53 protein-coding genes and 1 tRNA gene (2 of these 54 running past the window's edge) are annotated in these 57,671 nt (G+C 57.9%); 39 read left to right on the top strand and 15 right to left on the bottom strand.

Features of this window, described 5'->3' with window-relative positions:
* Positions 1-967: the 3' portion of a methyl-accepting chemotaxis protein gene (locus ACQCLF_RS10090; protein WP_426986842.1), read on the top strand. The gene continues 629 nt to the left of window position 1, outside the view; only the last 967 of its 1,596 coding nucleotides appear in the window; its start codon lies off the left edge, out of view; the stop codon is at positions 965-967.
* 9 nt (positions 968-976) lie between these two features.
* On the opposite strand, the gene ACQCLF_RS10095 is transcribed toward ACQCLF_RS10090, so the two are convergent.
* Positions 977-1,393, bottom strand: coding sequence for an organic hydroperoxide resistance protein (locus tag ACQCLF_RS10095; protein ID WP_426986844.1), 417 nt, complete (start codon positions 1,391-1,393; stop codon positions 977-979).
* Positions 1,394-1,503: 110 nt separating this feature from the next.
* Entirely contained in the window at positions 1,504-2,370 is an 867-nt protein-coding gene (locus ACQCLF_RS10100) for a YicC/YloC family endoribonuclease (RefSeq protein WP_426986846.1), read from the bottom strand.
* Between the two features lie 143 nt (positions 2,371-2,513).
* On the opposite strand from ACQCLF_RS10100, the gene rph reads away from it, so the two are divergent.
* The 4 genes from rph (at position 2,514) to ACQCLF_RS10120 (ending at position 9,430) form a co-directional block, all read left to right on the top strand.
* Positions 2,514-3,233 carry a ribonuclease PH gene (rph, locus tag ACQCLF_RS10105; RefSeq protein WP_426987079.1) on the top strand — a complete coding sequence of 240 codons (720 nt, stop codon included), beginning with the start codon at positions 2,514-2,516 and terminating at the stop codon, positions 3,231-3,233.
* 317 nt (positions 3,234-3,550) lie between these two features.
* Positions 3,551-4,747, top strand: a complete 1,197-nt coding sequence (locus ACQCLF_RS10110) for a sensor histidine kinase (protein ID WP_426986848.1) — start codon at positions 3,551-3,553, stop codon at positions 4,745-4,747.
* Positions 4,683-5,492, top strand: a complete 810-nt coding sequence (locus ACQCLF_RS10115; RefSeq protein ID WP_426986850.1) for a LytR/AlgR family response regulator transcription factor — start codon at positions 4,683-4,685, stop codon at positions 5,490-5,492. Before ACQCLF_RS10110 ends, ACQCLF_RS10115 begins: the two co-directional genes overlap by 65 nt.
* 137 nt (positions 5,493-5,629) lie before the next feature.
* A complete protein-coding gene (locus ACQCLF_RS10120; RefSeq protein ID WP_426986852.1) occupies positions 5,630-9,430 on the top strand; it encodes a glycosyl hydrolase in 3,801 nt (1,266 codons plus the stop codon).
* Between the two features lie 103 nt (positions 9,431-9,533).
* Here the strand turns inward: ACQCLF_RS10120 and ACQCLF_RS10125 are convergent, their stop codons facing one another.
* Complete coding sequence (locus ACQCLF_RS10125) at positions 9,534-10,307, bottom strand: exodeoxyribonuclease III (RefSeq protein WP_426986854.1); 774 nt, start codon at positions 10,305-10,307, stop codon at positions 9,534-9,536.
* A 269-nt stretch (positions 10,308-10,576) separates the two neighbouring features.
* On the opposite strand from ACQCLF_RS10125, the gene pyrE reads away from it, so the two are divergent.
* Together pyrE and ACQCLF_RS10135 are read left to right on the top strand one after the other, a co-directional pair.
* Positions 10,577-11,218 (top strand): orotate phosphoribosyltransferase, encoded by a 642-nt coding sequence (gene pyrE / locus ACQCLF_RS10130; protein ID WP_426986856.1) that lies wholly within the window; start codon positions 10,577-10,579, stop codon positions 11,216-11,218.
* 34 nt (positions 11,219-11,252) lie between these two features.
* On the top strand, positions 11,253-11,858 hold the full coding sequence (locus ACQCLF_RS10135; RefSeq protein ID WP_426986858.1) for a hypothetical protein: 606 nt from the start codon (positions 11,253-11,255) through the stop codon (positions 11,856-11,858).
* Here the strand turns inward: ACQCLF_RS10135 and slmA are convergent.
* The 4 genes from slmA to coaBC all read right to left on the bottom strand — a co-directional run bounded on the left by slmA (position 11,855) and on the right by coaBC (position 17,229).
* Complete coding sequence (slmA, locus tag ACQCLF_RS10140) at positions 11,855-12,451, bottom strand: nucleoid occlusion factor SlmA (protein ID WP_426986860.1); 597 nt, start codon at positions 12,449-12,451, stop codon at positions 11,855-11,857. The two genes, ACQCLF_RS10135 and slmA, sit on opposite strands and share 4 nt — an antisense overlap.
* Before the next feature lie 144 nt (positions 12,452-12,595).
* The gene (gene argB / locus ACQCLF_RS10145) at positions 12,596-13,495 is read right to left on the bottom strand and encodes an acetylglutamate kinase (RefSeq protein ID WP_426986862.1); all 900 of its coding nucleotides are present in this window, start codon (positions 13,493-13,495) and stop codon (positions 12,596-12,598) included.
* A 16-nt stretch (positions 13,496-13,511) separates the two neighbouring features.
* Positions 13,512-15,980, bottom strand: coding sequence for a phosphomannomutase/phosphoglucomutase (locus tag ACQCLF_RS10150; RefSeq protein WP_426986864.1), 2,469 nt, complete (start codon positions 15,978-15,980; stop codon positions 13,512-13,514).
* A gap of 52 nt (positions 15,981-16,032) precedes the next feature.
* Positions 16,033-17,229: a bifunctional phosphopantothenoylcysteine decarboxylase/phosphopantothenate--cysteine ligase CoaBC gene (coaBC, locus tag ACQCLF_RS10155; protein WP_426986866.1), complete on the bottom strand. Its 1,197-nt coding sequence runs from the start codon at positions 17,227-17,229 to the stop codon at positions 16,033-16,035.
* A 152-nt stretch (positions 17,230-17,381) separates the two neighbouring features.
* Here coaBC and radC point away from each other — a divergent pair, with 152 nt between their 5' ends.
* The 6 genes from radC to ACQCLF_RS10185 all read left to right on the top strand — a co-directional run bounded on the left by radC (position 17,382) and on the right by ACQCLF_RS10185 (position 21,306).
* Positions 17,382-18,056: a RadC family protein gene (gene radC / locus ACQCLF_RS10160; RefSeq protein ID WP_426986868.1), complete on the top strand. Its 675-nt coding sequence runs from the start codon at positions 17,382-17,384 to the stop codon at positions 18,054-18,056.
* A 286-nt stretch (positions 18,057-18,342) separates the two neighbouring features.
* Positions 18,343-18,579, top strand: a complete 237-nt coding sequence (gene rpmB / locus ACQCLF_RS10165; RefSeq protein WP_426986870.1) for a 50S ribosomal protein L28 — start codon at positions 18,343-18,345, stop codon at positions 18,577-18,579.
* 14 nt (positions 18,580-18,593) lie between these two features.
* Positions 18,594-18,749: a 50S ribosomal protein L33 gene (gene rpmG, locus ACQCLF_RS10170; protein WP_024461630.1), complete on the top strand. Its 156-nt coding sequence runs from the start codon at positions 18,594-18,596 to the stop codon at positions 18,747-18,749.
* A 198-nt stretch (positions 18,750-18,947) separates the two neighbouring features.
* Positions 18,948-19,532: a porin family protein gene (locus tag ACQCLF_RS10175; protein WP_426986872.1), complete on the top strand. Its 585-nt coding sequence runs from the start codon at positions 18,948-18,950 to the stop codon at positions 19,530-19,532.
* 84 nt (positions 19,533-19,616) lie between these two features.
* Entirely contained in the window at positions 19,617-20,849 is a 1,233-nt protein-coding gene (locus ACQCLF_RS10180; protein ID WP_426986873.1) for an RNA polymerase sigma factor, read from the top strand.
* 112 nt (positions 20,850-20,961) lie between these two features.
* A complete protein-coding gene (locus ACQCLF_RS10185) occupies positions 20,962-21,306 on the top strand; it encodes a YciI family protein (RefSeq protein ID WP_426986875.1) in 345 nt (114 codons plus the stop codon).
* Positions 21,307-21,341: 35 nt separating this feature from the next.
* Here ACQCLF_RS10185 and ACQCLF_RS10190 read toward each other — a convergent pair whose 3' ends face one another.
* Together ACQCLF_RS10190 and soxR are read right to left on the bottom strand one after the other, a co-directional pair.
* Positions 21,342-22,319, bottom strand: coding sequence for a helix-turn-helix transcriptional regulator (locus ACQCLF_RS10190; RefSeq protein ID WP_426986877.1), 978 nt, complete (start codon positions 22,317-22,319; stop codon positions 21,342-21,344).
* An 88-nt stretch (positions 22,320-22,407) separates the two neighbouring features.
* Positions 22,408-22,860 carry a redox-sensitive transcriptional activator SoxR gene (gene soxR / locus ACQCLF_RS10195; RefSeq protein WP_426986879.1) on the bottom strand — a complete coding sequence of 151 codons (453 nt, stop codon included), beginning with the start codon at positions 22,858-22,860 and terminating at the stop codon, positions 22,408-22,410.
* Positions 22,861-22,981: 121 nt separating this feature from the next.
* On the opposite strand from soxR, the gene ACQCLF_RS10200 reads away from it, so the two are divergent.
* The 4 genes from ACQCLF_RS10200 (at position 22,982) to recQ (ending at position 27,171) form a co-directional block, all read left to right on the top strand.
* On the top strand, positions 22,982-23,503 hold the full coding sequence (locus ACQCLF_RS10200; RefSeq protein WP_426986881.1) for a GyrI-like domain-containing protein: 522 nt from the start codon (positions 22,982-22,984) through the stop codon (positions 23,501-23,503).
* Positions 23,504-23,570: 67 nt separating this feature from the next.
* Positions 23,571-24,497: an ABC transporter ATP-binding protein gene (locus tag ACQCLF_RS10205; protein WP_426986883.1), complete on the top strand. Its 927-nt coding sequence runs from the start codon at positions 23,571-23,573 to the stop codon at positions 24,495-24,497.
* On the top strand, positions 24,494-25,255 hold the full coding sequence (locus tag ACQCLF_RS10210; protein ID WP_426986885.1) for an ABC transporter permease: 762 nt from the start codon (positions 24,494-24,496) through the stop codon (positions 25,253-25,255). The genes ACQCLF_RS10205 and ACQCLF_RS10210 overlap by 4 nt, the downstream gene beginning before the upstream one ends.
* A 104-nt stretch (positions 25,256-25,359) precedes the next feature.
* Positions 25,360-27,171, top strand: a complete 1,812-nt coding sequence (gene recQ / locus ACQCLF_RS10215; RefSeq protein ID WP_426987081.1) for a DNA helicase RecQ — start codon at positions 25,360-25,362, stop codon at positions 27,169-27,171.
* Here the strand turns inward: recQ and ACQCLF_RS10220 are convergent.
* Entirely contained in the window at positions 27,144-28,040 is an 897-nt protein-coding gene (locus ACQCLF_RS10220; RefSeq protein ID WP_426986887.1) for an NAD(P)H-binding protein, read from the bottom strand. The genes recQ and ACQCLF_RS10220 overlap by 28 nt on opposite strands.
* Before the next feature lie 78 nt (positions 28,041-28,118).
* Between ACQCLF_RS10220 and ACQCLF_RS10225 the strand changes: the two genes are divergently transcribed.
* The 5 genes from ACQCLF_RS10225 (at position 28,119) to ACQCLF_RS10245 (ending at position 34,020) form a co-directional block, all read left to right on the top strand.
* The gene (locus tag ACQCLF_RS10225) at positions 28,119-29,042 is read left to right on the top strand and encodes a hydrogen peroxide-inducible genes activator (protein ID WP_426986889.1); all 924 of its coding nucleotides are present in this window, start codon (positions 28,119-28,121) and stop codon (positions 29,040-29,042) included.
* A 13-nt stretch (positions 29,043-29,055) separates the two neighbouring features.
* Positions 29,056-31,164 (top strand): ATP-dependent DNA helicase RecG, encoded by a 2,109-nt coding sequence (gene recG / locus ACQCLF_RS10230; protein WP_426986890.1) that lies wholly within the window; start codon positions 29,056-29,058, stop codon positions 31,162-31,164.
* A gap of 138 nt (positions 31,165-31,302) precedes the next feature.
* A complete protein-coding gene (locus ACQCLF_RS10235) occupies positions 31,303-32,703 on the top strand; it encodes an HDOD domain-containing protein (protein ID WP_426986892.1) in 1,401 nt (466 codons plus the stop codon).
* A 66-nt stretch (positions 32,704-32,769) separates the two neighbouring features.
* Complete coding sequence (locus ACQCLF_RS10240; protein ID WP_426986894.1) at positions 32,770-33,546, top strand: fumarylacetoacetate hydrolase family protein; 777 nt, start codon at positions 32,770-32,772, stop codon at positions 33,544-33,546.
* 66 nt (positions 33,547-33,612) lie between these two features.
* Positions 33,613-34,020 carry an acyl-CoA thioesterase gene (locus tag ACQCLF_RS10245; RefSeq protein ID WP_426986896.1) on the top strand — a complete coding sequence of 136 codons (408 nt, stop codon included), beginning with the start codon at positions 33,613-33,615 and terminating at the stop codon, positions 34,018-34,020.
* Positions 34,021-34,027: 7 nt separating this feature from the next.
* On the opposite strand, the gene ACQCLF_RS10250 is transcribed toward ACQCLF_RS10245, so the two are convergent.
* Positions 34,028-35,335, bottom strand: coding sequence for a dicarboxylate/amino acid:cation symporter (locus ACQCLF_RS10250; protein WP_426986898.1), 1,308 nt, complete (start codon positions 35,333-35,335; stop codon positions 34,028-34,030).
* 185 nt (positions 35,336-35,520) lie between these two features.
* Between ACQCLF_RS10250 and ACQCLF_RS10255 the strand changes: the two genes are divergently transcribed.
* The 7 genes from ACQCLF_RS10255 (at position 35,521) to ACQCLF_RS10285 (ending at position 43,068) form a co-directional block, all read left to right on the top strand.
* A complete protein-coding gene (locus tag ACQCLF_RS10255; RefSeq protein WP_426986900.1) occupies positions 35,521-36,087 on the top strand; it encodes a chorismate--pyruvate lyase family protein in 567 nt (188 codons plus the stop codon).
* Between the two features lie 30 nt (positions 36,088-36,117).
* A complete protein-coding gene (gene ubiA / locus ACQCLF_RS10260; protein WP_426986902.1) occupies positions 36,118-37,029 on the top strand; it encodes a 4-hydroxybenzoate octaprenyltransferase in 912 nt (303 codons plus the stop codon).
* A gap of 164 nt (positions 37,030-37,193) precedes the next feature.
* Entirely contained in the window at positions 37,194-37,889 is a 696-nt protein-coding gene (phoB, locus tag ACQCLF_RS10265) for a phosphate regulon transcriptional regulator PhoB (protein ID WP_426986904.1), read from the top strand.
* Between the two features lie 52 nt (positions 37,890-37,941).
* Positions 37,942-39,249 carry a phosphate regulon sensor histidine kinase PhoR gene (gene phoR, locus ACQCLF_RS10270; protein ID WP_426986906.1) on the top strand — a complete coding sequence of 436 codons (1,308 nt, stop codon included), beginning with the start codon at positions 37,942-37,944 and terminating at the stop codon, positions 39,247-39,249.
* 164 nt (positions 39,250-39,413) lie between these two features.
* A complete protein-coding gene (locus ACQCLF_RS10275) occupies positions 39,414-40,010 on the top strand; it encodes a hypothetical protein (protein WP_426986908.1) in 597 nt (198 codons plus the stop codon).
* Position 40,011: 1 nt separating this feature from the next.
* On the top strand, positions 40,012-40,314 hold the full coding sequence (locus ACQCLF_RS10280) for a winged helix-turn-helix domain-containing protein (RefSeq protein ID WP_426986910.1): 303 nt from the start codon (positions 40,012-40,014) through the stop codon (positions 40,312-40,314).
* Positions 40,315-40,533: 219 nt separating this feature from the next.
* Positions 40,534-43,068 carry a TonB-dependent receptor gene (locus tag ACQCLF_RS10285; protein ID WP_426986912.1) on the top strand — a complete coding sequence of 845 codons (2,535 nt, stop codon included), beginning with the start codon at positions 40,534-40,536 and terminating at the stop codon, positions 43,066-43,068.
* 67 nt (positions 43,069-43,135) lie between these two features.
* Here ACQCLF_RS10285 and gcvH read toward each other — a convergent pair whose 3' ends face one another.
* From gcvH to ACQCLF_RS10305, 4 genes are all read right to left on the bottom strand, one after another.
* Complete coding sequence (gene gcvH, locus ACQCLF_RS10290) at positions 43,136-43,525, bottom strand: glycine cleavage system protein GcvH (protein WP_426986914.1); 390 nt, start codon at positions 43,523-43,525, stop codon at positions 43,136-43,138.
* A gap of 27 nt (positions 43,526-43,552) precedes the next feature.
* Entirely contained in the window at positions 43,553-44,656 is a 1,104-nt protein-coding gene (gene gcvT, locus ACQCLF_RS10295; RefSeq protein ID WP_426986916.1) for a glycine cleavage system aminomethyltransferase GcvT, read from the bottom strand.
* Between the two features lie 69 nt (positions 44,657-44,725).
* A complete protein-coding gene (locus ACQCLF_RS10300; protein ID WP_426986918.1) occupies positions 44,726-46,474 on the bottom strand; it encodes an ABC transporter permease in 1,749 nt (582 codons plus the stop codon).
* A gap of 113 nt (positions 46,475-46,587) precedes the next feature.
* Positions 46,588-47,661: a Fe(3+) ABC transporter substrate-binding protein gene (locus ACQCLF_RS10305; RefSeq protein ID WP_426986920.1), complete on the bottom strand. Its 1,074-nt coding sequence runs from the start codon at positions 47,659-47,661 to the stop codon at positions 46,588-46,590.
* A 334-nt stretch (positions 47,662-47,995) separates the two neighbouring features.
* Between ACQCLF_RS10305 and ACQCLF_RS10310 the strand changes: the two genes are divergently transcribed.
* The 10 genes from ACQCLF_RS10310 to ACQCLF_RS10355 all read left to right on the top strand — a co-directional run.
* Complete coding sequence (locus ACQCLF_RS10310) at positions 47,996-50,290, top strand: AsmA family protein (RefSeq protein WP_426986922.1); 2,295 nt, start codon at positions 47,996-47,998, stop codon at positions 50,288-50,290.
* A 116-nt stretch (positions 50,291-50,406) separates the two neighbouring features.
* Positions 50,407-51,486 (top strand): A/G-specific adenine glycosylase, encoded by a 1,080-nt coding sequence (gene mutY, locus ACQCLF_RS10315; protein WP_426986924.1) that lies wholly within the window; start codon positions 50,407-50,409, stop codon positions 51,484-51,486.
* Between the two features lie 62 nt (positions 51,487-51,548).
* On the top strand, positions 51,549-53,435 hold the full coding sequence (locus ACQCLF_RS10320) for a glycoside hydrolase family 2 protein (protein ID WP_426986926.1): 1,887 nt from the start codon (positions 51,549-51,551) through the stop codon (positions 53,433-53,435).
* A gap of 44 nt (positions 53,436-53,479) precedes the next feature.
* Positions 53,480-53,758 carry an oxidative damage protection protein gene (locus tag ACQCLF_RS10325; protein WP_426986928.1) on the top strand — a complete coding sequence of 93 codons (279 nt, stop codon included), beginning with the start codon at positions 53,480-53,482 and terminating at the stop codon, positions 53,756-53,758.
* 84 nt (positions 53,759-53,842) lie between these two features.
* Positions 53,843-54,745, top strand: coding sequence for a lipid kinase (locus ACQCLF_RS10330; RefSeq protein ID WP_426986930.1), 903 nt, complete (start codon positions 53,843-53,845; stop codon positions 54,743-54,745).
* Positions 54,746-54,800: 55 nt separating this feature from the next.
* A complete protein-coding gene (locus ACQCLF_RS10335; protein ID WP_426986932.1) occupies positions 54,801-55,256 on the top strand; it encodes a hypothetical protein in 456 nt (151 codons plus the stop codon).
* Positions 55,257-55,359: 103 nt separating this feature from the next.
* Positions 55,360-55,435: transfer RNA gene (locus ACQCLF_RS10340), tRNA-Phe, on the top strand.
* 150 nt (positions 55,436-55,585) lie between these two features.
* Positions 55,586-56,119, top strand: coding sequence for a hypothetical protein (locus ACQCLF_RS10345; RefSeq protein ID WP_426986934.1), 534 nt, complete (start codon positions 55,586-55,588; stop codon positions 56,117-56,119).
* A 286-nt stretch (positions 56,120-56,405) separates the two neighbouring features.
* A complete protein-coding gene (locus tag ACQCLF_RS10350; RefSeq protein ID WP_426986936.1) occupies positions 56,406-56,612 on the top strand; it encodes a cold-shock protein in 207 nt (68 codons plus the stop codon).
* Positions 56,613-56,849: 237 nt separating this feature from the next.
* Positions 56,850-57,671, top strand: the 5' portion of a protein-coding gene (locus ACQCLF_RS10355; RefSeq protein WP_426986938.1) for a mechanosensitive ion channel domain-containing protein. Its footprint extends 87 nt past the window's final position; the window shows 822 of its 909 coding nt (coding positions 1-822); it begins with the start codon at positions 56,850-56,852; its stop codon lies off the right edge, out of view.

Below are 57,671 nucleotides of genomic sequence, written 5' to 3' on the forward strand. Positions count from 1 at the left end.
GGGCTATGCCCATCGGATTGCCGAGGGCGAATTGATACGCGTACCCGAGAGCGAAGGGCGTGATGAAACGGCGCAGCTGCTCAATGCCATGTCCCGTATGAGCGCCCAGCTGCGAGAGTTGATGGAGCGAGTGCTGGATTCGTCCTCTCAGGTGTCCAGTGCGTCGGAAGAGCTTTCCGCCATTTCCGAGGAAACCCGTCGTGGTGCGCAACAGCAGAGCGAGCAAACGCTGCAAGTGGCCGCCTCAATGAACGAAATGACCGGCACCGTGCAGGAAGTGGCCCGGAACGCCCAGAGCACTTTTCAGTCGGCTGACGAAGCGGCCGATAAAGCGCGTGAGGCGAGAGAAGTGGTGCAGTCGTCCACCGACAGCATTCAGGCTCTGGCCGCGGATGTGAGGCGGGCGGCGGAAGTGGTACTGAACCTGGAACATCAGAGCGACACGATTGGAAAAGTCCTCACCATGATGCGTAAGATTGCCGAACAGACCAACTTGCTCGCGTTGAACGCCGCGATTGAAGCGGCTCGTGCCGGTGAGCATGGTCGTGGGTTCGCTGTCGTATCCGACGAAGTGCGCAAACTGGCGACCAACACCCAGCAGTTTATTGGTGAAATCGCGGATATTATTGAACAGTTGCAGGCGGGAACGCGTCAGGCCGTGTCGGTGATGCAAGAGGGGAACAATAACGCCGAGGCGACCGTTTCCCGGGCGCAGCAGGCATTGCAAGCCATTGAGGGTATCTTGGCCGCCGTCTCCCACATCGCGGATTTCAGCAGCCACGTCGCCAGCGCTGCGGAAGAACAGACGGGCGCCGCCGAAGAAATCAACCGCAATGTCACCACCATCAATGACATTGCCGATGACACCAGCCGCGCGGTGACCGAAATCAACACCGCCAGCCGCGACCTGGCACGACTGGCGGGAGAGCTGGAAACAGCGGTGACGCGTTTCCGGTTAACGTCTTAGTGGAGCGGCTTAACTGACGTGAAGAGTCACCTCGACGTTGCCGCGAGTGGCCTTCGAGTAAGGGCATAATTCATGCGCCTTATCGGCAATGGCTTTGGCGTCTTTCGCGTCAACTCCCGGCAAACGGATATAGAGGTCCACTGCAAGGGCAAAGCTTTCCTCGTGCTTGCCAATCCCGACCTGCGCCTCGACGGAGGCGTCTTTGGGAAAGTTTATCTTGTGCTTCGAGGCGGCCAATTGCAGGGCGCTCAAAAAACATCCGGAGTAGCCCGCAGCGAATAGCTGTTCCGGGTTAGTGGCACTGCCACCCTTGCCACCCAACGCTTCGGGCGTTGCCAGTTTCACTTCCAAATTGCCGTCGCTGGACTTTGCCTGCCCGTCGCGACCACCCGTTGCGGTAACTTTAGCCGTGTATAAAGGTTTCATCAGGTTCCTCCTTACCATGTTGCCTGGGTTCAGCGTGATTGAAGTTCAACGTTGTTGATGCCCAGTGTATTACCTGAGTGCGGTGAAGGAGGTTTTCAACCCCGTTTGCTCTACTCGATATTCTGGATCTGCTCCCGCATCTGCTCAATCAACACCTTCAACTCCACCGCCGCCTGCGTGGTTTCTGTCACGATGGCCTTGGAGGACAGGGTGTTGGCTTCGCGGTTGAGTTCCTGCATCAGGAAATCCAGGCGGCGGCCCAGGGAGTTTTTCTGGGTGAGCGTGTGCTTCACCTCGGCTACGTGGGTGTCCAGGCGGTCCAGTTCTTCATCCACATCGGCTTTCTGGGCCAGCAGGGCAATTTCCTGCTCCAGGCGCTCCGGGTCCAGTTCCACTTGCAGGGCTTCGATTTTGGTTTTGAGTTTCTCGCGCTGGGCGGCGAGTATTTCGGGAAGGCGTTCGCGTAATGTGGCCACCTGCTCGCTGATGTTATCGAGGCGCTGGCGGATAAACTGTGCCAGCTCTGCCCCCTCGCGTTCCCGGTGTTCGAGCAGTTGTTTCAACGTGTCGTCAAACAGGTTCAAGGCGGATTCGATCAGGGCGTCGCGGTCGAGTTCCGGCTGTTGCAGAACACCGGGCCAGCGCAGCACGTCCAGAGGGTCGACGGGGATGGCGTTGTGCAGCTCGTTGCCGATCTTGCGCGCAGCTTCGGCCAACTGGCGGACTCTGTCGAGGTTCACGCCCAGATCCTGATCCGGTACGTCGTCCTTCTGCACGGTGAGGCTCATTTCCAGCTTGCCGCGATGAAGTGACTTTCTAAGGCGTTCGCGTAATTTCGGTTCTATTTCGCGAAAATCTTCCGGGAGTCGGAACGCGGGTTCGAGGTAGCGGTGATTGACGCTCCGGATTTCCCACGTAAGCGTCCCCCAGTCGTATTGCTGCGCCTTGCGGGCAAAACCGGTCATACTGCGTGGCATGGAAAATCCTCTGTGCTGGTCAGTGGTTACCCTCCGGGGCGATAGCTGATAGGCTTCGCTCCATCGAACAAGGGATGTTATCACAGACGTCCTTTTCTTCCTTTCTATCGTCGTTAACAGGATTCAGCATGCCCGACACTGATATTCAGCGCCCCAGTGGCCGCCAGCCCAACCAATTGCGCGATGTGCGCCTGACCCGCCACTTTACCAAGCACGCCGAGGGCTCGGTGCTGGTGGCGTTTGGCGATACTCAGGTAATTTGTACCGCCAGTGTGATTGAAGGCGTCCCGCCTTTTCTTCGCGGTCAGGGGCAAGGGTGGCTGACTGCCGAGTATGGGATGCTGCCGCGCTCCACCGGCAGTCGCATGGGCCGTGAGGCGGCGCGCGGCAAACAAGGTGGGCGTACCGTGGAAATCCAGCGCCTGATCGGCCGCTCTCTGCGGGCGGCCGTGGATTTGCAGAAGCTGGGAGAGTACACCATACAGCTCGACTGCGACGTGATTCAGGCCGACGGCGGCACGCGCACCGCCTCCATTACCGGAGCCTGGGTGGCACTGGCCGATGCGGTCGCTTTTATGCAGCGTGAAGGCAAGTTGAAAGAAAGTCCGATCAAGCGCGCCATCGCGTCGGTTTCTGTGGGTATCTATCAAGGCTTACCGGTGCTGGACCTCGATTATCCGGAAGACTCTTCGGCGGATACCGATATGAATATCGTCATGGGCGACGATGGCGGTATGATCGAAATTCAGGGAACCGCAGAGGCCGAGCCGTTCACCGAAGCCGAGTTCGCCGCCATGCTGGCTCTGGCCAAGCAGGGGATTGGCGAGCTGAACCGCCTGCAGCAGGCCGCGTTGGCCGAGTAAATGCCGAGAGGCCGGCTTCGCTGTCGGCCTTTCAAGCCCGCGCCTTCTCTTACTCTCCATCTATTCTCCATCCTCTCCCTCGCGCCGAAAAACATCCGCGTCAGGCCGGATCATGCCACATTTATGGCGTGATCCAGTACCCGTTTTCGGTGTGCCACTTTATTCGAACCGCAATCGGCACGAGCACTGGGTGGGGTTAGCGCTACACTCTCTGGGTTAACCCGCATTGATCCCGCAAAGGAAGGTGGAGCAGCCGCAATAAACATAACAACGCGAACATAACAATGTTCGGGCAGTGCCATTGTTTGGAGAGTGCCATGACTGTACGCCGCTTCCTCAAACCGGTTCTGTACGAGGACACCGGTCAGTATTGGACTGGGCAGCTGATTTTCTGGTTTATCCTCTCCGCCCTGCCGTTTCTCGGCATGATGCTGTGGTACCAGAACGCTCACCTGATCTACATCGAACATCTGTACCTGCAAACGGTGCTGGGGTTGATGATTTCCCAGCTGCTGGCACTGACTTGCCTGAACCTGTGGTACTTGCCCGCAGGCCCACGCATGATCCTCGTTGTGGCTCTGGCTGGATTGGCGGCGGCGGGCTGGACCTCGTTGCGGCTGATCACCTACGTGTGGCTCACGGGTGAAACGCATATCTGGTCCGAGTACGGCGGTTGGTACTTTGGTGCCTTTTACATTTATCTGTGCTGGTGTGCGCTGTATCACGGTATGAACTACTACGGCCTGCTGCAAAAGGAGCATGCCGAACACCTGCGGGATATTGAGCGAGGTCGCAACGAACAAATCAAACGGCTACAGGCCGAGGCCAGTGCTCACCAGGCGCAGCTTAAAATGTTGCGCTATCAAATCAACCCGCACTTTCTGTTCAACACACTTCATTCCATTTACGCACTGATCCGGCTCCGTGACCGGGAGCGTTCGCTGGCCATGTTGGACCGGCTGGGGAAATTCCTGAGGTTTTCCCTGGAGTACGATCCCAAGGCACGCACGACGCTGGAGGACGAAGTGGCCCTCCTGTCGTTGTACGTCGATATCGAGCGAGTTCGTTTCCCCGAGCGCCTGCGGTTCATCGTGGATGTGTCGCCCGACGCGGCGCGTGCCGAACTGCCCAGCCTGTTATTACAGCCGTTGGTAGAAAACGCCATTAAATACGCTGTGGCAGGGAGTGAAAACGGCGCGAGTATTTCGGTTCGCGCACGAGTAATCGCTGATTGTTTGAAAATTACCGTGTCCGACACCGGCGCGGATGTGGAACCCTCAACCACGTCCGGTACCGGTGTAGGGCTGAGCAATATTCGCCAACGGCTGGAAGCGCTGTTCCCCGATGACCATTCGCTCACGCTGCTGGAGAATGACCCGCGGGGCCTGTCGGTTTGTATTGAAATACCCTATCGGCCCGAATCACCCCACAACAACAATAGAGATAACGATGAGACGAGCATTGAAAACCGTGATTGTGGACGACGAGCCGCTGGCGCTCGACGTGCTGCGTAGCTGCCTGGAGGAGTATCCGGACATTGACATAGTCGCGGCTTGCCGCAATGGCCGGGAAGCCATTGCGGCGACACTGACGCATCAGCCGGACTTAATGTTTCTCGATATTCATATGCCGGGCAAGAATGGCTTTGAAGTTATTAAGGCGCTCCAGAACGATGTAATGCCCATGGTGGTGTTTGTCACCACGTATCAGCAGTACGCACTGGATGCCTTTGATCTTCATGCGGTGGATTACATTCCCAAACCACTGGATGAGGAACGACTGGCGCGAGCGGTAAAGCGAGCCGTAGTCAGGCACCGCGCCGCTGGAGAAACGGGCGTAAACAAGCCGCCCCTGATCGGCGCCATTGATGAGTTGCTGGGTCGTCTCAATACGCGAGAAACGGCCGCGTCGTTGAATAAACTGATCATTCGTGATGTCGGCAGCGCGCGGCTGATCGAACAGGAGCGGATTGACTGGGTAGATGCGGCGGGTGATTACATGTGCATTCACGCGGCGGGGGAAACCCACATTATGCGCAGTACCGTGAAAGAGCTGGTGGCTTCGCTCGACGACCGCGTGTTCAAACGCATTCATCGCTCCACCATCGTTAATATTGAAAAGGTCTCTCAGGTGGAATCGCTCAGCAAAGGTGACTACCTCGTATCGCTGGATTGTGGCGAACGGCTTAAAGTCAGCCGCAGCTACAACACCGCCGTCAAGGCGCTGATGCGCCCGGCGCTCAGCCAGACCCAGGCATAATCAGGTACAGCGTCAGCCCAGTTTGTCGTAGCGGCGGTCCGGTTTATCGAAGCGGTATTGCGGCGGTCAGCGAGGTCGGGGCATGGTGCGGGGTGATCGTTCAGTCACAATAACAACGGAACAGCAGGATAAACGATATGACAACCTTGAAGACTCCCTTGTGGCAGGCGCTGTTGATCGCCGGTGGGTGCGTGTTCACGCACGCCGCAGCGGCACAACAGGCCGAGCCTGTGTGGGCGGAAGAGTTCGACGGTGAACGCCTTAACCGCTCCTTCTGGAATTTTGAGACCGGCGGCCACGGTTTCGGCAATGGCGAGCTACAGTATTACACCGCCTCCAGCGAAAACGTCTACCTCGACGATGGCCAACTGGTGATTGAAGCCAGAAATGAAGAACATAACGGCAACCTCTTTACCTCCGGTCGAATTAACACCCATGGCCGGGTCGGCTTTCGCTATGGGGTTCTCGAAGCGAGAATCAAACTGCCGGATCTGGGCAATGGCCTTTGGCCCGCCTTCTGGATGCTCGGTAATAACTACGGCATTGATGGCTGGCCGAAATCCGGCGAATGGGACATCCTGGAAGCCGGCTCCCGAGAAGCTATCGACAATGGCACTGTCAATCAGACCGTGTCGGGGGCCATGCACTGGTGGCATGAATCCGGTGACTGGAGCGACTGGCTGCAAGCGGATGCCGCCAGCAGCATTGATGTCGCCGGTGGGCTGAACACCTACCGGGTGTACCGTATGGAATGGACGCCCTCCGAAGTGAGCATGAGCGTCGATGGTACTGAATATTTCAGTATGGACATTACGGACCCGAACATGTCCGAGTTCCGGGAGAATCCGGCGCACATTATTCTTAATATGGCGGTCGGCGGATTCAATTTTGTTCAGATTACCGACCCGAACAATATTACCGCCCCGTTCCCCGCGAAAATGTACGTGGACTATGTTCGGCTCTATGAAAACCAGTACACCGAACTGGACATCGCCGAGGAACATCTATTCAGCGGCAATTACGGCATCATGACCGAAACCACACCGGTGCTGAACGAACTCAACTGGGGTGACAATACCAACCTGTACATTTGGAACAACATGACCACCGTGGCCACCGCGCCGTCCGAAGGCAGCGCCGCCCTGGCCTACGAAGTGGCTCCGGGTGACTGGTGGGGTATGGGGCTGTTGCACAAGGACCAGAACCTGCGCAACTACCAGCACGGTTATCTGCACTTTGATATGAAAACCGAGTCACCCACGCCGATTACAGTGGGCATGGGAAGCACCGCTGGGGGTGACGGCTCGGTGGAACTGTCGGCGGGCGCCGAGCAATACGGGCTCGAACGCGACGGTGAATGGCACCATGTGGCGATTCCGTTATCGCAGTTTAGTGGTGTCGATTTTGAAACGGTACAGGCATTGTTCACCCTGTCCGGTCCTGCGCCTGCGGCGTTGATGACGGTGGCCGTGGATAATATTTACCTGACGGAATCGGTCGCGCTGGAAGCGCCAGAGTATGGCAACTTCGGTATTTACACCGAGACGCCCGCGCATCGCGATGCCGGTAATTTCGGTTTTGGGGTGAGCGGCGACCTGTTTATCTGGGAGAACACGCTGACGCTGTCTCCCGGTGATGTTAAAGAAGGTAACGCTTCACTGAATCTGGCCTCCAATGACCTGGGCTGGTACGGCATGGGATTGACGGCGCGCCAGGGATTTAACCTGACGGCCTTCGATAATGCCAGTGCGATGCTGCACTTCTCCCTGAAAACCACCTCCCAGTCCGCGTTCCAGATTGGGATGAAAAGTGGTAATCGGGATGACATTGGCCAGCTCTGGATTGATTTCGAGGCGGGTAACGACCCCTATGGATTCGTGCGCGATGGCACCTGGCAGGATATTGCGATCCCCATGTCGGACGTGGCCAAGGACGTTGACCTGGCGGATGTGCGTCAGCTTTTCCAGCTGTTGGGTACCGGTGAAATCGACAACATCGCGATTGACGATATTTATCTCTCCGGAGGTCAGCAGGCCGAAGCGCCGGGCACCGATGGCGAAGAAGTGAACCGGGCGCCGCGAGCGGCGGTGAAAACCTCGGCAATGCGTGGTTCTGCGCCGTTAAACGTCACGCTGGATGCCTCCGACTCAGTGGATGTCAACGGGGATACGTTGACGTACCTGTGGGACTTTGGCGATGGCACTTTGGGCAGTGGCGCGACGGTGAATCACGAGTTCACAGAAGAGGGCCGGTACGCGGTCAGTGTGACGGTCAGCGATGGTGAACTGTCCGACACCACCACCAACTATGTGCTGGTGGACAATGGTCATGCCAGCGTTCGCAGTGAAAAGCGGGGCCTCGGTTACGGTTACCATTCAGAAGAAGACTTCGCGAAAATTTCCCAAGGCATTAGCTGGTGGTACAACTGGAGCCACAAGCCCGATGTCATGATCGAGGATGTGTACCAGAACTACGGTGTGGAATTTGCGCCGATGGCCTGGAACGGTGGCTTTGACGATCAGGCCATGCGCGAGTATCTGCTTGATCATCCCGAGGTGCAGTACCTGCTGGCTTTCAATGAACCCAACTTCCTGGATCAGGCCAACATGACGCCTTCTCAGGCGGTGGCGGAATGGCCCCGGCTGGAAGCGATTGCCGACGAATTCGATCTGGAAATCGTCAGTGTTGCCATGAACTATTGCGGGAACTGCAACAGCGAAGGTGGCACCACTTACTATGATCCCATCGATTATCTGGATGACTTCTTCGACCTGTGTCCCGACTGCCAGGTGGACGCCATTTCCATTCACGCCTACATGCAGGATGCCGGTGGTGTAGAGTGGTACGTGGATCGCTTCAAGAAATACAATAAACCGATTTGGATGACCGAGTTTTCCCACTGGGAAGATTTCACCACGCAGGAAGATCAGAAACGCTTCCTAGTTCAGGTGGTCGATGCCTTTGAAAACGACCCGGATCTGGAGCGTTACGCCTGGTTTACCGGTCGGCGCGACGGTCATCCTTTTAATGGGTTGTTCGACAACCGGCAATCGGGTGTCCTGACTGAATTGGGCAGCATCTACGTGAACATGCCAGTGCACAACGCCTCCAATGTGCACACCCTTCCCTCTCGGGTGCAGGCCGAAGAGTACGCGGCCATGAGCGACATCATTTATCCGAACGTGGAAGACGACAAGCGGGATGTGCGGGTCGAGCTGACCGAGGATCATTCCGGCTTCCTGAATCTGAGCGATATGGACCCGGGTTCGTGGGTGGAATATCGGGTCAGTGGCGATGGCGGTCTCTACGAGGTTACCCTGCGAGTGGCCAGTGCCGTAGGCGGCACCCTGACCCTCTCTTCCGACGGAAACGAACTGGCGCAAGTATCCGTCCCGGCCACGGGTGGTTTGCAAAGCTGGCAAACCGTGACGACAACGGTGGATCTTGACGCGGGGAATCAACCTCTGCGCCTGATGTTCAGTGACGCCATCAATGTGAACTGGCTGACGTTCGAGGAGGGCTCGGACAACGGTGGCGGCGATGAAGAACCTGAGCCTACCGGGGATTTGGCAGAGGGGCAGCCCGCTGTGTCTTCTTCTCAAGAGGCGGGCTGGCTGTCCGCCGCACAGGCCGTGGATGGCGATGGTGGCACCCGCTGGGCCAGCGCCTGGACCGAAAGCGAATGGATTTATGTGGATCTCGGCACGTCACAAACCCTCAGTCAAGTGGTGCTCGACTGGGAAGGTGCCTACGGCAAGGGGTATGAGATTCAGGTGTCGGATGACGCCAGTACCTGGACGACGGTATATACCGAAACGGCCGGTGTTGGCGGCGTGGATGATATTGCCGTTAACGCGACGGGGCGCTACGTCCGTATGCTCGGGACCGAGCGTGGTACGGGTTACGGTTACTCACTCTGGCGCTTTGAAGTCTATTAAGACGGACGTTCCTGGACAGGACCTGCGCTTTTCGGCCCGGCATTTATCTGCCGGGCCTTTTTTTACGGGGCTTTTATGGTGCGTTACAGCTCGTTAAGGGGCGTTATAGCTCGATGTCGTAATCCACAATCACCGCCAGGTGAGTGGAGAACTGCTGGTTCTTGTAAATCGCCGCGTGCTCCACACGATGTCCGATCGGTGCCGAGACGACCTGGAAGTCGGTGCGCCAGCCTTCTCCCTCACCAATTTTACCGCTGGGCCACCAGCTGTACTCATCCGGGTCCTTGTTCGCCTTGCGGAAGGAATCCACGTAACCCAACTGGTTAAACAGCTGGCTCAGCCACTGCCGTTCGTGGGGCAGGAAGCCGGATTCGTGCTCGTTCTTCTCCGGATTAGTCACATCGCGGGGAGTATGGGCCATGGCCCAGTTGCCGCAAAAAATGAACTCACGCCGCTTGCGGGTGATTTTGTCCAGGTGAGCCTGCAGGTCATCGAAGAACTTGATTTTGACTTCCTGGGACTCCAGCTCCGAGGTGGCGCTGGGTGCCAGCAGCGAGCCAATACTCAACTGTTCGTAATCGATTTGCAGGTAGCGGCCTTCCATATCGACACCGGAGGAAAAACCCAACCCGAAGATCAGCGCCTTGGGTTGCTTTCGGGTGTAGATGGCCACGCCATTGTAGTGAGGTGTCCCGGAGTCGAAAAAGTAGGCGAAGTAGCCGTCCAACTGAAACACCGGCTTGTCGTCCAGTTCATATTCCAGAGCCCGCAAATCCTGCAGGCAGATGACATCCGCATCCTGACTGTCCAGCCAGTCGAACAGACCTCGCTGAGCCGCCTGGAAAATACCATCGACGCTAAGACTGATAACTCTCATATTAGCCCCTTGTTTACGGACTGTGTATGATACCCGAGCTTGTTCTCTTTGTGTTAATTAGTGACAGAAAAACCGCGAAAATTGGTGATTTTTACACGTGTTCGGCGCGATTTTTCCACTGCAGTGCGGTACGGACCTGTACTGGATCGCTATAATTGTTGTTCCGGCGGGGGTGAAAGGCCGGGCAGGTGCAGGCCGCTGGTGCCGGAATGTTCCGTTATTTCGCGTTCAACCTATTGTTCAATTTAGCGTATTTGCGAGAGATTTTCATGGAGAATTACCAACGCGCCTTTATCGAGCTGGCGATTGAGCATCAAGCCCTGGGGTTTGGTGAGTTTACCCTCAAGTCCGGGCGGCGCAGCCCCTACTTCTTCAATGCCGGTAAGTTTCAAACCGGCCGGGCGCTGGCGCAACTTGGGCGCTGTTATGCGGCCGCGCTGATGGCGGCGAATATCGATGTGGATTTGATTTTCGGCCCTGCCTACAAAGGCATTCCGCTGGCGACGACCACGGCGGTGGCCCTGGCAGACCAACACGGGTGCGACCTGCCCTATGCGTTCAACCGCAAAGAAGCGAAAGACCATGGCGAGGGCGGGACCATTGTGGGTGCACCGTTGGCGGGCAAGGTAGTGATTGTGGACGATGTGATTACCGCCGGCACCGCCGTGGGTGAATCCATGGAGTTGATCCGTGCCGCCGGCGCTTCACCGGCAGCGGTACTGATTGGCCTTAACCGTCAGGAGCGGGGCAAGGGCGCCGTATCGGCGATCCAGGAGGTGGAGCAGAACTACGGCATTCCGGTGATCAGTATCGTCAAGCTGGACCAGGTCGTAGCCTATCTTGAAGCCGATGGCGGGCGCGTGGAGACGGTAGCCGCCATCAACGCGTATCGGGCTGAGTATGGTGTGTAACGGTCACAAAACAATCCGGCGCCTGGTGTGGGCCTTGAGCGTATTCGCTCTGGGCTGTTTGCCCATGGCGGGGCTAGTGAGTGCCCAAGCGCAGGAAAAAGTGTACTACCGGTACGTCAATGACGAGGGCGTGCAGGTGCTGGACGACCATATCCCGCCCCGTTTCGTGCCCAAAGGGTATGAGGTGGTGTCGCTCAACGGGACGGTGCTGCGCCGGGTAGCGCCCGCCCCGTCGCCCGAAGAGCAGCGCGCTCGTGAGGAGGCTAAGCGCCAGCGCATTCAGCAGGACGCCTATCACCAGGAGTTGCGGCGCCGTTACAGTACGGTCAAAGATATCGAGGATGCCAAGCGACGCAACCTCGCGGAACTTCAGGGTAATATCAGTATTCTGGAGAGCAATCTGAGCAATGTTCGGCTACAGATTCGCGATCAGGAAGGCCGGGCCGCCCGACTGGAGCGCAGTGGACAAACGGTACCGGACGCATTGCTTGATAACATTGCGACGCTCAAGCAGGAAGTGCAGAAAAATCTGGCGCAAATCGAACGGCGGCAAACGGAATACGACGAAGTGGCCGAGAAATTTGACGAAGATGCTGAAGCCTTCCGTGCGATGAAGGCGTCGAGTCAGTCGGTGCCCTAGGCGCGCATCAACCCGTTGATCAACACCGGCCATTGCTCGGCCCAGTGTTCCGTGGGGGGGCGTCGAAACTGGCTGCGCACGAACTGCGTGATCCGGCCATCGGCACAGGCCATCAACAGATTGGCGGCGGCCGAGAGAGGCAGGTTGGGTCGCAGCCCCTCGCGTAACTCCGCTTCCCGCAGAATTTGTTTTAGCTGGGTCTCTATCCGCTCAAACAGTTGCGCAACGCGATGGCGCAACCGCTCGGTTTCGCCCGTCAGAGCATCGCCGGTCAGCAGGCGGGTGATGCCGGGATTGCGCTCGGTAAAGGTCAGCAGGAGCAGCAGTATTTTTTCGCACTGACGCAGAGCCCCGGGTTCGTCCCGAACGATCAGGGAAATGCGGGTAAAAATGGTGTTCTCAATGAACTCGATCAACCCTTCGAACATTTTGGATTTGCTGGGGAAGTGACGGTACAGTGCCGCCTCTGAGACGCCCACTTCCCGTGCCAGGGCCGCCGTGGTGATCCGGGCGCCGGGGCTGGCTTCGAGCATGTGAGCCAGAGATTCCAGGATCTGTTGGCGTCGGGAAACTTTGGTGCTGGGTTTGCTCATGGTGTTCCGTCTTGAGGCTGTTTGAATCCGTCGGCACAAGCGTCAGGAAGTTTTAGGCGACGTGGGTAATGCTATCCGCATTGTCGCCTGTCTTCAATCAAAGTGTGCGTTTTGTCGCAAATCGTGTGTTCCGAGTCTTGTTGATTACGGCTTGTTGGTAATCAGAGTGCCCACACCGGCGTCGGTGAAAATCTCCAGCAGCACCGCATGGGCCACGCGCCCGTCAATAATGTGAGCGCTGTTGACGCCGCACTTGACCGCATCCAGGGCGCAACCAATTTTGGGGAGCATGCCGCCATAAATGGTGCCATCGGCGATCAAATCATCCACCTGCTGCGTGGTCAGCCCGGTCAGTACCTCGCCGTTCTTATCCTGCAGGCCAGCCACGTTGGTGAGCAGCATCAGCTTCTCGGCCCGCAGCACTTCCGCGATTTTTCCGGCCACCAAATCGGCATTAATATTATAGGACGCTCCGTCATCGCCAACGCCAATGGGGGCAATCACCGGAATAAAATCGCTGTCGATCAGCATGTCGATAACGGAGGTGTTGATGCCCGCGACTTCCCCCACATGACCGATGTCGATAATCTCGGGCGCCTGCATCTCCGGAGTCTGACGTTTGGCGGAGAGCTTGCGGGCGCGAATCAGTTGCCCGTCCTTGCCGGTAATGCCGATCGCGTGACCGCCATTGTGATTGATCAGGCTGACAATCTGTTTGTTCACGGTGCCGCCCAGAACCATCTCCACCACATCCATGGTTTTGCTGTCGGTCACCCGCATGCCGTTGACGAATTCGGACTCAATGTTCAACTGCTTGAGCAGTTCACCAATTTGAGGGCCGCCGCCGTGAACCACAATCGGATTCATGCCCACCAGTTTCATCAGGACGATATCGCGGGCGAAACTGTTTTGCAGGTCCTCGTCGATCATGGCGTTGCCGCCAAACTTGATCACGATGGTTTTACCGGTGAAGCGCTGGATGTAGGGCAGCGCTTCGGTCAGTACCTGAGCTACATTCATGGCTTGAGTGCGATTCAAAGACATAACGTGTTCCGTCCGGTTAAAGGTCGATCTTGAGATCCGGCGCGATTTTCAGCAGTTCGCGCAAAAACAGTTGTTGCAGCTTTTCCAGGGCGTCCTCGCTGTCGGCCTCGAACCGCAAGGTCAGGGCGGCAGAAGTATTGGAAGCACGCACCAGTCCCCAGCCTCTGGCAAAGTCTACCCGCACCCCGTCAATCGTGGTGAGCTTGCCGCTGCGGAACTCGCCTTCCCGGGCAAGCCGTTCCACGATGGTGAATTTTTCGCGGTCGTCCACCGGGATTTTCAGCTCCGGTGTGGCGGGCAAGGCTGGAAAGGCGGCGAAGATATCGTCAATGGACTGATCGCGCAAGGTGATGATCTCCAGCAGACGGGCGAGTGTGTACAGACCGTCGTCGAAACCGTACCAGCGATCCTTGATGAAAATATGGCCGGAGTACTCGCCGCCAATTAACGCCCCGGTTTCGATCATTTTCGATTTCATGTGCGAGTGGCCGGTTTTCCACATGATGGGCCGACCCCCGTAGCTGGTAATCAACTGGCTGAGTTGACGTGTGCATTTTACATCGAACAGGACATCAGCACCGGGGTGGCGGGTGAGCACATCGCGGGCGAACAGCATCATTAATTGATCCGGCCAGATGATCTGTCCTTTGGGTGTCACCACGACCAGGCGGTCGCCATCGCCGTCCAGTGCCGCCCCCAGGTCGGCGCCAGTCTCGCGAACCTGATCGATCAGGGCCTGAAGGTTGGAGGGCTGTGTGGGGTCCGGGTCGTGATTGGGGAAGTGCCCGTCCAGTTCGCAGAACAACGGCGTGACGGTGCAGCCAAGTTCCTCGAACAGGCGCGGTCCCACAATGCCGGTCACGGCATTCCCCGCGTCAAACACCAGGGAGATATCACCCGCCATCGCCACGTCGGAAAAGATTCGCTCGATATAGTCGTCGGTAATATCTTGCGCTCGTCGCGCGCCTTGCCCCTCGCGGTATCGTTGGTGCTCAATTCGCGCACGTACATCCAGCACCGAGTCGTCTGCCAGTGTGACGCCGTTGATGATCATTTTGAAGCCGTTGTAGGGGGCGGGATTATGGCTGGCGGTTACCATCACGCCGCTGGAGGTTTCCGGCAGGTGGTGGGTCGCGAAGTGCATTAAGGGCGTAGGCACGATACCCAGATCAATCACATCGCAGCCGGTGGATAACAGGCCCTCGCACAACGCCTCGGCCAGTGCGGGGCTGTGCGTGCGACCGTCCCGTGCGACCACGATGGCGGTTTCACCTTGCTCCAATGCCTCGGTGCCGAGTGCACGCCCAATGTGTTCAGCCAGCTCGGGGGTCAATTGGGTGTCCGCCAGCCCGCGAATATCATAGGAGCGAAAAATGCCATCGGGGATAACGATGGAATCAGGCGCGGGAGAGTCGTCCACTACGGGACTTTTCGTCGGAGCGCGTTTCATGGTGGTGTTGTCCAGCGCCAGGATATCTTCGTCCTCATCGCTGACCTCGATATCCAGAATGTCCTGGTTCTGGAACAGAGGGCTGGCCATGACATCGTCTTCGTCTCGCTCTTTCGTTGTTGGCGCGTCGTGTGTCGTGGCGGACGAGGTATGAGCGTTGTCTTTTTGGCGGGGCAAAGCGCGCGACTTCATCAAGTGGCCCGCCAGCCAGGCGCCGAGCAGGCCGCCAATGCTGGTGGCGGATAGAATCAATAGCCAGAGCGTGGGAGGTTCCCGAGTTTGTTCCACCAGGGCCGGCGATGCGGTAAACGTCAGAGTCCAGTGGCTGTTGGCGATTGGAACTTCATGAGAAACGCCCCCGCCCTCCTCGCCGCGTTGATAGACGGTTAACGTGGCGCTGTCGAAAATTCGCTGTGTCAGCTCGACACGGCCCAGTGTGGGATCAAGCGTGGAGAGCGGCGCTCGCCAGCTCGGCTCATCGAACGTGACCAGCAAAGTGCCGGCAACGGGTTCACCTGGCGCAGGCGGAACGGGAGCAATCACATGCAACTGCCATTGTTGCTCGATACGGGCCAGCTCCGGACGGTACATTTCGCGGCGCTCCGCGCGGCGTATAAGATCCACCTCGGCAAAACGCAGGGGCACGGCATGGTTCCGGTCCAGTTCGGCCTGCCCGGCGGGTATCAAACGCACCGCCAGCACCTGTTCCAGTTGCTTTTCCAGAGTGGCCTGGTAAGCCGCCTGGGAAGCGGAATCGGTCAGCGCGGTCAGTGTTGCCGGTTCGGCGGCCAGTTGGGCTACCTGATTCTGGGTGTCGGTTAGAAAGCGCTGCAACGTTCGCGCCGCTTGCACGGCCTGGTTCTGCGTGCTGGCCACCAGCCGTTCTTGCCCCGACTCGACCACCATGCGTTGGTACAGCCAATAGCCCAAGGCGGCGTTGAGCGCGATGACGACCAGCACCAACAGGGCAATTCTTTGCTGGCGGGCCTGTCGGGCGCGTTGCTGCTTTTGTTGTTGTGGAGTTCTGCGTGTCACCGTGTCGAGTTCCTTTAGTGTCGGGACTGAAAAGTGTCGGGGACTGGAATTATTAGGGCAGATAGCGGGCCAGTTGTTCTATCAGCGCACGTGCCAGCTGCGTTTTGCTCATCGGCTCGTAGGATTGTTCCCGCTCGCGATCAATAAGGACCACCGCATTGTCGTCACTGTTAAAGCCAAGCCCGTCGCGAGTGATATCGTTGGCGATAATAGCGTCGAGCCTTTTCCGCTCCAGTTTGGCCCGCGCGTGTTCGAGCACCTGCTCGCTCTCGGCAGCGAAACCGACGGTGATCGGTTTGGGGAACAACTGAGCCACGTCCGCGACAATGTCCGGGTTTTTGACCAGCGTGAGCTCTCGCTGTGTCTCGCCGGCTTTTTTCATTTTTTGGCTCAGGTACTGCTGCGGCCGATAATCCGCCACCGCAGCGGCGGCAATAAAAAGATCGCACGGCTGTGCTTGTGCCAGGCTGGCTTCGTGCATATCCCGGGCACTGATCACATCAATACGCGTGACCCGCTCGGGTGCTGGCAGTGCCGTGGGGCCGCTGATTAAAATGACCTCCGCCCCGGCTTCGGCGGCGGCTTCGGCCAGCGCGTAGCCCATTTTGCCTGAGCTGTGGTTGCTAAGGTATCGCACCGGATCAATGGCCTCCCGCGTGGGGCCAGCGGTAATGACCACCCGGCGCCCTGAGAGCAATCCCGTTTCAAATCCGGCTGCCAGGGCGGTGGCCAGCGCCTCCGGTTCCAGCATTCGACCGGGGCCGACCTCACCGCAGGCCTGGCTGCCATCGCCCGGCCCCAACAACTGAATGCCCCGACGGCGAAGCGGCTCCAAATTGGCTTGGGTGGCGGGGTTTTGCCACATGCCCTGATTCATGGCCGGTGCCAGGCTAATGGGTGCCCGGGTGGCCAGGCACAGCGTGCTGAGCAGGTCGTCCCCCCGACCCGACGCCAGTCGAGCCATAAAGTCGGCGCTGGCCGGCGCCACCAGAACCCGGTCGGCCCAGCGGGCCAGCTCGATATGTCCCATGGCTGCCTCGGCGGCCGGGTCCAGCAAATCGGTGTGGACTGGGTGTCCCGACAGCGCCTGAAACGTCAGCGGCGTCATAAACTTCTGCGCGGCCTCCGTCATTACCACGCGCACCTCAGCGCCGCGCTCGCGCAGGCGACGCACCAGTTCGGCACTTTTATACGCGGCGATGCCGCCAGTGACCCCAAGGAGAATACGTTTGTTGGTCAGCGAGCTCATAATGGCGCGGCGCGAAGGCTCCTACAGCTTGACAGATAGTCGCTAAGATACCATTCTCGGGCCTGTTACCACTAGGCCGGTACCGTTACCGTCAACCACCGTAAACGCCAAGGCCGCTTCTTATTCAGGAAAACCAGACAGGGAGTCACACAATGTCCATTGCTCTGTGGCCGGAGGCCGAGCGCCCCCGCGAAAAACTGCTCGCCCGCGGCCCCGCCGCCCTATCCGATGCCGAATTGCTGGCTATTTTTTTGCGCACTGGCTGTGCCGGTCAATCCGCGGTCGACCTGGCGCGCAGCCTGCTTAGTGACTTTGGTGGCCTGAGACCATTGCTGGAGGCGGGGCAGCTCGACTTCTGTCGCCGAAAGGGGCTGGGCACCGCCAAGTTTACCCAGTTGCAGGCGGTGCTGGAGATGGGCCGCCGTCACCTGTCCGCCCGGCTGGAAAGTGGCGATTCGCTGACCAGCCCCACACTGGTTCGCAACTACCTGAGCGCGCAGCTGCGCCACCGTCCGAGCGAAGTCTTCGCGGTGTTGTTTCTGGACAACCAGCATCGTCTGAAAAGTTTTGAAGAACTGTTTCAAGGCACAATCGACGGCGCCAGTGTGTACCCCAGGGAGGTGGTGAAGCGAGCGCTTGCTCACAACGCCGCAGCGGTCATCCTGGCCCACAACCACCCGTCCGGGGTGGCGGAACCAAGTCAGGCGGACCGCCGTATTACAGAGCGGTTGAAAGCGGCTCTGGAGCTGGTGGACATTCGGGTGCTGGATCATATGGTCGTGGGCGACGGCGAGGTGGTCTCCTTCGCCGAGCGCGGCTGGCTGTAAATTTACCTCTCCCGCCAGACTGTCCAAAAAACAACCAAAAAAGCCGGAAATTATTGCTATTGCTCCAGGCTTCTGGTATAAAACGCGCCTTTCTGTGGTCGGGCCGGTTGGGCTGCGGCCAGGCAGCGGGGAAACGCGCCGGGACGACCGCCAGGCGCCGGGACCCAGGTTTCGCGTTCCAGAGCTGCAAACAAGACTGAACAGGCTGCAAAAACACCCCGCGCCGGGCTGTGGTGTGGCAAAACCAATCCGCAGCGCAGCGCGCTGAATACAATGAGGCACAATCATGTCTAAGGTATGTCAGGTAACCGGCAAACGCCCCGTTACCGGAAACAATGTTTCTCACGCAAAAAACCACACCAAGCGTCGTTTTTTGCCTAATTTGCACAGTCACCGCTTCTGGGTGGAATCTGAAAAGCGCTTCGTGAAGCTGCGCGTTTCCTCCAAAGGCATGCGTGTGATCGACAAGCGCGGTATCGACGCCGTTCTGACTGATCTGCGTGCTCGCGGCGAACAGGTTTAACAGGAGACTCCACCATGCGCGATAAGATTCGTTTGAACTCCACAGCGGGCACCGGTCATTTCTACACCACCGACAAGAACAAGCGGAACATGCCCGAGAAAATGGAAATCAAAAAATTCGACCCCGTTGCCCGCAAGCACGTGGTCTATAAGGAAGGCAAGATCAAGTAAGTCTTGCTGCTTGGGTTTCGTCAGGAACCCACGCCTTGAAAAACCCGGCCTCTGTGCCGGGTTTTGTCGTTTTCAAGGGTCGGAGTGCGCCGAAATAATGCGCCGAAATGGATACCGGTTCGTTGATCCTTGCGGTGTCTGTGCGATACTTGCCCGATAATGTTAGTCAATCCGATTCATTCATCCAGGGAGACGCTTATGAAATTGCTGTGGAGTACGGGCGCTGTAGCGCTGGCGCTGATGACTGCCCCCGCGTTGGCCGACAATCAACGGGGTTTTTATGCGGGTGTCGGCGGCGTGGTGGTGACGGGTGATAGTCGCACACCCTATGAAGACGCTCAGATGCCAGCCGTTGAATTCTCGGCCGGTTACAAATACAACGGCCTGCTGGGGGTGGAAGCCCGCCTGGGAGCCGGTGTAAAAGACGATCGCGACAATGACTCGGATTACTTTTTGAGCGAGCAGGACAACGACCCGGCCCTGAGTGAGATCAAGCGCTCGGTCAACCATTATGCCGCGGTTTACTATCGCCCTGAGTTGACCAATCAGAAGGCTCGCCTGTACGGCTTGATCGGTTACGCCGAGCTGGATACGGAGGTCACCCGCTGGCTGGGCAACACCAGTGTCCAGGCGGATGAAAGCCTTTCCGGCACCTCGTTCGGGGTGGGCATTGGCTGGTTTGTGAATGACGCGCTTAATTTCAACCTGGAATACCGGCAGTTGGTGGATACCGGGGATTATCGTTTCGAAACCTATACGATCCAGTGGGACTATCGATTTTAGTGAAACGGTCAGCTCCCATGAAACAGTGAATTCCCGCGCCATGACTGCCATGTTGGTGTATTTTCGCCGAAAAGGGCTTTGGTAATGAGCGACGAGGTGCTGGCGGATCTGTACCGACGTGAGTCTCGTCGTGTGCTGGCGACCCTGATTCGGCTGCTTGGCGATTTTGATCTGGCCGAGGAGGCACTGCAGGAGGCGTTTCTCGCGGCGGCGCGCCAGTGGCCTGATGAGGGAGTGCCGGATAACCCGCGCGCCTGGCTGGTATCGGCCGGCCGCTTCAAAGCCATTGACCAGTTGCGACGGCGCGCGCGCTTCAATGACTCGCTTGAGCCCATTGCTGAGAGCCTCTACCAGCAAAGCGAGCGCGATGTTTTTAGCGATGATGATCGCATTGAAGACGATCGCTTGCGTCTGATCTTCACCTGTTGCCACCCCGGACTGTCTTCCGAAGCGCAGATTGCGTTGACGCTGCGTGAAATCTGCGACCTGAGTACCGAAGAGATCGCCCGCGCGTTTCTCACCACCCCAACCACCCTGGCGCAGCGCATTGTGCGCGCCAAACGCAAAATCCTGAAAGCGGGTATTCCCTATGAAGTGCCAGGCCCGTCGGAGTTGCCAGAGCGGCTCGCGGCGGTACTGCACGTGATTTATCTGGTGTTCAATGAAGGCTACTCAGCATCGGCTGGTGAGGCCCTGACCCGGCACGACGTTGCCGAGGAAGCCATTCGCCTGTGCCGCCTGCTTTTGGAGTTGCTGCCCGATCCCGAGGGGGAGGGGTTGCTGGCTCTGATGTTGTTCCAGCAATCACGACGCCGAGCGCGAGCGGATGCGCAGGGCGATCTGGTATTGCTGGAAGATCAGGACCGCACCCAGTGGGACCGTGCGCTGATTGACGAGGCGGATCACTGGGTACAGCGAGCCCTGCGGTCGGGGCAGGCGGGAACCTACTCGCTGCAAGCGGCCATCGCCGGAGTGCACGCGAGCGCTCCCAGCGCGCCAGCGACGGACTGGGACGAGATTGTTGCCCTTTATGATCTATTGCTCAGGGCGCACGCCAGCCCTGTCGTAGAGCTGAACCGGGCGGTCGCGGTGGCCATGCGTGACGGTCCCGAAAGCGGGCTGGCGCTGATCGAGACGCTGGCGTCACGTGGGGTGCTGTCCGATTATCATCTCCTGTACGCGGTCCGGGCCGACCTCCTGCGGCGGATGGGACAGATCGAGCCTGCGATGAAGGCGTACCGTCAGGCAATCGATCTCTGCCAGCAGGTACCGGAGCGCCGTTTTATGGAGCATCGGTTGCGGCAATTATCCATGTAAAACGTTGCAGCGTTTCCGTGGGTGGTGTTTATAAAGTGTTTATAAATAGTGTCGAAAGGCTGTGCTGCTGAACGACTGAAGATGACTTTCTGTTTTTTTTGAGGATCTGGTGATGAAATACCTTTGTCTTGTCTACAGCGATGAAAACGATCTGCACAGTCTCCCCGACAGCCCCGAAGATAAGGAGTGCCACGCCTACGCCACGCACTTGGCCGAGTCGGGCCAGATGATCGCCGGTGAGGCGCTGGAGCCGGTAGCGACGGCCACTACCGTGCGGGTGCGTGGTGGGCAGGTCAGTATTACGGATGGCCCTTTTGCGGAAACCAAGGAGCAACTGGCGGGCTTTTACATGATTGAAGCGAAAGACCTGAATGAGGCGGTACGAATTGCAGCGGGAATTCCCCCGGCACGGGTTGGCAGTATTGAAGTGCGCCCGGTTCGTCAATTGGCCGTCTAACGGCGCATAAAACGCCCAGCCCGCGGCGTAGAGCCTCAACTGATCGCCATTGGCGTCTCACTGTACTGCGTCAACACGGCCCGTGCCCGTTCGGCCACTTTCGCTTTCAGTGCCTCTGGCGCCAGGATGCGCGCTTCATCGAGAAAGCTCAGCGTGCGGCGGGCGGCCATGTCCAGATCCGGCGCGCGGAAGCCGACAACAACCGAGCCGTCTGGCCGCTCCTCGTAACTTTCCCAGCAACACCGGTAATCCTGCGCCACTGTGGCGTTCTCAGCACTGAATAACAGCCGCACCTCCTGAGTGGGGCGCGGGTCGAAATGTTCATCCATGTATTCCACCGGGTCAAAACTCGCCGGTTTCTCAAAAGAGGTCTCCAGTGAACGCAAGGCCTGAATTCGGTCTACGCGAAAGGAGCGCATGGCGCCGCGCAGGTGACAGTAAGCCACACAATACTGCCGCCCCCAACTGTAGACCAAAACGTAAGGATTGATACGCCGCCATTCGGGGTTGGTGTGCCGCTCTTTGCCCTGGTACTGCATGTCCACCTGGGTGCTCTGGCGCACGGCCTGGTAGAGCGTTTCGAGCATCTCCATATTGAGGTTCGGGTTAATGCGCGGAATACCCTGGGTAATCAGATTACCCCGGGCCCAGGCGATTTCCTGTAACTGGTCGTCAGGCAACACGCTCTCTATTTTGGTCAGTGCACTCAGCGCCGAGCCGCGGAACAGTTTGCCCCACACATACTCGATGAGACCGGTGCCGAGATGCACGGCCACCGCCTCTTCAGGTGTCAGCATCAGCGGTGGCATACGGTAGCCGCGCACCAGGGAATACCCTCCGAGAGGGCCGCGTTCGGCATACACCGGGATGCCCATTTCCTCCAGCGAGACGATGTAGCGTTGCACCGTGCGCGGTGATACCTCCAGCGCTTCGGCGAGCTGTGAGGCGGAGCTGTTGGGGTGGCGTTGCAGAAAAGCGATCAGGTTGAACAGGCGGGTCGCGGTAGTGGCCATGGGGCTGCCCCTGTGAGTCGAAGTCCTCGTACATCCATTTTGCGTGCTAACTACGTCAGATAATGTCGTAATTATCCGGTAAATTCCATTACTCGTGCTCGCCCATTAAGTGCGCACCTGGCCCCTCTTCGGACAGGCAGTCACCGGGGTTGCGCAACGGGCAGGCCTTAAGCGATAGGCAACCACAACCAATACAACCGTCGAGATCATCGCGCAGCTGTAATAGCTCGTCGATGCGTTGGTTGAGTTGTGCGCGCCACTGAGTCGAAAGCGTGCGCCAGTCGGCGGCGGTAGGGGTGCGGGCATCGGGCAACGCAGAGAAGGCGTCGAGAATATCGGCGAGCGGGATACCAGTGTGTTGAGCGGCTTTGATCACGGCCAGTCGGCGCAGGGTTTCCCGGGCGTAGCGGCGCTGGTTGCCGGCCGTACGCGAACTGCGAATAAGTCCCCTCTGCTCATAAAAATGCAGAGCGGACACGGACACTCCACTGCGGCGCGCCAGTTCTCCGACGCTGAGTGCCTGTTTTTGTGCGTCTGGCATATGTCGATACCCTATTGACCTCAATTTAAGTTGAGGTTTTAGCATTCTTTACCGTTGCGCTCAAGGCGGTGTTTCGAAAACAAAGTTCGAGGGCAGAGTTAATAACTGAAAGGGTTTTCTCATGACTGGAATGCAAACGTTAAAAGCGATGTCTATTGCCACGCCTCATCTCATGGGAGTAAAAATGGAAAAAGCGGTTCGCCTGACCGGACTGCGGCGCCGTATTGAGGGGCTGCCGGCCAAGGTGATCCCCGGGTTCTGGGACACATTCTCCCCCTACCGTGGCTGGATTCCGGGCCAGACTGGCAGGGCCAGCTATGGAGCACTGATGGAGGCGCCGGGCTCGACAGAGGGATTTGATTATCTGACGGCGGTCGAGGTCGAGTATTTTCGCGACTCCGAAGGAGATTGGGACCAGATACTCATTCCAGCTCAGCGTTATGCCGTGTTTTCCCATCGTGACCACGTGTCCGAGCTGCGACCGGCACTGCATACCATCTTCGCCCACAGTCTTCCGGGCCTTAATCTGGTTCCGAAGCGGCATGTGGATGACGTGCCGCTGTTGCTGGAGCGCTATGATGAGAACTTTGATATGCGAACCGGCTGGGGTGGCATTCAGGTCTGGGTGCCCCTTCGAGATTAACTCTTAGCCGACCGACATCGTCGGCTATTCCACACATGTAAACAGGCTCTGGCCTTCAGGAGGTGACGTGCAGTCCATTATCTCGGTGGAAAGCGTCAGTAAAGTTTATGACTCTGGTTTTCGTGCGCTCAATGATGTGAGCCTCGGTATTCACAAAGGGGAGATTTTTGCGTTGCTCGGCCCCAATGGCGCGGGCAAAACCACGTTGATTAGCGTGATCTGTGGACTGGTTAACGCGTCCTCGGGCCGGGTTTTCGCCGATGGCTATGACATCGTGCGGGATTACCGCAAGGCTCGTCAGAAAATTGGTTTGGTGCCGCAGGAGCTGGCAGTCAATATTTTTGAAACCGTGTGGAACACCGTGCGCTTCAGTCGCGGTCTGTTCGGCAAGGCCAAAAACGATGCGTATCTCGAACAGCTCCTGCGTGACCTGTCGCTGTGGGATAAAAAGGATACGAAAATCCTGGCGCTCTCCGGTGGCATGAAACGCCGCGTATTAATTGCCAAGGCACTGGCTTATGAACCGAGCATCCTGTTTCTGGATGAACCCACGGCAGGGGTGGATGTAGAGCTGCGGCGGGATATGTGGGCCATGATCCGCCGCTTGCGCGAGAAAGGCGTCACTGTGATTCTCACCACACACTACATTGAAGAGGCCGAGGATATGGCCGATCGGGTGGGGGTTATTCAAAAAGGTCAGCTGATTCTGGTGGAAGAGAAACAGGCACTGATGGACAAACTGGGGAAAAAGCAGCTGACGTTGCAACTGGTAGAACCATTGCCCTCGGTGCCGACCGCCCTGTCTGACTACGCGCTGGAGCTCTCTGACGATGGTGTGAAGCTGACTTATCAATACGATCACCAAAGTGATCAGGCTGCGATTGCCACGCTGTTGCGTAAGCTGTCGCAACTCGGTATCGATTACCGCGACCTCAATACGGCGCAGAGCTCGTTGGAGGATATTTTTGTGAGTCTGGTGGAGGAAGCACGATGAATGGGCATGCGATCAAAGCGATCTACTTGTTTGAGCTGGCTCGAACCTGGCGAACTCTGATGCAGAGTATTGCTTCACCCGTGCTTTCCACGTCTTTGTATTTCGTCGTGTTTGGTGCGGCGATTGGTTCACGCATGGTGGCCATCGATGGCGTCAGCTACGGTGCGTACATCATCCCCGGCCTGATTATGTTGACCGTGCTGAATGAGAGCACCTCCAACTCGGCGTTTGGTATCTACATGCCGAAATTCTCCGGCACGGTATATGAGATCCTGTCAGCGCCGGTCTCGGCACTGGAAATTGTCATTGGCTTTGTGGGGGCAGCCGCCACCAAATCGGTGATCCTCGGCCTGATCATTTTGTTGACGGCGCGGGTATTTGTCGATTATTCCATCGATCACCCCGTGTGGATGCTGGGTTTTCTGGTGTTGACCGCGATCAGCTTCAGCCTGCTCGGTTTTATTATTGGCGTGGTAGCGGATAGTTTCGAGCAACTGCAAATTGTGCCAATGATGATCATTACGCCACTGGCTTTTCTTGGCGGCAGTTTTTATTCCATTAACATGCTGCCACCGGTATGGCAGACCATCACGCTGTTCAACCCGGTGGTCTATCTGGTCAGCGGTTTTCGGTGGAGCTTCTACGGCACGTCGGATGTGGGCGTCGGGCTCAGTCTGGGAATGATCGGCCTGTTTACTCTGGTGTGCCTCGGAATCATTGTGTGGCTCTTCCGGACGGGTTACAAGATCAAGCCCTGACATTCTTGTCAAAAGCGTTGTTGCGCATTGCCCTTCGTGAGCGGCAATGCGCAGCCAGCGCCTTCCGCTGGCGTTGCCCGCTTCGCCCCCGTATACTCCCCGCCATGCAAACCCCTCAGGACATCCTCCAGCACGTTTTCGGCTACCATCAATTCCGGGGCCAACAGGAAACCATCGTCAACACGCTTATCGGCGGTCACGATGCGCTGGTACTGATGCCTACCGGCGGCGGGAAATCGCTCTGTTATCAAATTCCGGCGCTGGCCCGCCCGGGCACAGGTATCGTTGTCTCTCCCCTGATTGCCCTTATGCAGGATCAGGTAACCGCCCTGCGCGAACTCGGTGTGCGCGCCGGTTTTCTGAATTCCACTCTCGCCTGGCCCGACGTACAGGACACCGAGAGAGCGCTGCTCAACGGCGAACTCGACCTGCTGTATATCGCTCCCGAGCGGCTGATTCAAACCCGCACACTGGATTTACTGCACCAGGCGGAGCTGGCGTTGTTCGCTATCGACGAAGCGCATTGCGTGGCGCAGTGGGGGCACGATTTCCGGGCCGATTACCTGCGTCTGGATTTGCTGCACAACGAATTTCCGCAGGTGCCGCGAGTAGCGCTCACCGCCACGGCGGATATGCGCACCCGGGAAGAAATTATCGAGCGGCTGCAATTGCAGGAGGCCCAGCAGTTCATCGTCGGCTTCGACCGCCCCAACATTCAGTACCGCATACAGCAAAAAGACAACCCGCGCCGTCAATTGCTGTCTTTCTTGAAAGACGAGTACCCGCAGCAAGCCGGTATTGTGTACTGCCTTTCCCGGAAAAAAGTCGAGCAGACGGCCGAGTGGCTCAGCGGGGAAGGTTTTAATGCCCTGCCCTACCATGCCGGTCTGTCCCCCAGGTTGCGCGAAACAAACCAGAGCCGCTTTTTGCGTGAAGACGGTGTCGTTATGGTGGCCACCATCGCCTTTGGCATGGGCATCGACAAACCCGATGTGCGGTTTGTGGCGCATCTGGATTTGCCCAAAAGCATTGAAGCCTACTACCAGGAAACCGGACGCGCCGGGCGTGACGGGCAACCGGCTACCGCCTTGTTGCTCTACGGCCTGGAAGATGTGGTAAAGCTGCGGCAGATGATGAGTACCTCCGAAGGGAATGAGCAGTTCAAACGAGGGGAGCAGCAACGTCTCAACGCCATGCTCGGGCTGTGTGAACTGACCAGTTGCCGCCGGCAGGTTCTGCTGCGGTATTTTGGGGACCAGCTCGACGAGCCTTGCGGCAATTGCGATACCTGCCTGACGCCGCCGCAGACCTGGGATGCCACCGAAGCGGTGCGCAAAGCGTTGTCCTGTGTGTACCGCACTGGGCAACGTTTCGGAGTAACACACATCGTGGATGTGTTGCGCGGCAGCGGTAATGAAAAAGTGATCACTCAGGGGCACAATCAGCTCTCCACCTATGGCATAGGCAAGGAACTGACGGTGGATGAGTGGAAAGCGGTATTGCGCCAGTTGGTCGCGGCGGGTTATCTCGATGTGGATGCCGAGGGGTTTGGCGGACTTCAGCTTACTGAAAGCTGTCGACCGATCCTTCGCGGTGAACAGCGAGTGAACCTGCGGCGTGATATCCGCACCCGAAAGCCGACCGCGCGTGCCGCCCGGCGGCCCGATGCCGATATTGCCGAGGTGGATCGGCCGTTGTGGGAGGCGTTGCGTGCCTGCCGTCGGCGCCTGGCCGAGGAGCACGGCGTGCCGCCCTACGTCATTTTCCACGACGTTACCCTGCGGGACATGCTGGAGCAGCGCCCGCACACCGCCACCGAGCTTCTGGCCGTGAGCGGCGTCGGTGACAGTAAGCTGGAACGCTTTGGCGCCGACTTCCTGGAAGTCATTCAGGACTTCTCGGCGCTGGCGTCCTGACCGTTTGGAGAGAGCAGCGCTGTGTAACCCGCTCGATAATCGGGGTAGGCAAACCGGTATCCTGTCCCAAGTAACCGGCGATTGTCACAGCGTTTGCCGAGTCCGCCTTCCTCCGGTGCGAAACGGGCTTTATCCACTTTGAGTTGCTGGCTCAGCCAGTTGACGACTTCCGCCATGGGCGCTGGCTCACAATCACTGGCGAGATACAGCGTATCCAGGGCTTTCCCCTGACGTTGCCGTTCGATCAAATGAGCCAGTATTCCGGCGCAGTCTTCCGAATGAACCCGGTTGGTGTAGCGGCCGCTTAATGTGGCCCGACCCCGTCGCACCCGTTCCACGAAGCGGTCCCGGCCCGGTCCGTAAATCCCGCTGAAGCGGACAATGCAATGCGCGAATCCGCTGTTGGCGATGACGGACTCCGCGTTGAGCAAGTGTTGAACACGCCCGCTGTTTTCCCCTGAGCCTGTGACGGACCGTTCATCAATCCATTCGCTGTCGTTTTGCTGATAAACCCCCGTGCTGGAGACATAAAGAATCAGTCGCGGCGTTTTTGCGTGTTCACACAACCCTTCAATCAAGTGCTCACAGGTTTGCACATACGCCCGGTGATAGCCGGCATCCGTGCGTTCAGACGGGGTCATGGTGACCACCACGACATCGTAGTCATCTTGCAACACGTTCCTCATGGCCGCGCGATCCGATGTATCAACAGCTCGGTAGTGAATGCGCGGGTCGTTTTCCGGAGGATGACGGCGCACTCCGTCCACCGCGTAGGACGGCGTCGGCAAGTGGGCTGCCAGGCGCCGCCCGAGGTCACCGCAACCAACGATCAATAGTTTTTCGCTATTTCGCTTTGCGTCTTCGATCATAAAAAGGCAAACTCGTATCTATCCACACTAACCATTCCACACTAACCATTGAGCCTCCCATTCAGGAAACCGCAAAGCATGACCTTAACAGAATTGCGCTACATCGTAACGCTTGCCCAGGAGCAACATTTCGGGCGTGCCGCTGAGCGCTGCTTTGTCAGTCAGCCCACCCTCAGTATCGCGGTTAAAAAACTGGAGGAAGAGCTGGGTGTGGCCTTGTTCGAGCGCTCCAAATCCCGGGTGCAGGCAACCCCGCTGGGCGAGAAGATTGTGGCGCAGGCCAACTTGGTACTGGAGCAGACCTCCGCCATCAAAGATATTGCCAATGCGGGCAAAGACCAGTTAAGCAGCCCGCTGCATGTGGGAGCCATCTTCACGATCGGGCCCTATCTGCTGCCGCATTTTATTCCCGAGCTGCAAAAAATCGCCAGTAAAATGCCGCTGTACGTCGAGGAAGGTTATACCGCCACCCTGCGTCAGAAACTGCGTAAAGGCGAGTTGGACGTTATTATCGTCGCGCTTCCGTTCACGGAAGCGGACGTCGTCACTCAACCGTTGTTCGATGAGCCCTTTGTGGTGCTGATGCCCCACGACCATCCGCTGGCGGATAAAGAGTCGATCCACCCCGACGACCTTGATGATCAGAATGTACTGCTGCTGGGCGAAGGCCACTGTTTCCGCGACCAGGTGCTGGCCACTTGCCCTAATCTGCAAACCTCCATAGAAGACCCGCACAGCCGTATTCGCACGGCGGCCGAGGGCAGCTCGCTGGAAACCCTGCGGCACATGGTGGCCTCCGGGCTTGGGATTACCATCCTGCCCATGTCGGCGGCGGTGACCGCCAACTACACACCGAATATGCTGGTGACCCGGCCGTTCACTCAACCGGCACCGAGCCGCACGGTGGCCCTGGCCTGGCGTGCCAGTTACCCCCGCTACAAGGCCATTGAGGCGCTGCGCAAGGCCATCAACATGTGCCGCCTAAGCACAGACGCCGCGTAACGAGAGGCGGCCGGTGACGGAACGAGCCGACAGTCTGGATCGCCTGCCGGTGACCGCTCTCAAGGGGGTGGGAGGCAAATTTGCGGAAAAGCTGGCCCGGCTCGGTATTCACAATGTGCAGGACCTGCTGTTTCACCTTCCACTTCGTTATCTTGATCGAACGCGAATAACACCCATCGGTGCCCTGCAACCCAACGTCAATGCCGTGGTGGAAGGCGAGGTGCGCGCCGCCGATATTGTGTTTGGTCGCCGTCGGCGCAGCCTGGTTTGTCGGCTGCAGGATGGCAGCGGTACCGTAACGCTGCGCTTTTACCACTTTTCCGTCGCGCAGAAACAACGCCTGGCCCCGGGCACGCGGTTGCGCTGCTTTGGTGAAAGCCGACGCGGGGTTTCCGGGCTGGAGCTTTACCACCCTGAATACGAATTTATTGATGACGCTCAAGGTGTGCCTCTGGAGCAACGGCTCACGCCTGTCTACCCGGCCACGGAAGGATTGACCCAACAGCGTATGCGGGCACTGGCCACTCAGGCGCTGGAACGACTCGATACGCATTCCCTCACGGAACTGTTGCCCGACACCTTGTTGACGGAACTGGGCTCACAGGGCCTTCAATCCGTGCCGCTGGCTGACGCTATCCGCTACGTACATGCGCCACCACGCAACGCCAACGTTCAGCAACTGGTGGATGGAGAACACCCTGCGCAGAAACGGTTGGCGTTTGAGGAATTGCTGGCCCACCACCTCAGTCTGCTGCTGCGGCGTCGCGACGCTCAGGCAGAAGGCGCGCCAGTGCTCAAGCCCGACCAGCGTTTGCGTGAACACTTTCTCGATGCGTTGCCCTTTCAGTTGACCGATGCGCAGCAGCGCGTAGGGGCTGAAATTGATCGTGATCTGGGTCAGCCCCGGCCAATGTTGCGGCTGGTCCAGGGGGATGTGGGGTCGGGCAAAACGCTGGTGGCGGCGTTGGCCGCGCTTTCCGCCGTCGCCAGCGGTTGCCAGGCCGCTATCATGGCGCCCACTGAAATCCTCGCCGAGCAGCATCGCATCAACTTTGGCCACTGGCTGGAACCCCTGGGTGTTGAGGTGGGGTGGATCACCGGCAAACTGACGGCCGCCCGTCGGCGTGAGCAACTTGCGCGGCTGGCCAGTGGCGAGGCTCAAGTGGTGGTGGGCACGCACGCCCTGTTTCAGGAGGAGGTGCAGTTTGCCAACCTGGGGCTGGTGATTATCGATGAGCAGCATCGTTTTGGTGTTCATCAACGGTTGGAGCTTCGTCAAAAAGGGTCCCGGGGCGGTTTGCGGCCTCATCAGCTGATCATGACCGCAACGCCCATTCCCCGCACCCTGGCCATGAGCGCCTATGCCGACCTGGATACCTCAGTCATCGACGAACTGCCACCGGGGCGTACGCCGGTCTCCACTGTGGTAATCAGTGAGCAGCGCCGCCCGGAGGTTATCGAGCGGGTCAGCCGGGCCTGCCGCGATGGGCGTCAGGCCTATTGGGTGTGTACCCTCATTGAGGAGTCGGAAACACTGGCGGCCCAGGCGGCTGAAGCAACGTCGGAAAATCTCGCGGCGGCCCTGTCCCACCTGAGAGTGGGTTTGGTGCATGGGCGGCTGAAAGCCAAAGAAAAAGAGCAGGTGATGGCGGCGTTCAAGGCGGGCGATATCGATCTGCTGGTGGCGACCACGGTGATAGAGGTGGGGGTGGATGTGCCCAACGCCAGCCTGATGATTATCGAAAACCCCGAGCGCCTGGGGCTGGCCCAGTTGCACCAGCTGCGGGGTCGGGTCGGGCGTGGAGCGCAGGCCAGCCACTGTGTGCTGTTGTACGGCGCGCCGCTGTCCCGCCAGAGCAAGCAGCGCCTCGCGGTGATGCGGGAAACCAGCGATGGTTTTGTGATCGCCGAGCGGGATCTGGAGTTGCGCGGTCCGGGGGAGGTACTTGGCACCCGGCAGACGGGCGAAATGCAATTCCGCATCGCCGAGCTGGAGCGGGATGCCCCCCTGTTGCCGCAAGTGCAGCGCAGTGCCCAAATGTTGCTGGAGGGCAGTCCGGCGCTTTGCCTGCCGATCATAGAGCGCTGGCTGGGAGAACGGCGTCGTTATGTGCGGGTTTAATGGCCATGCGAAAATGCTTGATCACAGGCCCGGCTTCTTACACACTGATTGTATAAAGCCCTGATTGAGGCCGGGATTACGCGTTAGGGTTTCCGATAAGTCAGACACGGGCGGTTACAGAATATTAAGGAGTCAAACGTGCCCCTACCTTCCAGCGTTGAGTCGCTGTTGAACAGCCAAAATATTCATTACGATCTGGCGCGCACGCCAGTGGATGCCAACAATCAACCGCTTTGGCACGATCGCCACCTGCGGGAGGTGGGAGCCGCCAAAGCGGTGTTGTTGGAAGACGACAAGGGGCGCATCCTCGCCCTGGTCTCTGCGGATACCCTGCTGGATCTGGCGGCGGTGCAGCGACAACTGGGCCGGGAGTTGCGCGCGACGACACAGGACGCCGTGCGACAATTCTGTGATACCTACAGTCTGCAATCAGTGCCGGCGCTGCCCAAGCTTGCCGGTTTGCCCACGCTGGTGGACAAACAGCTTCTGCGTCGCGACAGCCTGTTGCTGGACTCCGGCGATGATAGCCAGTTATTGCATATCAACCGCGATGATTTTCAGACGGTGCTGGAAGACGCCATCATCTGTGATATCGCCACAGCGCTTGAGCCGTTGGAAGAAGACAGCGGACCCGAGATGGATGAGGTGCATATCCTCGGGGCTGTCAGTCGTTTTACCCGTCGGCGCATCCGTCAGCGATTGGAAGAAACGCTCGAGTTGCCGCCGTTATCGGAAACTGCGCAACGAATCATCAATCTGCGGGTAGACCCCAACGCCGATATCAGTGACCTGGCCCAGGTCGTGGAAACCGACCCCAGTCTGGCGGCTCAGGTGGTGAGCTGGGCGGCCTCGCCTTACTATTCGGCACCGGGGAAGATCAAATCCATTCACGATGCAATCGTGCGTGTGCTGGGGTTTGATATGGTGCTTAATCTGGCACTGGGGCTGTCGTTGGGCCGGAGCCTGAAACTGCCCAAAGATGGGCCGGCGGGTTATCTGACCTATTGGCAGAAAGCGGTCTACACCGCCGCTACGGTGGAAGGGCTGGTCACTGCCATTCCGCGCGAACGCCGCCCGGCGTTCGGGTTGTCCTATCTGGCCGGTTTGCTGCACAACTTTGGTTTTTTAGTGTTGGCTGAGTTATTTCCACCCTATTTCAGCCAGTACTGCCGTATGACAGAGGCCAATCCTCACTGCCATCACCAGCCCATAGAACGCCACTTGCTGGGCATTACCCGCGAGCAGCTGGCCGGTACCCTGATGCGACTCTGGTCTATGCCGGAAGAGCTGGTGATTGCGCTGCGGCACCAGAATAACCCCGACTATCGTGGTGAACATCATCAATACGCCAACCTGATTTTCGTTGCGGAGAGATTGATGGCACAGCAAGGCATCGGGGGTGGACCGAAACAGGAAATCCCCGAGGCCCTCTTCAATGACCTGTATCTGGACAAGGACAAGGCAATGGCGACAGTGGCCAGTGTGGGTGAGTCCCTGCCCGAACTTGATCACATTGCGCTGCTGCTGAACCCGCACTGAAGCGTGACCCGGTGTGCGCACTGATGACGTTTGAAACCCGTTAATTATTTTTAGAAAAGGAACGGTATGCTCTCTCCCATTGAAGTTGCCAAAGCGGCCCATATTCTGGCGGAGCGTCGGCGCAGCGGTGTCCAGGCCGAGCGTTTGCCCGGGGAGTGTCGGCCAATGGACCTCGATTCAGCACTGGCCGTGCAATCGGCGGTGACTCGCGAGCTGGGCAGTGAGGTGGGTGGCTGGAAATGTCTGCTGCCGCCACCGGACCGTTTGGTGGTGGCCCCGATTCTTGCCAGCGATATTCACCGAGATGTGCCGGTTCCGGTTTGGGCGCCTGACGGGGTTGCCAAAATCGAACCGGAACTGGCGTTTGTGTTTGACCGGGACTTACCGGCTCGAGACGAGGCGTATTCCTCTGAAACCGTGCAAAGTGCGATTGCCCACACTCACCTGGTGCTGGAATTGATTCACAGTCGTTACGCTGATCCAGCCGCTGTGGAATTTCCCGAGTTGCTGGCGGATGGTCTGCTCAATCAGGGCCTGTTTATCGGCCCGGAGGTGGATCCGGATCTGGCCGTGGCGGCGAGTGAAATGGCCATTACGGTGCACTCGCAGTCAGGTGCGCCGGAAACTCACGCCGGGCGGCATCCAAATACCCACCCCAGGGCACCCCTGGAATGGCTGGTGGACTTTCTGCGCGACACCGGAGCGGGCATCAAGGCGGGCGATATTGTGATTACCGGCTCCTACGCGGGCGTTCTGGAGGTGCCGCTGGAAGAGCCAGTGCGAGTACAGTTCGGCGAGCTGGGGGAGCTGAGCGTTGCCTTTAAAGCACGAGTGCAGTCCTGAGCGTTGACGGCGGATTTGAGTGTAGGTTTAGTGTAGGTTGAGTGTAGCAAGAAGGAGGAAGAGGTTATGAGCGCAACGGAGTCGACTCCCTGCCGTTTTTCCTGCGAAATTCCCATGCGTTGGGGAGATATGGATGCCTTCGGCCATGTGAACAATACGCTGTACTTGCGTTACTGCGAAGAGGCGCGCTTCCAGTGGTTGAGCGAAGCAGGCATTCGCCTTTCGGCCGACAGTTATCCGGTAGTGGTTACGGTCGGGTGTACTTTTCTTCGTCCCGTGGTGTACCCGGCTATGCTTCGGGTGGACTGCTACGCCGATGAACCGGGGCGCTCCAGCTTTATGGCCCGCTTTCAACTCTACACCACTGACCAGCCCGAGGCGCCGTGCGCTGAAGCCTACTCCAAAGTGGTGTGGGTGGGCGGCGATGGCAAGTCCCGCCCTTTGCCGGAACCGGTAAGCGCCTGGTTCAGGTAGATTCATTTCACGTAGGTTGATCGCCGGGGCGTTCCTCGGTTGACCGGGGGGCTGTATCGTCTTCGGTCAGAGCCTGCTGGAAGCGATCACGGTCCAGCAGCCCCTCGCTATTGGCCACCACAGTGGATACCATGGCATCGCCGGTGATGTTGACGGCGGTTCGAACCATATCCAGCAACCGATCCACGCCGATAATCAGTGCTACCCCTTCCACGGGTAAACCGGCCTGTGTCAGTACCATGGCCAGCGTAATCATGCCGACGCCGGGTACGCCAGCGGTGCCCACCGAGGCCAGGGTGGCGGTCAGTACCACCATCAAATAGCCGGTAATTCCGATATCGATGCCGTATACCTGTGCGATAAACGCCGTCGCTACGCCCTGCATAATAGCGGTGCCGTCCATATTGATCGTAGCACCCAGGGGGATGGTGAACGAGGCGACCCGATTGTCCACGCCCAGGTCTTTTTCCACTGTGCGCAAGGTAATGGGCAGCGTGGCGTTGCTGGACGCGGTGCTGAAGCCGAACACCATCACGGACCACATTTTGCGCAGGAAAATTTTCGGGCTCAGCCCGGTCAGTGTTTTAAGCAACAGGCTGTAGACACCCAGGCCGTGCAACAGGAGCACGAACAACAGCGTGCAGAAATACAGAGCCAGATCTCCGATGGCGCCCCAGCCGAGATCCGCAAACAGCTTTGCCAGCAGGCAGAAAACGCCGTAGGGGGCCAGGTGCATCAGCATCATGACCAGCTTCAGGATAGCCGTGTTCAGGTGGCCAAAGAACGCCTGAAGATATTGCGAGGTGCGGGCTTCCGAGCGCGAGATAGCCACGCCGAGCAGCAGGGCAAAGACGATGATTTGCAGCATATTGCCTTCGGCCATGGCGGCGATGGGGTTGGAAGGAAAAATGCCCACCAGCGTTTCCTTGAGCGAGGGCTTTTCCTGCACGCTGAAAGCCTCCACCTCGCCGGGCATATCGATGCCGTGGCCCGGACCCACCAACTGCCCAATGGCTAGCGCCAGCGTAATGGCAACGGCGGTGGTGGTCAGGTACAGCCCCAGAGTCTTGATCGCCATGGGTCCCATACGGCTGTGCCCGCCCAACGCGGCGCTGCCGCAGACCAGCGAGACAAAAACCAGTGGCACCACCAACAGCGTCAGCGAAGCGATAAACACCTGGCCGACGGCGTCGAACAGGCCTTGCGCGAACCAGGTATGAAGAAAGTGCTCCTTGGATGGGGCCACCAGGTTAATCAGCACGCCAATGCTGATGCCCAGAACCATGGCCAGTAAAATGCGCTTGGTCAGATTCATGTCGAGCTCTTGGAATCGTTGTCGTTGTGAGCGGCGAGGAGTGCTCGACGCGAAAGACTCATTAAACCAACCTGGAGCGCCAGCGTAAAGCGATAGCCCAACCTCCCTGTTTCTCAATGCAGGTGCCGGGGAAGCTGTTAGAATACGGGCCAAATGCCTGATCGACGTCTTTTGTAGAGGTGTTTTTGACGCAATCCAACCCCCTGTTTCAAGCCGCGAACCCCCGCCGAAAGACGGTAAATCTCGATGGCTGCCCCGCAGAACTGAAGCCCTGGCTGTTGGACCGCGGCTCGCTGACCGCCAAACTCAAGCGGCACAGCGGGGGGCAGTTTCGAGTGCAAGTGCTGTCCCAGCGGTTGGCGGCACCGACGCTGAATGAGCGTCGTCGCCTTGGTATGAAGTCTGGACACTGGGCGCTGGTGCGCGAAGTGGTGTTACTCGGACACGAACAGGCCTGGGTCTTTGCGCGCAGCTTGGTGCCGTTGGCCAGCTTGACCGGCCGATTGCGGCAGTTACGGTGGCTCGACAGCCGGCCGTTGGGCGAGTTTCTGTTCGGTCAGCCGGATCTGGAGCGTGAGCCGTTGGAAGTGGCCCGCCTTTCACCCTCTGGAGGATATGCGCCCGCTGAGCTTCAACAAGACCAGGTGCTGTGGGCCAGGCGCTCGGTGTTTCGGCTGAACGATCGAGCGCTTTTGGTGGGTGAAGTGTTTTTGCCCGACTTCCTTACGCCGTTGAAACCCTCTTGCAATTGAAGCGATCGCAGAATTCAAGGTCCTTTATTTATGGCTTCTCCGTCTTCCAATAACCGCTCATGGTTCAATCACCTCCGGCAGAACTGGCGCGAACGGTTGTCGGTTTATTGGCGTCTGACCCGCCTCAACCGGCCAATCGGCAGTCTTTTATTGCTGTGGCCTACGCTCTGGGCGCTGTGGCTGGCCGCTGAAGGCTGGCCGAATGCAGGGTTGTTAATCATTTTTGTATTGGGCGTGTTTTCGATGCGCTCGGCGGGGTGTGTGATTAATGATTACGCCGACCGCAATCTGGATGGCCACGTAAAGCGCACCAAAAATCGGCCAATGGCCACGGGGGAAGTGTCTGAGCGTGAGGCATTAACCTTATTTGTCGTGTTGTGCCTGTTCTCCTTCGGGCTGGTATTGCTCACCGACCGTTTTACCGTTTTGTTGTCGTTGGGCGCTGTGGCGCTGGCGGCCTGCTACCCCTTTATGAAGCGGTACACGCACCTGCCGCAGGTCGTGCTCGGGGCGGCTTTTGCCTGGGCGATCCCTATGGCGTTCTCCGCCCAGCGCGGCAGTCTGGGAACGGATACCTGGCTGCTCTATACCGCCGGTGTGCTGTGGCCGGTCATGTACGACACACTCTATGCCATGGTGGACAGGGACGATGACCTCAAGGTGGGCATCAAGTCCACCGCTGTATTGTTTGGCGATATGGACCGGGTGATGGTCGGTATCCTGCAGATTTTCACGCTTTACGCCCTGGTGATGGTGGGCGGCCGCTTCGAGCTGGGGGTGTTTTACTATCTGGGTCTGGCCGGGGCGGCCTTGCTGTTCTTGTACCAGCAGTACCTGATTCGTTTTCGGGAGCGGGAGGCCTGCTTTCGGGCCTTTCTCAACAATAACTGGGTGGGACTCTTGATTTTCGTCGGGCTCGCCCTGGATTTGCAGCTTCGGTAAAGGCAGCTGATCCATCTTATTGTGACAGTAAGCGGTTTTTCCGGGGCTCTGTCATAATTGTGTAACACGGAGTTTATTAAATACGCTGGCGCGAGGTTGATATTCAACCCGGGGGCGCTGGTGTTGCCGCCGTCCCGATTGTTTACTGATGACAGGCAGAGATTATGGCAGGGCGCAGGATACTCATAGTGGATGACGAGGCCGCTATTCGCGACATGTTGCGAGTGGCTCTGGAGATGGCCGACTACGAATGTCTGGAGGCCAGCAATGCCCAGGACGCACTGGCACTGATTGTTGATGAGCGGCCAGACCTGGTTCTGCTCGACTGGATGATGCCAGGCACGAGCGGCATCGAACTGGCCCGGCGACTCAAGCGCGAGGAAGTCACCGCCGAAGTGCCTCTGATCATGTTGACCGCCAAAGGTGAGGAGGACAACAAGATTCAGGGCCTGGAAGTCGGCGCTGACGATTACATCACCAAACCTTTCTCGCCGCGCGAGCTGGTGGCCCGCCTCAAGGCCGTGCTGCGCCGTGCAGACCCGCAAATGAACGGTAACCCGATCCGTGTGCAGGGCCTTTGCCTCGACCCGTCCAGCCACCGGGTAACGATCAACGAGCGTTCCGTGGATATGGGTCCCACTGAGTACCGACTGCTGGAATTCTTTCTTACCCACCAGGAAAGGGCCTATACTCGAAGCCAGCTGCTCGATCACGTCTGGGGCGGCAACGTGTACGTGGAGGAACGTACCGTAGACGTGCATATTCGTCGGCTGCGCAAGGCGTTGGCGGTGGATGATCATGAAAATCTGGTACAGACGGTGCGCGGCACCGGCTACCGTTTCTCCACGCAGGCGGGCTAAACGCCACCCGCGACTGTTACTCTGGTGAGCACCGGGGCCAAGGCTGCCCCCTATGAGGCCAACTGTTTTGTTGCGAGGCTACAGCGTCGAAGTCCGGCGTCTTCTTATTATTCTCTCTCTGTGTGCTCTGGTGGGCCTGTGGCTGGACCATGTGGTTTGGGCATTGCTGGTGGGGAGCCTGTTCTATCTGGCGTGGATGGTTTGGCAGATCCGCCGCCTCAACCTCTGGCTGCTGCGTAAGAACGACGAGCCGCCGCCCGAGTCCAGTGGTATCTGGGGGGATTTGTTCGATAACATTTACCACTTACAGCGCCGTCAGGTACAAGAGAAAAACAGCCTGCAGGCAGTGATCAATCGCGTCCAGGAAACCAGTGCGGCCCTGCGCGATGGTGTCATTGTGCTGGATTGGCGCGGTTGCCTGGACTGGTGGAACCCCTCGGCCCAGCGGCTGTTGGGATTCCACAGTAGCGACCAGGGGAAATCGGTCATCAATTTCATTCGCCACCCGCGCTTTGTCAGCTATTTTGAAGAAGGCGATTACAGCGAGCCGCTGGAAGTTCCCTCCCCTCGATTCACCTCCAAACAGCTGCAGTTTCAGGTCACCCGCTTTGGACGCAACGAACGCTTGATCGTCGTCCGCGATGTGACCCAGCTACACAAGCTGGAGCAGATGCGCCAGGATTTTGTGGCCAATGTCAGCCACGAGTTACGCACACCACTGACGGTTATCAGTGGCTATCTGGAAACGCTGTCTGACAGCGGCACTGACTTGAGCCCTCCATGGCAGCGGGCTCTCGCGCAGATGCAGCAGCAATCAAAACGCATGTCGCTGCTGATCAATGATTTAATTACGCTTTCCAAACTGGAAACCACCGAGTCGGGCCACAACCATAAGCCGGTCAACCTGGAGCCGCTGCTGCACACCGTGAAATCCGAGGCTCAGGCGCTCAGTGCGGATAAGAGCCAGACCATTACTCTGGAAGTGCAAACGCCGGGCTTGCAGTTGCAGGGCAACGAAAAAGAGCTGCACAGCGCGTTTTCCAACCTCGTCACCAACGCAGTGAAGTACACCCCGGCGGGCGGCAAAATCGCCATGCGCCTGTGGCAGGCACATCAACAGATCTTTTTCTCGGTGAGCGATAACGGCCCTGGCTTTGACAGCAAACATATCCCCCACCTGACCCAGCGCTTCTACCGCGTGGAGCAGAGCCGCAACAGTGGCACCGGAGGCACCGGCTTGGGGCTGGCGATTGTGAAGCACGTGCTATTGCGCCACGATGGCGAGCTGCAAATCACCAGTGAGCCGGGTGTCGGCAGCATATTCACCTGTGTGTTCAGTCCTCCGCCAATGAGCCACTGAGAAGCCCGCACTTCCTCAACTCCCCTGTTATCAGCTGTTTAAAGTCACTGAAAAAGCGGTTGACAAATCTACTTTTGCAAAGTACTTTGAAATTCAAAGTTAATGATTTTCTATTCATTGGGTATAAGCAGTCGGTCTTGACGTAAACATGGAGATGAAAGGTTATGAGTGACAATGTGCGGGAAGATTTGACGTATATTCGCGAGCTAATGGCGGGAACGCGTCGTGCGGCCAGCATTAGTGGCGGATATTTCATTGTCTGGGGCGTTGCAACCGGTGTCGGGCTGGTGCTGACTTGGTTGCAGGTGGTCGGTGTATTGCCTTACCGACCCATGATGACTTGGGTGCCGTGTATCGCCTTTGGGATGATCGGCAATTTATTGTTGATTCGGCGGGACATCCGACGGCCGGTGCAAAGCTATGCCGGGCGGTTGGTGGGCATGGTGTGGGTGGCGGTGGGCGTGACGCAACTGATTTACTTTTTTGCCGGACTGGGCACCCACACTCTACCGGGACAGGTGCTGCCCGCGGTGTTTTCCGCGCTGATTGGTACGGGACTTTTCCTGACGGGCGTGTTGGCGGGCCTGGGCTGGTTGCGCAACCTGGCGCTTGGCTGGTGGCTGGGTTCTCTGGTGATGTTTCTGTGGCCGGGTGAGTATGCCATTTTGTTAATGGGGGTATTGCTGCTGCTGTGTTATGTGCTGCCAGGCGTCGTGTTGATTCGCATGCAGCACCGGCGTGATGACGTCGAGGAAGTTTGACGTGGCAGAATTTGATCACAACCAGATCGATGACTTAATTCACTCGCGCATTCGCCTGGCGGTGGTAGCGGTACTTGCCGGTGTCGAAATGGCCGAATTTACTTTCATTCGGGATCAGGTAAAAACCACGGACGGTAACCTGAGTACGCATTTGCGTAAGCTGGAGAGCAAACAGTACATCACCATGGAAAAGCGCTTTGTCGGCCGCAAGCCGGTGACGGAAGTATCACTGACAGTGCTGGGGCGCGAGGCGTTCGAACGTTATTTGGAACATCTGGAGTCGATGCTGGGATTGTCCAAATAAAAAGCATCAGGTGAACGGAGACTATCCGGCTCTTTGCTTGACTCTCATTCCCCTTTACTCCACGAACACGGGTTTGTGGAGTTTTTTTGCCCCCCCCGCGCTTTTCTTCATCAATCTGACATCAAATCAGAACACTCTTGTCACATTTCCCCTTCACTATGACGCCCAAACACTCTTTAAGTCATCAATGTGTCATATAAAGTGCTAGGAGAAGTTGATATGAAGTTTTCTCGACGGTCACTCGCAGTGGCGATGTCCACTATTACAGTCGGCATTAGTGCCAGTGCGTCAGCACAGAGCGAGCCGCAATTGCATGAAGAAATGGTGGTGACCGGCCAACGTGAAGCGCGCAATGAGGCGATTGACCTCTACCGTGATTCTGACAGTATTACGAACTTCATTGCGTCCGATGAGATGGGGCAGTTTGTGGATCAAAACGTGGCTGAATCTCTTCAGCGCCTGCCGGGAGTCTCCATTTCCCGAGATCAGGGGGAAGGACGTTTTGTGAGTGTGCGCGGTGTGAGTGCCGGGTTGAGCACCGTATCCATTAATGGCATGCGTATTGGCACCCCAGAGGACGGTTCCCGGGCGGTGCCACTGGATGTTATTCCCACCGGTTCGGTGGAACTGATTGAAGTGACCAAGGTGCCAACCCCTGATATGCCCGGTGATGCCATTGGTGGCGCCGTGAACGTAACCTCGGGCTCTGCGTTTGATCACGACGGAGAGCGCTTTCGCTATCGTCTGGAAGGCTCTTACAATGAGTTGAGCGAAGAGGCCAGCCCGAAAGTGCAACTTAATTACACCGATGTGGTGAGCGCATTGGGTGGCTCGGACAATGTGGGTATTTCGTTCGGGATCAACTATCTCGACCGTGAGTTCCAGTCAGACAACATTGAAGCAGCGTATTATCAGAATGATGATTTGGGCGAGGAAGTAAAAGCCCTTCAGGAAGTGCAGCTGCGCAAATACTACGTTAATCGCGAACGGCTGGGCGCTAACCTGAACCTGGAATATCGCCCCAACGATGCCAGCCGCTATTACCTGAATACCGTATTCAGCCGCTTCACGGATGCCGAGACACGTCAGCGCAGTATCTTCGTATTTGAAGACGGTACTCTGGCCGACTTTGACGGACGCGCTGGAACGTTCGAGGAGATGCCTGAAGATGCTTTCCGTCGCCGTATCCGCTTCCGCACCAAGGAGCAGGATACGCTGGCAATGGCGCTGGGTGGTGAGCACGTTACGGATCGTATGGAGGTGGATTATCAACTGGGTTATTCCGAAACGCGCGAGCGAGTTCCAGATGAAACGGAAGGTCGTTTTGAATATGGTCTTCAGGCGCTTACGGGCGATTTCTCGATTGGTGGTGGTCTGCCAACCTTCCAGATTTTGAACGAGCGTTCCGCAGACGCATCGCACCTTAATCACGATAATTATGTGTTGGATCGTGTGGTGCTCGAGCCCAAGTTTATTGATGACGATGATCTGAATGCGTCGATCAATGTGCTTTTCCGTGATATGTTCGGACACAGCGCGCTTTCCGTGAAAACCGGACTGGACTTCCGCGCGAAAAGCAAAGATGTGGATGTGAATGAAATCGAGTTGCGCGATGTTCCCGATCTGGGTTTAGTGCCCTACACGACCGGGGCACCTGATTACCCGTTCCATGAAATGGGCGCTGGGATTAGCAGAGAAGCGTTCCTGAATGATTTTTACAGTCGCCGCAATGAGTTCAACATCCGCGAACAGGATGAGATGGAGGCGCTTGAGCTTCAGCAAGCGGAAGACTTTGTCGCTGATGAAGATGTCAGTGCGGCTTATCTTATGGGAACCTACGAAACTGATCGTTGGCAGTTAATTACCGGCGCTCGAGTAGAGCATACCCGATATGATGCCACGGGTAATTTGTTGGACTTTGATGCACAGGGTAATTTGTCCATTACGCCCCGCTCGGTCGATTCCAGCTATACCGATGTACTGCCGGGTATTCACTGGCGTTACAATTTGCGCGATGACATGACGTTGCGAGCGGCCTGGAGTACGACAGTGGCTCGTCCGAACTTTTCGGACATTTCGCCGCGGTTCTCAATTAACCGGGAAGACCTGGAGATCGAGGCGGGCAATTCCGAGCTGGACCCCTATCGTTCCAATAATTTCGACCTGATGTTTGACTGGTACCGAGACGGTGGCGTGATTTCTGCCGGCGTTTTCCACAAAAAAATTGATGACTATATTGTGGATTTCACCTCGACCGCCAATGCAGAATTTCCCGGTTATGAAGTCACTACACCTGTGAACGGCACCGATGCTTCGGTGACCGGTATCGAGTTGAACTGGGAAGAGCAACTGGGTGCTTTCCTGGTCGGTGGTAACCTTACCTTTCTGGATACGGAATTGTCCCTTGAGCAGCGCGATGGTGAAAAGTTCGCGTTGCCAGAGTCTGCCGAGCGGTCAGGCAATTTGTATCTGGGGTATGAAATGGGCCGCTTCAGCAGCCGTCTGAGTGTTTCTCATCGCGATGAATACCTGAGTGAGGTGGGTGACACCTCCGCTTATGATTTGTACGTCGCGCCGCACACTCAAGTGGATCTCACAGCGGCCTATCGTGTAAACCCGCTGATGGATCTGGTGTTCGAGTTGACCAACATTAATGATGAGCCGCTGGAGTTGTATCAGGGCTCGGAAGGGTATACCTACCAACTGGAAGAATACGGTCGCACCGTCTCTGTGGGAGTGAGGGGCCGTTTTTAAGATTGTCAGGGTAGAGATACCGGATGGCGGGTAGGCGCTCAGCGCTCCCGCCATTTTTTATTGGCGATCAGGCGCTCTCGATCTCGTTGCGGTAACCATCCGCATCCAGTGCGTCGCTCAGCTCAGCGGTGTCTGCGGGTTTGACTTTAAAAAACCAGCCGTCGTCGTAAGGGGAGTCGTTCACCGTCTCGGGGGTGTCTTCCAGAGCGTCATTAATCGCGATGACTTCACCGCTGACCGGCGAATAAATATCGGAAGCCGCTTTCACGGATTCTACAACACCCGCTTCCTCACCTTTGCTGACGCGGCTGCCCACTTCCGGCAACTCTACGAACACGACATCACCCAGGCTGTCCTGCGCGTGGTCACTGATGCCTACGGTCACGGTACCGTCTTCTTCCACTCGTGCCCATTCATGGCTGGGCAGGTATTTCAATTCGTTGCGGATCTCGCTCATGGCTCGTTTTCCTGTTGTCAGAATGAATTAAATCAGTGACTGTCCGTGACGTACAAACGCCGGTTTGGTCACCTCCACCGTCACCCACTTGCCGCGCAGTTCCACTTCGCAGCGTTCCGCCGCCTCCTTTGGTACCCGGGCCAGGGCGATGCTGTGGCCCAGGGTTGGAGAAAAGCTACCGCTGGTGATCACGCCTTCTCGTTCAGTGCCGTCCACCCGCACTTTCTGACCGGCGCGTAAAACGCCGCGGGCGGTCATGCTCAACCCTACCAATTTGTCGTCAATGCCCCGGGCTTTCTCATCTGTCAGGGCCTGGCGGCCCACGAAATCGCGCTGCTCGGGCACCCAAGCGAGCGTCCAGCCCATATTGGCGACCAGCGGTGATGTCTCTTCGTCCATTTCGTGACCGTACAGGTTCATGCCCGCTTCCAGCCTCAAGGTATCCCGTGCTCCGAGGCCACAAGGAGTCGCGCCCGCATCGGCCAGTGCATGCCAGAGTGCCTCGGCGTCGCTGTCAGGCAGCATGATTTCCACGCCGTCCTCTCCCGTGTAGCCGGTGCGACCAATAAACCACTGGTCGTGTTCGAATGCGTGGAACACCGCAAGAGTATCGAGGGCGTCGGCGTGCTGTGGCAATACCTGTTTGACCTTGGTGAGCGCCTCAGGACCCTGCACAGCAATCATGGCCAGTCGGGGACGCTCACTGATAGCGATATCGTAATCGGCGCCGACTTGCTCGATCCAGGCCAGGTCTTTTTCACGGGTCGCGCAATTCACCACCAGACGATAATGACCATCGCGCAGAAAATGCCCCTCCCGATTGTAGACGATCAAATCGTCGATCACGCCACCTTGATGGTTGAGCATGCCGCTATAGAGCGCCTTGCCGGGTTTGCCGTCGAGCTTGGCGACGTCGTTGGCCAGCAGGTATTGCAGGAAGGGTTTAGCGTGCTCGCCGTCGATGTCTACGACGGTCATGTGAGAGACGTCGAACATACCGGCGGTTCGTCGGACCTGGTGGTGCTCCTCCATTTGGGAGCCATAGTGGAGGGGCATATCCCAGCCACCAAAGTCTACGATTTTGCCGCCCATGCGTTCGTGAAGGGCGAAAAGAGGGGTGCGGTTGCCCATAAAAGCGTCGATCCCGAGCGTGAAAGAGGCGAAGGCAGGGTTTGGCTGGCCTTCGAAAAGGGCGCCATTTTAGCGGCCCGGAGGGACTTTCTCCAGTACCTCGTTCTCTCGTGTCTTTTGCTCCGGTATATCGCCGGTGGGGGTGAGCACGGCGGCTCGAGCTCTGGCGGGCAGCCGACTTTGGCGAATCATCAGTATGACCGGCGCGATACTGAGTAAAACCAGCGTCAGGGCGGGTAGCGCAGCCATGCGCCAGCGCCCTTCCCCGGTGAGTTCATAGATGCGCACCGCCAGTGTGTCCCAGCCGAAGGGGCGAAGCAGCAGGGTGGCCGGCATTTCTTTCATGGTATCCACCAGAACCAGAAGCGCCGCGGTCAGTAGGCCGGGGGTCAGCAGTGGCAGATAAATGCGCCAGAGCACACGCCACTGGTTGGCTCCCAGGCTGTTGGCGGCCTCCTGATAGCTGGGGCGAATGCGCTCCAGGCTGGAGTGAACCGGCCCGAACGCCACCGAGAAAAACCGGATGGTATAGGCCAGCACCAGAGCGATCAGTGTGCCCATGAGAACCTGGTGTTCCGGTTGCCCGAGCAAGCGTTGCAGGCGATTGACGACTTCCCGATCCAGGAAGGCAAAGCCGATCATGATGCCCACGGCCAGGACTGAGCCCGGCAGGGCGTAGCCCAGACTGGCCAGCCGCACCGTGCCATTGATGTGATGCCGCCCCAGCAGTCGTTGCCCGTAAGCTACCAGCAGCGCGAGCAAGGTGGTGGCCAGCGCGGCGGTGCCGCCGAGCATAAACGTGTGCTTCACCAGTGCCCAGTAGCGACCGTTGAGTGCTTCGCTACCCTGCTGCCAGGTCCACAGGATCAGCTGGCTGGTAGGAATGATGAACGCCATGGTGAACACGGCCAGGCAAAACCCGCTGGCCAGCCAGGCGCGCCAGCCGGTGAGAACATAGCGCTCAGTGTCGCGCTGCGGGGTTTGGTGGAAGCGGCTTCGGCCCCGGCCTTTTTGCTCGGCAAACAGCGCCAGCCCCACAAACAGCAACAGTAATGAAGCCAGTTGCGCAGCAGCGGTCAGGTTAAAAAAGCCGAACCAGGATTTGTAGATGGCGGTCGTGAAGGTGTCGTAATTGAACACCGCCACTGCGCCGAAATCCGCCAGGGTTTCCATAAGGGCCAGAGAGACGCCCACCGCAATGGCTGGTCTGGCCATCGGCAGCGCTACATGCCAAAACGCCTTAAAAGGGCCGCAGCCGAGGAGGCGGGCCGCATCGGTGAGGCCGCGCCCCTGGGCGATGAAGGCGCTGCGTGCCAGCATGTAAACATAGGGGTAGAGTACGCAGGTCATGATAAACACGACGCCGAGCGGCCCACGTACGGGAAGAAAGGGTGTGTCGGGACCGAACCAGCCTCGCCATAGTGTCTGGATGGGCCCAGCGTAATCGGTCACCGCGAGAAATACGAAGGCGACCACGTAGGTGGGGACGGCCAGGGGCAGCATCAGCGCCCAGTCCAGCCAGCGTCGACCCGGGAATTCACAAACCGCTACCAGCCAAGCGAGCCCGACCCCCAGTACCAGAGTCCAGGCACCGACACCGAAGATCAGAATGAGCGTGTTTTTCAGTAGACGGGATAGCTGGGTTTCGATCAGGTGTTGCCACACATCGGTCTGCGCGCTGCCCCAGCTGAGAATGATCACGCTGATTGGCATCAGAACCAACAGGGCCATCAGCCAGGCCGGTACTTGCCAGAGACGGGCTTGCCAGTAATGGCGACGCTCTGGCGCGGGCGGTGTGTTGAAGTCGTGTGGATTCAAGCGGAACCTGTCGGGGTAATGCTCAATGTGGGGCGGCCGCCTGCTGGACGGCCCCAGTTAAATGGCACGCCGGGGCGAGTCATTTAACCGGGTAAACCGGCAGCCGGTAAAAACTACCGGTAGCCAGCGCGGTCCATCAGTCGAATCGCATCGCCCTGTAAGCGTCCGGCGGATTCTACATTGACCGAGTCGGCTTTGAAATCGCCCCAGGCGGCAACAAACTCGGACGGCTCGACATTGCTGTTGGCCGGGTACTCCTGATTGGCTTCAGCGAACTCGTGCTGGGCCTCCGGGCCGGACAGCCATTCCAGCAACGCAATGGCCGCTTCGGGTTGCTTGGCGTACTCGGTCAGGCCGGCGCCCGATACGTTGATATGCACGCCGCGATCATCCTGGTTCGGCCAGAACGGAGCCAGTTTGATCTCCGGGTTTTCCTTTTGCATACGTCCAAAGTAGTAAGTGTTCACAATCGTTACATCACACTGCCCGGCGAGAACGGCCTCCATCGCCGAGGTATCGTTGGAGTGCGGGGCCGTCGCGAGGTTATCCACCCATCCGCTGACGATCTCCTCCGTCTTTTCCTCGCCCAGAGTGCTGATCATGGTGGCGACGAGCGACTGGTTATAGACCTTCTTGGAGGTGCGCAGGCACAGGCGATCATTCCACTGGTCATCGGCCAGAGCCTCGTAGGTGCTGAGCTCTTCCGGGTCGACCCGGTCGGTGGAGTAAACAATGGTGCGCGCCCGCACTGACAGGCCAAACCATTCATTGTTAGCCGATTGCAGGTGATCGGGAATATTGGCTTCCAGGGTGTCGGATTCTACGGGCTGGAAAAGCCCTTCCTGCTCAGCCTGCCACAGGTTACCGGCGTCTACCGTCAGCAACAGGTCGGCGGGGGTGTTGCTGCCCTCGGCCTTGAGGCGCTGAATCAAGGCTCCGGCGCTGTCAGTGATATAACGGATTTTTACACCGGTTTCTTCGGTGTACCGATCAAAAATGGGCTGGATCAAATGTTCGGCCCGGGCGGAATAAACGGTCACGGTGGGTGGCTCGGCCGTTTTTTCGGGAGAGGCTTTGGCCGGAGTTTCGACGGATGAGGAGTCGCCGGAATCGCTACAGGCGGCCAGCAGCAAAGCGGCGGAGCCAGCCAGCAGCCCCTGGAACAGATTGCGTTGGAAAGATGCCATAGGAAATCAACCTTTTCGTTCAGAGTGTGGAATCGGTCAAAGTGGAAAATTCATTGAGTGCGAAGTCTAACAGTATACAGATGATAAGTATTCTTATTTACCGAATCAAATCGTTTCTTTACACCAAAGGGCTGCATCGCAGGACATCACAGAACATCACAGATCCGCGCAGAAGATCACAGAGAGGGTAGTCCGCAGTAAACTGGATAAGGTATATATACGTTCTACAGTTATAGAGTGAAAAGCGCTGGCAGGGCTCTACATTGGCACATTAGATAGAGCGGGTGATACAAGCGCCATCTTGTCGTCCATTGCTACAAGGGAGTTAGGTGAAGTGAAAAAGTTTCTGGGTCGTCTGTTCAAGATCGTGGTGGTACTGGTGTTACTGTTGGTCATTGCCGCCGTCGCACTGGTGTTTTTACTGGACCCCAATGTCTTCAAGCCGCGCCTGGAAGCCATGGCTCGCGAGCAGGGGATAGAGTTGCAGATCAATGGCAACCTCGGATGGCAGCTGTGGCCCGCGCTCGGGGTAGAGCTGAACGATATTCAGGTGGCGGCCCTACAGGCCCCGGAAGACACGATTGCCCGGCTGGAGCAAGCCAGCCTGCGTGTGGCCGTTATGCCGCTGTTTCGCCGCGAAGTCCAGGTGAATCATGTCCTGGTCGACGGCGCCGCATTGAATCTCAGTGTGGATGAGAGTGGTGAAGGGAACTGGGAGCGGCTTATTCAGGCGTCCGACTCCACCGATGCCACCTCGCCGCCTCCGGCTTCCACCGCCGATGACGCGCCCACTGCAACGGCTTCTGATGAGAGCGAGGAGACTGCCACCGAGGCCACCGAGGAAGGCCCCGCGCTGCAACTGGCGGTGGAACGAATCACCCTCAGTAATGCCTCCCTGCGCTATCGTGACCTGGGTACCGGGCAGGACCTGACGCTCGAACCGATGAATCTTGAGGTCGTGGGTTTCAATCTGCAGGGTCAACCGTTTGATCTGGATCTGGGCCTGACGGCCCAGGTGGAAGATCCAGAATTGCTGGGCAATGACCCGCTGGCGGTAAAGGCAGCGCTTGCCGGTCGTATTACTCTGGCCGATGACATGTCCCGTGCGCTGCTGGAAGAGGGCGTGTTGCGCGTGGAACTGTCGAGAGCGGGCGCTTCGGATGATATTCGCCTGACGGTGAACGCATCCGCTGAAAACCTGAACGATAACCCGGCCTACCAGGCGGAACTGGCGCTCGAGCCGTTTAGCCCGAAAACACTCATGAATGTGCTTTCACTGCCTGCGCCGGATATGGCCAGTGCCGATGCTCTGGATCGCCTGGCTTTTCGGGCGACAATTCAGGGCGATACCGAACAGGTGCGAATTGAGCCCCTGACTTTGGAGCTGGATCAGACCCGCGTCGAGGGTCGCGCGGCGGTCACTGACCTGAGCCGCATGGCACTGGATGTGGCCTTGACCGGGGACCGGATCAACATCGATGACTACCTGCCCCCTGCCTCCGAAACCCCGGAGGAAACCGCAGAGAGCTCCAGTGGCGACGAACCGCTGATTCCGCTGGAGACCCTTCGGGATCTGGATGTTGCCTTCGGCCTGGATTTCGACGCAATTACCGCCATGGGCTTTTTGATGGAAGACCTGAGCGTGCGGGTGCTGGCGCGCGACGGTGTGATTAACCTGGAGCGCGCGACACTCAACGCCTACGAGGGGCGCCTGGAGTCGCAGGGCTCACTGGATGGCGCTGGCGAGACGGCCGTTATCGAGATGGTGGCCGGACTGAATGGGTTGCAACTGGCGCCTTTGCTGGCCGACCTGGACATGGATGAAAAACTGCAGCTGAGTGGCGCAGTGAACGCCGATGTGTCCGCTGACACACAGGGTGTTACCATGAACGAATTGATGGCAGCGCTGGTGGGTGATGTGTCATTCTCTGGCGCCGAAGTGCGGCTGGCACCGCTGAACGTGGAGCAGAAATTCTGCGAAATGGTCACGCTCGTCACCCGTGGCGACGCCTCCGGCAAGACGTGGCCTCCCTACACTGAATTGACCGCGCTGTCCGGGCGAGCCACGATCCGTGATCAAGTGATTCGCGTGGAATCCATGCAGGCGGGCGTCGAGCGCCTGACTCTGGGGCTGGAAGGGCAGGTTGATCTGGGCGAGGCGCGGTATGACTTTACGCTGCCCATGCGTCTTGGTGGCGAACAGAGCAGTGATGGCGGCTGCCGCGTAAACAGCAATTATTGGGTGGACCGCAGCCTTTCTTTGTTGCGCTGTAGCGGGTCGCTGGAGGATCCCAACCCGATCGGTGATTGCGGTCTGGATTCAAAAGGCGTTCAGTCGCTGATCACCGAGTTCGCCACCTTCAAGATCAAGGATCAGTACGGCGACCGTATTGAAGCCGAGAAGGCCCGGGCAGAACAGAAAATCGAAGCGGAAAAAGCCCGGGTGCAGGAAAAGCTGGAGCAGGAAAAACGCGAGCTGCAAAACAAAGTACGTGACCGGCTGCTGGGCGGCTCAGGTAGCTCTGAGGAAGGTGAGGACGGTGCAGAGGCAGAGGGACAAAATACCTCGGAACAAAACACCTCGGAAAAAAGCGCCGAGGAACGTCTGCGCAACCTGTTTCGCCGCTAACGCGACCTCCATGATGCCCCGCCTCGTGTCAAACACGAAGTGGGGCCAGTGGACCACTACAAAGGGCTCAACCCCGAGCCGGAACGTTAACCCGTTGTAAAACCTGACGATGTGTAATGAGTGAGACGGCCTTCGCCCGCGCGGTATTGCGCTGGTTTGACCGCCACGGGCGCAAGCACCTGCCCTGGCAACAGAATATTTCAGCGTACCGGGTCTGGTTGTCGGAGATTATGCTCCAGCAGACTCAGGTGACCACGGTCATTCCCTATTTTGAGCGCTTTATGGAGCGCTTCCCGAGTGTGCATCAACTGGCAGCCGCGCCATTGGATGATGTGCTGCACCTGTGGACCGGGCTGGGCTACTACGCCCGGGCGCGCAATCTCCATCGGTGCGCGCAGACCGTAGTGGAAGATTACCACGGTGAATTTCCAGACAGCGTGGAGGAGCTCAGCGCCTTACCCGGTATTGGTCGCTCCACCGCGGGAGCGATTGCCAGCATCGCCTACGGTCGGCACGCCGCGATCCTGGATGGCAATGTCAAGCGAGTGCTGGCGCGCCACTACGCGGTAGAAGGCTGGCCCGGCCAAACGGCGGTTCAGAAGCAACTGTGGGGGTACGCCGAAGCCAACACCCCGAAGCGCCGCGTCGCCGATTACACGCAGGCGATGATGGACCTGGGGGCTTTGCTCTGTACACGTTCGCGCCCGAGCTGTGAGCGGTGCCCGGTCGGTGCCAGTTGCGTTGCTCGCGCTCAAGGTAATCCGACGGACTACCCGGGCAAGAAACCCAAAAAAGACAAACCGGTCAAGGCTGTGCAGTTTCTCATGTTGCGAGGGCCATCGGGCGATATACTGCTCGAACAACGTCCGCCGCAAGGCATCTGGGGAGGGCTGTGGGGTTTCCCCGAGCTGTCAGCGGAAGCCGACGCACACACCTATGCCGACGATCATTACGGCAAGGTCGTCGACCGCGAACAGTGGGACACGTACCGCCATACCTTCAGTCATTATCACCTGGATATCACGCCGGTATTGCTGCAGCTGGCCGAGGAGCCACAGACCGTGGGCGAGCGCGCTCTGGTATGGTATCGGCTCGATCGACCCGAAACGCTGGGGCTGGCGGCACCGGTAAAAAAGCTACTGCGACAATTGGCACAGCTGGATCCACGTCAGTTGGGCATCGGGCTGAGCACTTGACGTAAACGCCCGATTTAAACACTCGATCTGAACACTCTGTGCGAACAACAGGAGACGAAAGCGTGAAAAAAATAACAAGGTCAATACTGGGAACGGTGTTGTTCAGCACCAGCCTGTGGGTTTCGGCGGCCAACGTGGAAACGTTTCAGGCTTATACCCGCCCGGCGGTGTCGTTGAATGGTGAATGGAAAACGCTTATCGATCCCTACGACAACGGTTACTACAATTATCGCTACGAGCCGTTCGATCAAATGGCGTCACCGCCGCGCAGCGCCTACTTTATGGATGCCAAACCGCGTCATCCCGGCGAGCTGATTGAGTACGACTTCGATGCGGCGAAAACGCTCGCCGTGCCCTCCGACTGGAATACGCAGGATGATGCCCTGTTTTATTACGAGGGCACCATTTGGTACCGCAAGCAATTCAACGCGCCGAAAGTGGAAGGCAAGCAACGCACCTTTATCCACTTTGGTGCGGCGAACTACCGCGCCGACGTTTACCTGAATGGTGAAAAACTGGGGCACCACATCGGTGGTTTTACGCCCTTTTATTTTGAAGTGACCGGCAAGCTAAAACCGCAGAATAATTCTCTGGTCGTGCGCGTCAATAACGAGCGACATCGAGAGGCCGTGCCGACGGTTAACACCGATTGGTGGAACTACGGTGGCATTACCCGCAGCGTGCGTCTCATTGTGACGCCAGGCGTGTTCGTGCGCGACTACAAAATTCAGCTCGATGATTACCAGACGGGGGCCATCTCCGGCTATGCGCTGGTGGACGGCGCGGGCGCCGGCCAGGAAGTACGGCTGAGCATGCCGCAACTGGATCTGGATCTGCGGGCCAAAACCGACGCCAACGGTGTGGCCCAGTTTCAGACGCAAGTCTCCGGTATTCAATACTGGTCACCCGGCAGTCCGAAAATGTATCAGCTCAGCCTGCGTACCGGCACCGACCGACTGGACGATGAGGTGGGGCTGCGCACGATTGCAACCCAGGGCAAACAGCTGCTGCTCAACGGTAAGCCCCTATTCCTGCGGGGTATTTCGCTGCACGAAGAGTACGCCGTGCACGGTGGCGGGCGAGTGAAATCCGCTGAGGAAGCGCGCCATCAATTGCAGTGGGCGCAGTCCCTGGGGGCTAACTTTGTCCGTCTCGCGCACTACCCGCACAACGAGCACATCGTGCGCCTGGCCGATCAGCTCGGCATCATGCTCTGGTCGGAAATTCCCGTTTACTGGACCATCGACTGGGAAAGCGAAGAGACCTACCAGAATGCCGAGACCCAACTGTCGGAAATGATTGGGCGAGACAAGAATCGCGCCGCTATCATCATCTGGTCACTGGCCAACGAAACCCCGGTCAGTGACGCGCGCAACACGTTTTTGACCCGTCTGGCAGATCAGGCCCGCGCTTTGGATAGCACTCGCCTGATCAGTGCGGCCATGGAAAAGCATTACGAGGCAGATAACCCGGAAATGGCGGTTGTGGAAGACCCTCTGGCCGATCTGGTGGATATTGTGGCCTTTAACCAGTACATCGGCTGGTATGACGGTCTGCACGAAAAAGCCGACCGGGTGAACTGGCGAATCCCGTATGACAAACCGGTGTTTATCAGTGAATTTGGCGCGGGTGCCAAACAAGGGCGTCGTGGAGACAGCAACACATTGTGGACGGAAGACTACCAGGCCGAGCTTTACCGCAAGACCCTGGCGATGCTGGATCGCATTGACGGTTTCGTCGGTACCTCGCCATGGATTCTCGCGGATTTTCGCTCCCCGCGCCGCATGCTGCCCGGCATTCAGGACACCTTTAATCGCAAGGGGCTCCTGTCGGAAACCGGCGTGAAAAAAGCGGCGTTCGACGTGCTCAAGGATTATTATCGTCAGCGCGCTCGTCACCCTGCGCAACCCGCTTCCACGGAAGTGGAAACCGGGGAGCAGAGCCAGTAGTATGCTAGGCCGTTAGGCATGCACAGGGCTGAGGAGCCAAACCTATGTCACGCACCGTATTCTGCCGGAAGTACCAGCGCGAACAGGAAGGGTTGGAACACCCACCGCTGCCGGGGGCAAAGGGGCAGGACGTTTACGACAATGTCTCAAAGCAGGCATGGCAGGAGTGGCTGGCCCATCAAACCATGTTGATCAACGAGAAACATCTGAACCTCATGGATATGGGCGCACGCACCTATTTGAACGACCAGATGGACAAGTTCCTGTCCGGGAAGGATTATGACCAGGCGGAGGGATATGTCCCCCCCGCCTCGCAGACCTGATTAGTTACCGGGTATTGTCCATCCACGCGTACGATCCATACGCGGGTGCTATCTCACTATCCACTGACGCAAAGGCGACCCTCCGTGGCCGAATTGATAAAAGCCCTTCTGATTACCAACCCCAAAAGTCGCCAAGGGGCGTCTGCGGCGCTTGATGAAGGGCTGGAGCGATTGGCGCAGGCCGGTTGGCGGGTGGAACATCTGCAATCCCAGGGGCCTGAGGAAAGCCAGCGAGCGGTACGTGACCGATGCGGTGATCTGGACCTGGTGATCATGGGCGGTGGTGACGGCACCATCAGCTCCATGGCGGGCACGTTGTACGAATGTGGTATCGCCCTGGCGATCCTGCCATTGGGAACCGCTAACGATCTCGCTCGTTCACTCGGGGTTGGACCTTCTCTGGAAGAAGCGTTTGATGCGCTGATTGCCAATCGGCGAGGTCGTATCGATCTCGGTATCGTCAATGACCACTATTTTTTCAACGTGGCCAATATGGGGTTGGGTGTACAGGTGACCCAGGAGCTGACCCCCGAGGTAAAACGTCACTGGGGTGTCTTCAGTTATCTGAAAGCGTTTTTGGCTGCGGTAATGCGCATACGCCAGTTCAAAGTTAATTTGCGTGTGGATGGTAAAGCCCATCGCCTGCGATCAATCCAGCTCGCCATTGGCAATGGGCGTTACTACGGTGGAGGCAATGTCATTCGCGATTGTGCCAGCATCGACGATGGTAAGCTGACGCTATACAGCATCCGGCCGCAAACGCTCTGGGAACTGTTAACGCTGGCGCCGCTGTTGCGTGGAGGACAATACGACCTGGACCGTCGGGTATTTACCATTCAGGGCCAGCACATTGACGTGGTAACACGCCCCGACGGTATGGATATTCACGCGGATGGTGAGCCCATCAGTCAGACCCCCGCCCGCTTTCGGGTGATGCCGGGTGCGCTGGACGTGGTTATCGGGCCGGAAAACAACGGCGCGGTATGATGAACCCGGGGCGTACTGCCAGGGTCAAACCCATTTTCCCCAAGGCCTAATTTCCATGAACCTGATCAGAACCGATTTGCAAACGGCACTGCATGACCTGTACACAGCGTTGGAAGAGAGTGCTGATCATTATTACGACGCCGCGGACTTTGTAGAGAGTGCGACGGCCAGCCAGCTGTTCAAATCCATCGCGCAGGAGCGGGATCAGCTGGCCGACGCCCTGGAGCGGGTGATTCGGGACTCGGGTGATATGCCCGCCCCGCCCAACGATGAAAAGGAAGCCGGCGAACAGCTGCTGCACCGGCTGCACTCCTTTTTCTCAGCGGATCAAACGGCCGATGTGATCGAGCAGCGTCTGGAAGCAGAGGCTCGGCTTGATCAGGTACTGAAAGATAATCGCGCCCTGGACACCGGAGCTCCCTATGCCGAGTGGGATGAAAAAGTATCCAGGCATGTGGTTGAAACGCGCCGCCAGCTCGAGCGCGCGCGGTCTCAAAGCGACGCCGATTGAGATCAAATCGCCGTTTTTGTTTCACCCCCTTGACTCAGGCAATGTGAAACGGTTTAATACGCGCCTCGCGCAAGCCACGGCCACCGTGACTTGATCGAAATTTGCCCAGATAGCTCAGTCGGTAGAGCAGTGGATTGAAAATCCTCGTGTCGGTGGTTCGATTCCGCCTCTGGGCACCATATATAAACCTCGCCGCTCAGGCGGGGTTTTTTTATGCCTCGTTTTTCTGCCCTGCCTTTTCCAAAAGAACCCTTTGCCTTCTCCCCGGTCTAAGTCGGATAGAGAGTGTCCGTCTCACTCTCCATGACTTAAAACCAAGGGAGGTGATTATGGCCCGTCATGAGCTAATCAGCGGTGAGCACTTCGATCATAAGCTGGCTGCGATTTTTGATTCCGAACCGGCCGCCACGTCGTGGTTGGAAACCCTGAGTAATGACACAAGCCTTCAGCGATCACAACTGATGGTGATCCAGAGTGGTGATCGCCACCCGGGCTGGGAGCTTGAGCCCGAGGATCATGGTATCTGGAAAACTCTGCTTCGGTCGCATTTATGGCTGGCTGTAGCAGGGGCGGTGCTTGGTGGTGCACTGTGCGTCGTGCTGATGGTTCTCGGTGTGGGATTTGTCAGCGCCAACGGTCTGACCGCTCTAATGGTATTTGTGGGTTTTGGCGCCGTGTTCGGACTGCTGGCCGGTGGACTGGTAACCCTGAGGCCGGATCACAGCCCCTACCTGGTCAAAGCGCAGTCGGCATTGCGTCGCGGCAAGATCGTGCTGGCGGTTCACGCCCGCACTCACGAACAGTTGGAAGAGGCGCAGCGGGTATTGAAAGGCGCGAATGTTGAGGTAGTGTCGACTTTCTAGGTTTTTTCAAGCTGGTTTTCCAGGCCAGTGTAGTGCTTAGTTGGAGACTCTGATGCCAAACGGGTGCCGGTTTGCGCGCAAAGGGCAGGATGTGGCGAAAAAACGCTTGACGCCGCCTGCAAACCGGCTAGTATGGAGGTTGCTAGAAAGCTTGTTTTATATTTATGCACTACCATTTCGATTCCTGCCTGTAGCAAGTCGTCCTGTCTGTCATAAGTAATAGCACCATTTCCGGCACAACCGACCTTCGGGTCATTTTATAGATTGAAATTGTTAAGGTAAGACTATGTCTACAGTTACTGGTACCGTTAAGTGGTTCAACGAATCTAAAGGTTTTGGTTTTATTGAGCAGGAGTCCGGCCCGGACGTTTTTGCTCACTTCAGCGCCATCCAAGGCACTGGCTTCAAAACCCTGGCCGAAGGCCAAAAGGTTAGCTTCACCGTGACCCAAGGTCAAAAAGGCCCGCAAGCTGAGAACATCCAGCCTCTGTAAGCTTTAGCCTGTTCAGGTAAAGCGCCGGCGAACGAGCCGGATAAGCCACGCCGGGTTTAGGCTTGGCGGTGGCTAATTGAAACGGCGCCTACGGGCGCCGTTTTGCGTTTCAGTCCGTCGCTGAAAAGCCGGGTTTCCTGCCCTGTACTCCTTCCTCATGTTCGCCTCTTCCGGTGTTTTCCCCTGCCGGGCACTGTCGTAGAATCACTGAATAGTCTTAATGCGGGAATACCTTTCATGTTTGACTCCATCGGCCTGGAGCTTCAGGGCCTGGCGGCCACCAGCACTTTGCTCAAATTGTTGATTAGCACCGCTTTACTGGTGATTGCGGTGGTTTTGATCCGGATGTTGATCGGGCGCTATATACGGCGCAACGTCGCCTCCATGGAATTGCGTCGTCGTTGGTTGATCTATTCGCGCAACGGGTTGCTGCTGTTTATGCTGCTTGGCCTGGTGATCATCTGGGCGGATGAACTGCGCACTTTGGCGCTCTCTGTGGTGGCCATCGCTGTGGCGTTTGTCGTGGCTACCAAAGAGCTGATTCTCTGCGTCACCGGTTCCATTCTGAAAACCGGTGCCGGTTCGTTCAACATTGGTGATCGTATTCAGGTCAAGGATTTTCGAGGCGATGTGATTGACCAGAGCCTTCTGGCGACCACTATTCTGGAAGTCGGCCCGGGCAAGCTTACGCACCAGCGCACCGGTCGAATGGTGGTTATCCCCAATGCGCTGTTCGTATCCGAGCCGGTGATCAACGAAAGCTACACGCACGAGTACGTGTTGCATGTATTTACCGTGCCTTTCAAGCGCACCGCAAACTGGCGCAAAGCCCAGGAGTTGTTGCTGGACGCGTCCAATCGTGCCTGTGAGCCGCACCTGGCGGAGGCAAAGCGTTATCTGAAAAAGCTCAACGAGTACCGCGGACTGGATGCCCCCTCGGTGGAGCCCAGGGTGACGTTGCAGGTGCCGGGGGCCGAGGAAATTCATCTCATTGTGCGAATTCCCGTGTTGACGGATCGCCGCAGCGCCTTGGAGCAGGCCATTCTGGCCGAGGTGTTT

It is taken from the genome of Marinimicrobium sp. ARAG 43.8 (genome assembly GCF_050113635.1).
In the GTDB taxonomy this organism is placed as follows: Bacteria; Pseudomonadota; Gammaproteobacteria; order Pseudomonadales; family Cellvibrionaceae; genus Marinimicrobium.

Bases quoted from the DNA above. Each gene is read 5' to 3' on its own strand.
- rpmG (WP_024461630.1), top strand. From the start codon at position 18,594: ATGCGCGATAAGATTCGTTTGAACTCCACAGCGGGCACCGGTCATTTC.
- ACQCLF_RS10350 (WP_426986936.1), top strand. From the start codon at position 56,406: ATGTCTACAGTTACTGGTACCGTTAAGTGGTTCAACGAATCTAAAGGT.
- radC (WP_426986868.1), top strand. From the start codon at position 17,382: ATGTCCATTGCTCTGTGGCCGGAGGCCGAGCGCCCCCGCGAAAAACTG.
- ACQCLF_RS10210 (WP_426986885.1), top strand. From the start codon at position 24,494: ATGAATGGGCATGCGATCAAAGCGATCTACTTGTTTGAGCTGGCTCGA.
- pyrE (WP_426986856.1), top strand. From the start codon at position 10,577: ATGGAGAATTACCAACGCGCCTTTATCGAGCTGGCGATTGAGCATCAA.
- ACQCLF_RS10120 (WP_426986852.1), top strand. From the start codon at position 5,630: ATGACAACCTTGAAGACTCCCTTGTGGCAGGCGCTGTTGATCGCCGGT.
- ACQCLF_RS10175 (WP_426986872.1), top strand. From the start codon at position 18,948: ATGAAATTGCTGTGGAGTACGGGCGCTGTAGCGCTGGCGCTGATGACT.
- argB (WP_426986862.1), bottom strand. From the start codon at position 13,495: ATGTCTTTGAATCGCACTCAAGCCATGAATGTAGCTCAGGTACTGACC.
- ACQCLF_RS10335 (WP_426986932.1), top strand. From the start codon at position 54,801: ATGAACCTGATCAGAACCGATTTGCAAACGGCACTGCATGACCTGTAC.
- ACQCLF_RS10285 (WP_426986912.1), top strand. From the start codon at position 40,534: ATGAAGTTTTCTCGACGGTCACTCGCAGTGGCGATGTCCACTATTACA.
- ACQCLF_RS10180 (WP_426986873.1), top strand. From the start codon at position 19,617: ATGAGCGACGAGGTGCTGGCGGATCTGTACCGACGTGAGTCTCGTCGT.
- ACQCLF_RS10325 (WP_426986928.1), top strand. From the start codon at position 53,480: ATGTCACGCACCGTATTCTGCCGGAAGTACCAGCGCGAACAGGAAGGG.
- ACQCLF_RS10220 (WP_426986887.1), bottom strand. From the start codon at position 28,040: ATGATCGAAGACGCAAAGCGAAATAGCGAAAAACTATTGATCGTTGGT.
- phoB (WP_426986904.1), top strand. From the start codon at position 37,194: ATGGCAGGGCGCAGGATACTCATAGTGGATGACGAGGCCGCTATTCGC.
- ACQCLF_RS10200 (WP_426986881.1), top strand. From the start codon at position 22,982: ATGACTGGAATGCAAACGTTAAAAGCGATGTCTATTGCCACGCCTCAT.
- ACQCLF_RS10095 (WP_426986844.1), bottom strand. From the start codon at position 1,393: ATGAAACCTTTATACACGGCTAAAGTTACCGCAACGGGTGGTCGCGAC.
- ACQCLF_RS10190 (WP_426986877.1), bottom strand. From the start codon at position 22,319: ATGGCCACTACCGCGACCCGCCTGTTCAACCTGATCGCTTTTCTGCAA.
- ACQCLF_RS10345 (WP_426986934.1), top strand. From the start codon at position 55,586: ATGGCCCGTCATGAGCTAATCAGCGGTGAGCACTTCGATCATAAGCTG.
- gcvH (WP_426986914.1), bottom strand. From the start codon at position 43,525: ATGAGCGAGATCCGCAACGAATTGAAATACCTGCCCAGCCATGAATGG.
- ACQCLF_RS10225 (WP_426986889.1), top strand. From the start codon at position 28,119: ATGACCTTAACAGAATTGCGCTACATCGTAACGCTTGCCCAGGAGCAA.
- ubiA (WP_426986902.1), top strand. From the start codon at position 36,118: ATGGCTTCTCCGTCTTCCAATAACCGCTCATGGTTCAATCACCTCCGG.
- mutY (WP_426986924.1), top strand. From the start codon at position 50,407: ATGAGTGAGACGGCCTTCGCCCGCGCGGTATTGCGCTGGTTTGACCGC.
- ACQCLF_RS10110 (WP_426986848.1), top strand. From the start codon at position 3,551: ATGACTGTACGCCGCTTCCTCAAACCGGTTCTGTACGAGGACACCGGT.
- phoR (WP_426986906.1), top strand. From the start codon at position 37,942: ATGAGGCCAACTGTTTTGTTGCGAGGCTACAGCGTCGAAGTCCGGCGT.
- ACQCLF_RS10305 (WP_426986920.1), bottom strand. From the start codon at position 47,661: ATGGCATCTTTCCAACGCAATCTGTTCCAGGGGCTGCTGGCTGGCTCC.
- ACQCLF_RS10100 (WP_426986846.1), bottom strand. From the start codon at position 2,370: ATGCCACGCAGTATGACCGGTTTTGCCCGCAAGGCGCAGCAATACGAC.
- ACQCLF_RS10245 (WP_426986896.1), top strand. From the start codon at position 33,613: ATGAGCGCAACGGAGTCGACTCCCTGCCGTTTTTCCTGCGAAATTCCC.
- ACQCLF_RS10240 (WP_426986894.1), top strand. From the start codon at position 32,770: ATGCTCTCTCCCATTGAAGTTGCCAAAGCGGCCCATATTCTGGCGGAG.
- recQ (WP_426987081.1), top strand. From the start codon at position 25,360: ATGCAAACCCCTCAGGACATCCTCCAGCACGTTTTCGGCTACCATCAA.
- ACQCLF_RS10185 (WP_426986875.1), top strand. From the start codon at position 20,962: ATGAAATACCTTTGTCTTGTCTACAGCGATGAAAACGATCTGCACAGT.
- coaBC (WP_426986866.1), bottom strand. From the start codon at position 17,229: ATGAGCTCGCTGACCAACAAACGTATTCTCCTTGGGGTCACTGGCGGC.
- slmA (WP_426986860.1), bottom strand. From the start codon at position 12,451: ATGAGCAAACCCAGCACCAAAGTTTCCCGACGCCAACAGATCCTGGAA.
- ACQCLF_RS10125 (WP_426986854.1), bottom strand. From the start codon at position 10,307: ATGAGAGTTATCAGTCTTAGCGTCGATGGTATTTTCCAGGCGGCTCAG.
- ACQCLF_RS10275 (WP_426986908.1), top strand. From the start codon at position 39,414: ATGAGTGACAATGTGCGGGAAGATTTGACGTATATTCGCGAGCTAATG.
- ACQCLF_RS10250 (WP_426986898.1), bottom strand. From the start codon at position 35,335: ATGAATCTGACCAAGCGCATTTTACTGGCCATGGTTCTGGGCATCAGC.
- gcvT (WP_426986916.1), bottom strand. From the start codon at position 44,656: ATGGGCAACCGCACCCCTCTTTTCGCCCTTCACGAACGCATGGGCGGC.
- soxR (WP_426986879.1), bottom strand. From the start codon at position 22,860: ATGCCAGACGCACAAAAACAGGCACTCAGCGTCGGAGAACTGGCGCGC.
- rpmB (WP_426986870.1), top strand. From the start codon at position 18,343: ATGTCTAAGGTATGTCAGGTAACCGGCAAACGCCCCGTTACCGGAAAC.
- ACQCLF_RS10115 (WP_426986850.1), top strand. From the start codon at position 4,683: ATGAGACGAGCATTGAAAACCGTGATTGTGGACGACGAGCCGCTGGCG.